At 71.6% G+C, this 57,671-nt stretch carries 46 protein-coding genes, 1 tRNA gene and 2 pseudogenes (2 of these 49 running past the window's edge); 30 read left to right on the top strand and 19 right to left on the bottom strand.

Annotated elements, in window-relative coordinates; genetic code table 11:
* Positions 1–164, top strand: the end of a protein-coding gene (locus DEJ31_RS03815; RefSeq protein WP_111121241.1) for an ABC transporter ATP-binding protein. It extends 2,083 nt beyond the left edge of the window; only the last 164 of its 2,247 coding nucleotides appear in the window; its start codon lies beyond the left edge, outside the window; it ends in the stop codon at positions 162–164.
* Positions 165–899: 735 nt separating this feature from the next.
* Here DEJ31_RS03815 and DEJ31_RS03810 read toward each other — a convergent pair.
* The 4 genes from DEJ31_RS03810 to DEJ31_RS03795 all read right to left on the bottom strand — a co-directional run bounded on the left by DEJ31_RS03810 (position 900) and on the right by DEJ31_RS03795 (position 4,966).
* Positions 900–1,487: a hypothetical protein gene (locus tag DEJ31_RS03810; protein ID WP_111044651.1), complete on the bottom strand. Its 588-nt coding sequence runs from the start codon at positions 1,485–1,487 to the stop codon at positions 900–902.
* Between the two features lie 83 nt (positions 1,488–1,570).
* A complete protein-coding gene (locus tag DEJ31_RS03805) occupies positions 1,571–2,158 on the bottom strand; it encodes a hypothetical protein (RefSeq protein WP_111044652.1) in 588 nt (195 codons plus the stop codon).
* Positions 2,159–2,244: 86 nt separating this feature from the next.
* The gene (locus tag DEJ31_RS03800) at positions 2,245–4,095 is read right to left on the bottom strand and encodes an alpha/beta hydrolase (RefSeq protein WP_181433448.1); all 1,851 of its coding nucleotides are present in this window, start codon (positions 4,093–4,095) and stop codon (positions 2,245–2,247) included.
* 121 nt (positions 4,096–4,216) lie between these two features.
* Positions 4,217–4,966 carry a CPBP family intramembrane glutamic endopeptidase gene (locus DEJ31_RS03795; RefSeq protein ID WP_111121238.1) on the bottom strand — a complete coding sequence of 250 codons (750 nt, stop codon included), beginning with the start codon at positions 4,964–4,966 and terminating at the stop codon, positions 4,217–4,219.
* A 193-nt stretch (positions 4,967–5,159) separates the two neighbouring features.
* On the opposite strand from DEJ31_RS03795, the gene typA reads away from it, so the two are divergent.
* The 7 genes from typA to DEJ31_RS03760 all read left to right on the top strand — a co-directional run bounded on the left by typA (position 5,160) and on the right by DEJ31_RS03760 (position 13,345).
* Positions 5,160–7,082 (top strand): translational GTPase TypA, encoded by a 1,923-nt coding sequence (gene typA, locus DEJ31_RS03790; RefSeq protein WP_110903279.1) that lies wholly within the window; start codon positions 5,160–5,162, stop codon positions 7,080–7,082.
* 93 nt (positions 7,083–7,175) lie between these two features.
* The gene (locus DEJ31_RS03785; protein WP_111121237.1) at positions 7,176–8,369 is read left to right on the top strand and encodes an amidohydrolase; all 1,194 of its coding nucleotides are present in this window, start codon (positions 7,176–7,178) and stop codon (positions 8,367–8,369) included.
* Positions 8,370–8,528: 159 nt separating this feature from the next.
* Complete coding sequence (locus tag DEJ31_RS03780) at positions 8,529–9,077, top strand: hypothetical protein (protein ID WP_111121236.1); 549 nt, start codon at positions 8,529–8,531, stop codon at positions 9,075–9,077.
* Between the two features lie 39 nt (positions 9,078–9,116).
* Complete coding sequence (locus tag DEJ31_RS03775; RefSeq protein WP_111121235.1) at positions 9,117–10,391, top strand: PIG-L family deacetylase; 1,275 nt, start codon at positions 9,117–9,119, stop codon at positions 10,389–10,391.
* Positions 10,392–10,430: 39 nt separating this feature from the next.
* Positions 10,431–10,745, top strand: a complete 315-nt coding sequence (gene fdxA / locus DEJ31_RS03770) for a ferredoxin (RefSeq protein ID WP_110903275.1) — start codon at positions 10,431–10,433, stop codon at positions 10,743–10,745.
* Between the two features lie 3 nt (positions 10,746–10,748).
* Positions 10,749–11,867 carry a succinyldiaminopimelate transaminase gene (dapC, locus tag DEJ31_RS03765; RefSeq protein WP_110903274.1) on the top strand — a complete coding sequence of 373 codons (1,119 nt, stop codon included), beginning with the start codon at positions 10,749–10,751 and terminating at the stop codon, positions 11,865–11,867.
* A 179-nt stretch (positions 11,868–12,046) separates the two neighbouring features.
* Positions 12,047–13,345, top strand: a complete 1,299-nt coding sequence (locus DEJ31_RS03760; RefSeq protein ID WP_110903273.1) for a citrate synthase — start codon at positions 12,047–12,049, stop codon at positions 13,343–13,345.
* 1,028 nt (positions 13,346–14,373) lie between these two features.
* On the opposite strand, the gene dapD is transcribed toward DEJ31_RS03760, so the two are convergent.
* On the bottom strand, positions 14,374–15,357 hold the full coding sequence (gene dapD, locus DEJ31_RS03755; protein ID WP_110903272.1) for a 2,3,4,5-tetrahydropyridine-2,6-dicarboxylate N-succinyltransferase: 984 nt from the start codon (positions 15,355–15,357) through the stop codon (positions 14,374–14,376).
* Between the two features lie 96 nt (positions 15,358–15,453).
* Here dapD and dapE point away from each other — a divergent pair, with 96 nt between their 5' ends.
* The 4 genes and pseudogenes from dapE to DEJ31_RS17700 form a co-directional block, all read left to right on the top strand.
* The gene (gene dapE / locus DEJ31_RS03750) at positions 15,454–16,536 is read left to right on the top strand and encodes a succinyl-diaminopimelate desuccinylase (RefSeq protein ID WP_110903271.1); all 1,083 of its coding nucleotides are present in this window, start codon (positions 15,454–15,456) and stop codon (positions 16,534–16,536) included.
* A complete protein-coding gene (locus DEJ31_RS03745) occupies positions 16,533–17,780 on the top strand; it encodes a mannosyltransferase family protein (protein ID WP_258366130.1) in 1,248 nt (415 codons plus the stop codon). The genes dapE and DEJ31_RS03745 overlap by 4 nt, the downstream gene beginning before the upstream one ends.
* Positions 17,781–17,886: 106 nt before the next feature.
* Positions 17,887–18,057, top strand: a complete 171-nt coding sequence (locus DEJ31_RS03740; protein ID WP_017887054.1) for a DUF3117 domain-containing protein — start codon at positions 17,887–17,889, stop codon at positions 18,055–18,057.
* Between the two features lie 225 nt (positions 18,058–18,282).
* A pseudogene (locus tag DEJ31_RS17700) lies at positions 18,283–18,510 on the top strand (AAA family ATPase); the annotation flags it as partial.
* 411 nt (positions 18,511–18,921) lie between these two features.
* On the opposite strand, the gene DEJ31_RS03730 reads toward DEJ31_RS17700, so the two are convergent.
* Positions 18,922–19,554, bottom strand: coding sequence for an O-methyltransferase (locus DEJ31_RS03730; protein WP_110903388.1), 633 nt, complete (start codon positions 19,552–19,554; stop codon positions 18,922–18,924).
* 63 nt (positions 19,555–19,617) lie between these two features.
* Between DEJ31_RS03730 and DEJ31_RS03725 the strand changes: the two genes are divergently transcribed.
* Complete coding sequence (locus DEJ31_RS03725) at positions 19,618–19,992, top strand: twin-arginine translocase TatA/TatE family subunit (RefSeq protein WP_110903269.1); 375 nt, start codon at positions 19,618–19,620, stop codon at positions 19,990–19,992.
* A 15-nt stretch (positions 19,993–20,007) separates the two neighbouring features.
* On the opposite strand, the gene DEJ31_RS03720 is transcribed toward DEJ31_RS03725, so the two are convergent.
* From DEJ31_RS03720 to DEJ31_RS03710, 3 genes are read right to left on the bottom strand one after another with little or no spacing between them, the layout of a single operon-like run.
* Complete coding sequence (locus tag DEJ31_RS03720; RefSeq protein WP_111044660.1) at positions 20,008–21,168, bottom strand: Mrp/NBP35 family ATP-binding protein; 1,161 nt, start codon at positions 21,166–21,168, stop codon at positions 20,008–20,010.
* Positions 21,161–21,709: a DUF1003 domain-containing protein gene (locus DEJ31_RS03715; protein WP_110903267.1), complete on the bottom strand. Its 549-nt coding sequence runs from the start codon at positions 21,707–21,709 to the stop codon at positions 21,161–21,163. Before DEJ31_RS03715 ends, DEJ31_RS03720 begins: the two co-directional genes overlap by 8 nt.
* Positions 21,710–21,755: 46 nt before the next feature.
* Positions 21,756–23,087: a magnesium transporter MgtE N-terminal domain-containing protein gene (locus DEJ31_RS03710; protein WP_110903266.1), complete on the bottom strand. Its 1,332-nt coding sequence runs from the start codon at positions 23,085–23,087 to the stop codon at positions 21,756–21,758.
* A 92-nt stretch (positions 23,088–23,179) separates the two neighbouring features.
* On the opposite strand from DEJ31_RS03710, the gene DEJ31_RS16820 reads away from it, so the two are divergent.
* Positions 23,180–24,325 (top strand): general stress protein, encoded by a 1,146-nt coding sequence (locus DEJ31_RS16820; protein WP_146236700.1) that lies wholly within the window; start codon positions 23,180–23,182, stop codon positions 24,323–24,325.
* Between the two features lie 162 nt (positions 24,326–24,487).
* On the opposite strand, the gene DEJ31_RS03700 is transcribed toward DEJ31_RS16820, so the two are convergent.
* Both DEJ31_RS03700 and DEJ31_RS03695 read right to left on the bottom strand, forming a co-directional pair.
* A complete protein-coding gene (locus tag DEJ31_RS03700) occupies positions 24,488–24,961 on the bottom strand; it encodes a GNAT family N-acetyltransferase (protein WP_220033207.1) in 474 nt (157 codons plus the stop codon).
* A gap of 10 nt (positions 24,962–24,971) precedes the next feature.
* On the bottom strand, positions 24,972–26,456 hold the full coding sequence (locus DEJ31_RS03695; RefSeq protein ID WP_111121366.1) for an aminopeptidase P family protein: 1,485 nt from the start codon (positions 26,454–26,456) through the stop codon (positions 24,972–24,974).
* A gap of 162 nt (positions 26,457–26,618) precedes the next feature.
* Between DEJ31_RS03695 and DEJ31_RS03690 the strand changes: the two genes are divergently transcribed.
* A complete protein-coding gene (locus tag DEJ31_RS03690) occupies positions 26,619–27,491 on the top strand; it encodes a PHP domain-containing protein (RefSeq protein WP_110903264.1) in 873 nt (290 codons plus the stop codon).
* Positions 27,492–27,702: 211 nt separating this feature from the next.
* On the opposite strand, the gene DEJ31_RS03685 is transcribed toward DEJ31_RS03690, so the two are convergent.
* The gene (locus tag DEJ31_RS03685; RefSeq protein ID WP_111121365.1) at positions 27,703–29,271 is read right to left on the bottom strand and encodes a DEAD/DEAH box helicase; all 1,569 of its coding nucleotides are present in this window, start codon (positions 29,269–29,271) and stop codon (positions 27,703–27,705) included.
* 84 nt (positions 29,272–29,355) lie between these two features.
* Here DEJ31_RS03685 and DEJ31_RS03680 point away from each other — a divergent pair, with 84 nt between their 5' ends.
* Entirely contained in the window at positions 29,356–30,069 is a 714-nt protein-coding gene (locus DEJ31_RS03680) for a ferritin-like domain-containing protein (protein WP_258366129.1), read from the top strand.
* Between the two features lie 105 nt (positions 30,070–30,174).
* Here DEJ31_RS03680 and DEJ31_RS03675 read toward each other — a convergent pair whose 3' ends face one another.
* Both DEJ31_RS03675 and DEJ31_RS03670 read right to left on the bottom strand, forming a co-directional pair.
* On the bottom strand, positions 30,175–30,471 hold the full coding sequence (locus DEJ31_RS03675; RefSeq protein WP_110903263.1) for a hypothetical protein: 297 nt from the start codon (positions 30,469–30,471) through the stop codon (positions 30,175–30,177).
* A 10-nt stretch (positions 30,472–30,481) separates the two neighbouring features.
* Positions 30,482–30,706 (bottom strand): DUF3107 domain-containing protein, encoded by a 225-nt coding sequence (locus tag DEJ31_RS03670; protein WP_110903262.1) that lies wholly within the window; start codon positions 30,704–30,706, stop codon positions 30,482–30,484.
* 141 nt (positions 30,707–30,847) lie between these two features.
* Between DEJ31_RS03670 and DEJ31_RS03665 the strand changes: the two genes are divergently transcribed.
* Both DEJ31_RS03665 and DEJ31_RS03660 read left to right on the top strand, forming a co-directional pair.
* Positions 30,848–34,015, top strand: a complete 3,168-nt coding sequence (locus DEJ31_RS03665) for a UrvD/REP family ATP-dependent DNA helicase (RefSeq protein WP_146236699.1) — start codon at positions 30,848–30,850, stop codon at positions 34,013–34,015.
* Entirely contained in the window at positions 34,012–37,347 is a 3,336-nt protein-coding gene (locus tag DEJ31_RS03660; RefSeq protein WP_111121234.1) for an ATP-dependent DNA helicase, read from the top strand. The genes DEJ31_RS03665 and DEJ31_RS03660 overlap by 4 nt, the downstream gene beginning before the upstream one ends.
* 51 nt (positions 37,348–37,398) lie before the next feature.
* On the opposite strand, the gene DEJ31_RS03655 is transcribed toward DEJ31_RS03660, so the two are convergent.
* Positions 37,399–38,397, bottom strand: a complete 999-nt coding sequence (locus DEJ31_RS03655) for a phosphotransferase (protein ID WP_110903384.1) — start codon at positions 38,395–38,397, stop codon at positions 37,399–37,401.
* A gap of 81 nt (positions 38,398–38,478) precedes the next feature.
* On the opposite strand from DEJ31_RS03655, the gene nudC reads away from it, so the two are divergent.
* Both nudC and DEJ31_RS03645 read left to right on the top strand, forming a co-directional pair.
* Complete coding sequence (gene nudC / locus DEJ31_RS03650; RefSeq protein WP_111121233.1) at positions 38,479–39,414, top strand: NAD(+) diphosphatase; 936 nt, start codon at positions 38,479–38,481, stop codon at positions 39,412–39,414.
* Positions 39,411–41,156: an ATP-dependent helicase gene (locus DEJ31_RS03645; protein ID WP_111044666.1), complete on the top strand. Its 1,746-nt coding sequence runs from the start codon at positions 39,411–39,413 to the stop codon at positions 41,154–41,156. The genes nudC and DEJ31_RS03645 overlap by 4 nt, the downstream gene beginning before the upstream one ends.
* Here the strand turns inward: DEJ31_RS03645 and DEJ31_RS17515 are convergent.
* Positions 41,107–41,595: pseudogene (locus tag DEJ31_RS17515) on the bottom strand (TOMM precursor leader peptide-binding protein); the annotation flags it as partial. The gene DEJ31_RS03645 and the pseudogene DEJ31_RS17515 overlap by 50 nt on opposite strands.
* A 426-nt stretch (positions 41,596–42,021) precedes the next feature.
* The gene (locus DEJ31_RS03635) at positions 42,022–43,446 is read right to left on the bottom strand and encodes a zinc-dependent metalloprotease (RefSeq protein ID WP_111121231.1); all 1,425 of its coding nucleotides are present in this window, start codon (positions 43,444–43,446) and stop codon (positions 42,022–42,024) included.
* Positions 43,447–43,549: 103 nt separating this feature from the next.
* Here DEJ31_RS03635 and DEJ31_RS03630 point away from each other — a divergent pair, with 103 nt between their 5' ends.
* From DEJ31_RS03630 to DEJ31_RS03620, 3 genes are all read left to right on the top strand, one after another.
* Complete coding sequence (locus DEJ31_RS03630) at positions 43,550–44,659, top strand: PDZ domain-containing protein (protein ID WP_258366128.1); 1,110 nt, start codon at positions 43,550–43,552, stop codon at positions 44,657–44,659.
* 163 nt (positions 44,660–44,822) lie between these two features.
* Entirely contained in the window at positions 44,823–47,879 is a 3,057-nt protein-coding gene (locus DEJ31_RS03625; protein ID WP_258366127.1) for a UPF0182 family protein, read from the top strand.
* A gap of 63 nt (positions 47,880–47,942) precedes the next feature.
* A tRNA-Met gene (locus DEJ31_RS03620) sits at positions 47,943–48,019 on the top strand.
* Between the two features lie 154 nt (positions 48,020–48,173).
* On the opposite strand, the gene DEJ31_RS03615 is transcribed toward DEJ31_RS03620, so the two are convergent.
* A complete protein-coding gene (locus tag DEJ31_RS03615; protein ID WP_111121229.1) occupies positions 48,174–49,115 on the bottom strand; it encodes an aldo/keto reductase in 942 nt (313 codons plus the stop codon).
* A gap of 99 nt (positions 49,116–49,214) precedes the next feature.
* Between DEJ31_RS03615 and DEJ31_RS03610 the strand changes: the two genes are divergently transcribed.
* Both DEJ31_RS03610 and DEJ31_RS03605 read left to right on the top strand, forming a co-directional pair.
* Entirely contained in the window at positions 49,215–49,811 is a 597-nt protein-coding gene (locus DEJ31_RS03610) for a TetR family transcriptional regulator (RefSeq protein WP_111121228.1), read from the top strand.
* Positions 49,812–49,902: 91 nt separating this feature from the next.
* On the top strand, positions 49,903–50,718 hold the full coding sequence (locus DEJ31_RS03605) for a carbon-nitrogen hydrolase family protein (protein WP_111121227.1): 816 nt from the start codon (positions 49,903–49,905) through the stop codon (positions 50,716–50,718).
* A 50-nt stretch (positions 50,719–50,768) separates the two neighbouring features.
* Here the strand turns inward: DEJ31_RS03605 and DEJ31_RS03600 are convergent, their stop codons facing one another.
* Entirely contained in the window at positions 50,769–51,971 is a 1,203-nt protein-coding gene (locus DEJ31_RS03600) for an aminotransferase class I/II-fold pyridoxal phosphate-dependent enzyme (RefSeq protein ID WP_111121226.1), read from the bottom strand.
* Between the two features lie 221 nt (positions 51,972–52,192).
* On the opposite strand from DEJ31_RS03600, the gene DEJ31_RS03595 reads away from it, so the two are divergent.
* The 5 genes from DEJ31_RS03595 to DEJ31_RS03575 all read left to right on the top strand — a co-directional run.
* A complete protein-coding gene (locus DEJ31_RS03595; RefSeq protein WP_111121225.1) occupies positions 52,193–54,106 on the top strand; it encodes a S1C family serine protease in 1,914 nt (637 codons plus the stop codon).
* Positions 54,107–54,337: 231 nt separating this feature from the next.
* Positions 54,338–55,381, top strand: a complete 1,044-nt coding sequence (locus DEJ31_RS03590; RefSeq protein WP_110903251.1) for a glycosyltransferase family 2 protein — start codon at positions 54,338–54,340, stop codon at positions 55,379–55,381.
* Positions 55,382–55,386: 5 nt separating this feature from the next.
* Positions 55,387–56,235 carry a CDP-alcohol phosphatidyltransferase family protein gene (locus DEJ31_RS03585; RefSeq protein ID WP_111121364.1) on the top strand — a complete coding sequence of 283 codons (849 nt, stop codon included), beginning with the start codon at positions 55,387–55,389 and terminating at the stop codon, positions 56,233–56,235.
* Positions 56,232–57,140 carry a glycosyltransferase family 2 protein gene (locus DEJ31_RS03580; RefSeq protein ID WP_258366126.1) on the top strand — a complete coding sequence of 303 codons (909 nt, stop codon included), beginning with the start codon at positions 56,232–56,234 and terminating at the stop codon, positions 57,138–57,140. Before DEJ31_RS03585 ends, DEJ31_RS03580 begins: the two co-directional genes overlap by 4 nt.
* An 87-nt stretch (positions 57,141–57,227) precedes the next feature.
* Positions 57,228–57,671 carry the start of a CDP-glycerol glycerophosphotransferase family protein gene (locus DEJ31_RS03575; RefSeq protein WP_111121224.1) on the top strand. It continues 789 nt past the right edge of the window, so only the first 444 of its 1,233 coding nucleotides appear in the window; the start codon lies at positions 57,228–57,230; its stop codon lies beyond the right edge, outside the window.

The following is a 57,671-nucleotide window of genomic DNA, read 5'->3' as shown; positions in this document are numbered from 1 at the left end:
GCTGCCGGTTCCGGTCACGCTGCCCGCTCTACGCGATCCTCCCGGAGGAGGAGCGCCGCCGTTGCGAGCAGGAGTCGCCCGAGAAGGCGCCCCGCCGCGGCGAGGACGTCGACCACCGCGCGGCGTGCCACTACCCGGAGAAGGTCCCGTCGATCGCGGCTTAGCCGTGGGATGACGGGAGGCGGTGCGCACGACGTGCGAACCGCCTCCCGTCCGTCTCGTGGTGCGGCTCAGATCTTCGGAGGGCTGATGACGGGGGAGTCCCACGTCGGCGGATCGGGGTACTCGCCGGGCCTCGAACTCCCGGGGGTGCAGTCCGGCGGCACGGCTCCCGACTGCTTCCGAGAGGGCATCGTCGTCGTTGGTCCAGAACAGGTGGCTGTAGACCGTCAGCGAGTAATGACCACTCCGTTGGACGAGGTACTCGACATGCCAGCCGTCGTTGGTGAAACCGTCGAGGTAGTAGGTAGGCCCGACCCGTTCGACGTGGGAGCTCCAGTCGTTCGCGGTGAAGTAGTCGAGCATCGGGTTGAGATCTGACTTGGCTCCCTCTGCGCCTTCGGGGTCGTACGAGCGACTCGAGGTCAGTGCGTAGGTGTTGTGCGTGTCCGCACCGGGCAACGGTGCCATGCCGTCGCCGCCGATCTGGGGGATGTCGTCTCCGCCGTTCCAGTGCCACTCGCCGCCGTGGACAGCGAGCTGCGCTCCCTCGAGCAATCGCTGCATGTGGTCGTAGCGGTCGCGGTACCGATCGAACTCCTCATGGAGTGTCATCGCGTGGACCTGTTCCTGGGTGAGTCCGGCGGCGTCCTTCGGCATTTCTGGCCCCCTCGCCGCGCAACCGGCCAACCCGAGCACGGTCAGAGCGACGGCTACGAGCCCCGATCGGTGGCGCATCGTCAGATCTCGGGCTGGTTGATGATGGGCGACTCCCATGATGGCGGGACGGGGTGTTCGCCCGGGACGGAGTCGTCCGGCCACTGCAGCGCAGACCTGCCGTACACAGCCGTCGACAGGTCGAGCGCGTCGTTGGTCCAGAACAGTTCGCTGTAGACGTCGAGGGAGTACCGCCCGTTGGTGCGGAGGCTGTAGTTGATCTGCCATCCGTCGCCTGTGTTGGCCCAGACTTCGTAGCTGTCGGAGATCGCGCGTTGGTCGATCGCCCACCCCTGGTGTTCGAAGTACTCGATCATGGGGTCGAGGTCGCGCTGCGCACCGGTGGCGCCAGGTGGCATCCAGATGCGGCCAGAAGTGAGGAAGTAGCTGTTCTTGGTGTCTGCTCCGGGCAGGGGAGCGACCCCGTCGCCTCCGATCCCAGGGATTCCGTCGCCGGCGACCCATTCCCATTCGCCATCGTGGACGGCGAGCTGCGCTCCCTCGAGCAGCCGTTGCATGTGTTCGTAGTGGTCGCGGTAGCGGTCGTACTCCTGGTGGAGTGTCAGCTCTCGGACCTGTTCCTGGGTGAGTCCGGCGGCGTCCTTCGGCATCTCTGTTCCGCCCGACGCGCAACCGCCCAGTAGCCCGAGAACGGTGGAGGCGATCACCCCGAGTCGAATCCGGTCTCGCATCGTCAGATCTTCGGAGGGCTGATGATCGGGGAGTCCCATGTCGGCGGATCGGGGTACTCGCCGGGTCTGGAGTAGGCGGGGTGACGTCCTCCGGCGCGGCCGCCCACAGCTTCGGACAGGGCGTCAGCGTCGTTCGTCCAGAACAGGTCGCTGTAGACCGTGAGCGAGTAATGACCGCTCTGTTGAACGAGGTACTCGATACGCCAGCCGTCATCGGTGAAGCCGTCGAGGTAGTAGGTACGACCGACCCGTTCGACGTGGAAGCTCCAACTGTTCGCGGTGAAGTAGTCGATCATGGGGTCGAGGTCAGACCTGGCCCCCTCGGCGCCTTCAGGGTCGTACGAGCGACTCGAGGTCAGGGCGTAGGTGTTGTGCGTGTCCGCGCCGGCCAGCGGGCGCGCCCCGTCGCCGCCGATCTGCGGGATGTCGTCCCCGCCGTTCCATCGCCACGCTCCCTCGTACAGCTGTCGCTGCGCATCGGCGAGCACCTCCTGCATCTTCCGGTACTGCTCGCGGTAGCGGTCGAACTCCTCACGCAAGGAGAGCGTGGCGACCTCCTGCTGCGTGCGTGCTCCTGCGTCTTCGTCCACGGTCCCCTCTCCGGACGTGCACCCGACAGTCAGCCCGACTGTCAGGAGGACGGCACCGATCGTGCCGACTGTCCTGGTCGACGTCTTCATTCCGGCCTCCCCGTTGCGATGATCTCGGCGATGTGCCGCTGTGATGTGGCTCCCGGTGACAGGTACCCCACGCCCCGCGGCGGGTACATGTCGTGACCAGTGACCGCGTTCGTTTCCGGCCCTGCCTCCGCCGAGAAGACGTGCACGCTGGGCAGTGCACGCGGGTCGGTCCGACCGATCCTCCCGAGGCGGGCCGTGTGGTCCTGCTCACCCTCCGTGGCGAAGACCTCGCCGACGTTGAGGTGCTCGGGCTTCGTGTCGTCGGTGAGCCCCACGGACCCGTACGTGACGACGGCATCGATCCGGTACCGCGTCTGCGCGGTCGCTTCGACAGCGACCGCAGACCCGTAGGAGTGTCCGAGCACCGTCAGACGGCGAGGGCCGTTGCCGTTCCGGCTGTCGCGGACACCATCGAGGAAGGACGTGAGCTCGGCCCCGCCCGCGACCGCACGCTGCTGGGAAGGCACCTCGATGGCCGCCGGTGCCCGGTAACCGAACCAGGAGACGAAGGCGAAGGTCGACGAGGGGGTGAGTCGCATCGCTCGGCGTACCACGCCGTTGGCGGCGCGGACCTTCTCATCCGCGCTGTCGAGCGTGGTCGTTGCGCCCGGTACGTTCACCGTGACGTTCGACGCCGTGTCGAGGTCCCCGAGTGACACCGCAGCGACGAGTGCCCCGTCCGACGCTCCGAACCCGACGAGTTGCGCCACGGCCGCGGACGGTGCGTCGAGTCCCTGCGCCAGTCGATCCGCCCGCCGTACCCCCTTCCACAACGCCGCCACCTGTCGACGGAACTCGTCCATCCCCACCGCCCCGTAGGCGTACGGCAGCCCGAGCATCCGGTACACCCGCTCCGGGTTCGCCAGCGCGGCGGTCAGGACCGCGCGCGAGGCGATGTCCCGCGCCGCAGCCGGGACACCGTCGAGGTTCGCGATCTGCAGCTTCGTCGCCAGGGGGAGCGCGCGGAGGTCGTGTTCCGACAGCCCGAGTCCCCGCCAGGCCGCTGCGACCTCGGCCGGCGTCGCCGACGGGTCCAGTGCTCGTCGGAGTGCCGCGGGCATGGTCGACGTGCCGGCGACGTCGAGGGTCCCGTTCGCCAGGGACACGCGACCACCCGCGGCGGCGAACGCGTCTGCGATGCGTGCCGCCCATGCTGCGTCCTCGGCGTTCTCGGCCAGGTAGTCCCCGAACCCGACGACCAGGGTGGCCTCGTCGACCGGGACCCAACTGCACCGACTGATGAAGCCCGCCCACGCGTTCCGGACCCGTGTCAGGTCCTGTTCGGTGGCCGCGTCCTGCACATGAGCCGAGTCGCTGAACTCGCGGATGCGCCGCGGGTCGGCACCGCTCCGGCCGCCCGTACCGCTCGGACCACCCGCGCCACTCCCGCCGCCGCTGCTCCGCGGCCGGGTCCGCGCACGGAACGACGCCGTCAGCGGTGTCGGACGGACCGGGGTGTCCGCCGGCTCCGGGTCCCAGAGACAGCTGGACCAGTCCAGTGTCGGCCGCAGCGGGGCTCCGACGGTGAGGAGGGCCCGGTCCCGTTCCCGTTCGCGCTCCTGCCACGCGGCACGAGCCTCCTGTCGCCGGCGCTCCTCGTCCGCCTGACGGTTGACGACGTGCAGCTGGACGGCGAGGTCCTCGAGCGCCCTCGTCAACCGGACCCGGTCCTCCGACTCGATCGTCCGGGCCGCCTCGAACAGGCGCGCGTATGCACCGTGGAAGTCGTGCAGTGCCGTCTCGGCGCTGGCACGCCGGCCGGCACCGCTCGCCCGGAGGCCCAGCGCCGCGTCCGTCAGGCAGGTGAGCAGCCGTGACGCGGCCACGTCGTCGAACTCGATCCCCATCGCTCCCCACATCGCTCGGTGCAATGTGTGGAACGTAGCATTTCAGGAGGTCAGCGCGACAAGCGAGCGCATTCCTGTGGAGAACAGTCCCGTCGAGGACGACCGAGGAAGCGACGTCGCGTCACGAGAAGAGCCCCGGGAAGGCCCGTGCGACGAACGGGTAGCCGACGAACACGGTGGCGTCGAGGAGCACGTGTGTGATCACGAGGGGGAGCAGCCGTCCCCACCGCGTGTAGATCCAGCCGAAGACGATGCCCATCACCGCGTTGCCGATGAACGCGCCGAAGCCCTGGTACAGGTGGTAGCTCCCGCGGAGGACCGCGGTGGACAGGATGACCTGCCACCGCCCCCACCCGAGATCGCCGAGGCGTGCGTACAGGTAGCCGATGACGATCACCTCTTCCTGCAGGCCTGATCGAACGGCCGACAGCAGGAGCACCGGGATCGTCCACCAGTACGACCCGAGGGCGGCCGGGTCGACGGCGACGGTGATCCCGAGGGCACGGCCCGTGAAGTACAGCGCGAGGCCCGGGACCCCGATGCAGAGTGCGATCAGGGCCGCACCGCCGAGGTCAGGGCGGACCCGGAAGCGGTCGATGCCGAGCCGACCGAGGTGCGGACGCGAGCTGCTCCACAGCAGCATGCAGACCAGTGCCACGGGCGCCAGGTCGACCGCGATCCCCAGGAGTTGGCGCGCGAGGTCCACGTACTGCACGGTCGTCGTCGAGGTGTTCAGTGCCGTCGACTGCTGCCCGAGCGGCGTCGTCTGGGACAGGTCGTCGATGATCTGCAGCACCGAGTAGAGCGCGCTGGAACCCAGTGAGAGCATGAGGACGACGGTGATCTCGGTCCACGTTCGCCGACGGCTCATACGCTGTACTCCCTCTGCTTGCCAACTACCGGTAGACTGGCGAGTCGGGCATGGTCCCGAAATCCGTCGGGCACCGTCCCGCACCCTCGGGCCGGTCCCGAATCCCTTCGGGACGAGCCTGAGAACCCTTCGGGACCGGCCCGAACCCCGGGCACTCGCCCGATCATCTTCCGAACACAAAAGGATGTCCTGTATGGCGCTCGCCACTCGGTCCGACCTGCGCAACGTCGCCATCGTGGCACACGTCGACCACGGCAAGACCACCCTCGTCGACGCGATGCTGACGCAGACCAACTCGTTCGACGCCCACTTCGAGGGCGAAGACCGCATGATGGACTCGAACGACCTCGAGCGCGAGAAGGGCATCACCATCCTCGCGAAGAACACCTCGGTGCTCTACAACGGGAAGCACGCAGAGGAGTTCAACCCCGGCGGCCGCATCACGATCAACGTGATCGACACCCCGGGCCACGCCGACTTCGGTGGTGAGGTCGAGCGCGGCCTCTCCATGGTCGACGGTGTCGTCCTGCTCGTCGACGCGTCCGAGGGCCCGCTGCCCCAGACGCGCTTCGTGCTCCGCAAGGCGCTCGCCGCCAAGCTCCCGGTGATCCTGCTCGTCAACAAGACGGACCGTCCGGACTCGCGCATCGACGAGGTCGTCTCGGAGAGCCAGGACCTGCTCCTCGGTCTCGCCTCCGACATGTCGGATGAGGTCGACGACCTCGACCTCGACGCGATCCTCGACGTGCCGGTGGTCTACGCCTCCGGCCGCAACGGTGCCGCGTCGCGCAACAAGCCCGAAGACGGCACGCTGCCCGACAACGACGACCTCGAGCCGCTCTTCGAAGCGATCCTCCAGCACGTCCCGGCCCCGACGTACGACGACGAGCACCCGCTGCAGGCGCACGTCACGAACCTCGACGCGTCGCCGTTCCTCGGTCGCCTCGCGCTCCTGCGCATCTTCCACGGCGAGATGAAGAAGGGCCAGACGGTCGCGTGGGTCAAGCACGACGGCACCGTCGTCAACGCCCGCATCACCGAGCTCCTCATCACCAAGGCGCTCAGCCGGTTCCCGGCCGAGTCCGCAGGCCCCGGTGACATCGTCGCCGTCGCCGGGTTCGACACGATCACCATCGGTGAGACCCTGTCCGACCCCGAGGACGTCCGTCCGCTGCCGACCATCACGGTCGACGCCCCGGCGATCTCGATGACGATCGGCACCAACACCTCGCCGCTCGTCGGCAAGGTCAGGGGCCACAAGCTCACGGCCCGCATGGTCAAGGAGCGCCTGGACCGCGAACTCGTCGGCAACGTCTCGCTCAAGGTCGTCGACATCGGCCGCCCGGACGCCTGGGAAGTCCAGGGCCGTGGTGAGCTCGCGCTCGCCATCCTGGTCGAGCAGATGCGTCGTGAGGGCTTCGAGCTCACCGTCGGCAAGCCGCAGGTCGTCACCAGGCGTGACGAGAACGGCAAGCTGCAGGAGCCGTACGAGCACATGACGATCGACACGCCGGAGGAGCACCTCGGCGCCATCACCCAGCTCATGGCAGCCCGCAAGGGACGCATGGAGAACATGGTGAACCACGGCACCGGCTGGATCCGCATGGAGTTCATCGTGCCGTCGCGTGGCCTCATCGGCTTCCGCACGTCCTTCCTCACGGAGACCCGCGGCACCGGCATCGCCAACGCGATCTTCCACGGCTACGACGAGTGGGCCGGCGCGATCCAGACCCGCATCAACGGCTCGATCGTCTCCGACCGCTCCGGTGTGGTCACCCCGTTCGCCATCACGAACCTCCAGGAACGGATGTCGTTCTTCGTCAACCCGACCGAAGAGGTCTACGAGGGCATGGTCATCGGTGAGAACTCGCGCGCCGACGACATGGACGTGAACATCACCAAGGAGAAGAAGCTCACCAACATGCGGTCGGCCAACGCCGACACCTTCGAGTCGATGACGCCGTCCCGGCAGCTGTCGCTCGAGGAATGCCTCGAGTTCGCCCGCGAGGACGAGTGCGTCGAGGTCACCCCGGACGCGGTCCGCATCCGCAAGGTCGAGCTGGACGCTTCGGCTCGCCAGCGGTCCTACGCGCGCCTCAAGCGCCAGGACGCGTAAGCAGAACCACCCGGGAGGCCCGTCCTCCCTCCCACGGCCCGGTCACCGCTCGCAGGTGGCCGGGCCGTCGGCGTCGGGAGATACGGTGGACCGGTGACTCTCGACCTGCTCTCGATCTACCAGGACCTGCACGCCCACCCGGAGCTCGGCTTCCAGGAGCACCGCACCGCGGGCGTCGTCGTCGACCGGCTGACCGAGATCGGCGGCATCACGGTCACCACGGGCGTCGGCGGGACGGGTGTGGTCGGGGTCCTCGAGAACGGTGACGGTCCGGTCGTCTGGCTCCGGGCCGACATGGACGGGTTGCCCGTGCAGGAGCGCACCGGTCTGCCCTACGCCAGCACCGACCGCGCGACGGACGAGGACGGCAACGAGGGGCCGACCATGCATGCCTGCGGTCACGACATCCACGTGACGTGGCTGCTCGGTGCACTCGAGCGTCTGGTCGGGACCACCGCGGACTGGAGCGGCACCGTCGTCGCGGTGTTCCAGCCGGCGGAAGAGGTCATCTCCGGTGCCCGCGCGATGATCGACGACGGCCTCGTGGAGCGCTTCCCGACGCCCGCCGTGGTCCTCGGGCAGCACTCGGCCCCGGCCCCGGTCGGCGTGGTCGCCGTGGGGTCCGGTGCCGTGATGGCGTCGAGCGACCGCTTCACCGTGACGTTCAATGGTCGTGGCGCCCACGGCTCCGCTCCACAGGCGTCTCTCGACCCGATCGTCACGGCGGCCTCGGCGGTGGTCCGGCTGCAGACGGTCGTCTCGCGCGAGGTCGGGCCGAGCGACGCCGGCGTCGTCACGGTGGGCTCCTTCCACGCCGGGACCCGACCGAACATCATCCCGGACACCGCGGTCATCGAGATCTCCACACGGGCGCGCAACGAGGAGACCCGGGCGCGGATCGTCGCCTCGATCGAGCGGATCGTCCGGGCCGAGAGCGATGCCGGGGGTCTGGCTGCCCCGACGATCGAGCGCGCACCGGGTGCCGACGTCCTGGTGAACGACGCCGAGCAGGCCGCGGTCGTCCTCGAGGCCGTGCGTGCCGTCGTGCCGCACGCGGTCGACGTGGAGTCCGGCCTGGCGATGGCGTCGGAGGACGTCGGACAGCTCGCCACCGCCGCCGGAGCACCGATCGTGTACTGGTTCACGGGCATCTCCGACCCGGAACTGTTCCGTCGCGGCGAGGACGTCCCGAGCAACCACTCGCCGTTCTACGCGCCGCAGGCCGACTCCGCGATCCCCGTCGGGGTCGACGCCCTCGTCGCCGCGGCCCGCGCGTCGCTCGGCTGACGAGCGCGCCTGTCCCGGTGCGCTCGTCCGGCGTGCTCGCCCGGCGTACGTGCCTGGCGCGCGTGCCTGGCGCGCGTGCCTGGCGCGCGTGCCCCCAGTGCGGGTGATCTCCCAGCCGATGCTCGACCAGTCCGGCATCGGGGCGGTTACGGTACCGGCATGCGTCACCCGATCCGCACCTCCCTCACCGCCGCCGTCGCTGCCGGCGTCGCCCTCGCCGGACTGAGCGGCTGCTCGGCCGAGAGCCTGACGCAGGCCACGGACCTCGGTTCCTCGATGGCGTCGAGCGTGTCCCGGACCGTGCACGGCATCGACGGTGCCGCGATCCAGCAGGGCATGGCGAAGGTCGCGGGCGGCATCGACGGCGCGCTCGACACCGCCCTCAAGGGCACGAGGGTGACGAGCGACGGCCAGGTGCCCGCGGGCTTCCCGTCCTCGGCCGTCCCGCTCGTCGACGGCACCGTGCTGGGCGGTGGCGCGGGACCCGCCGACTCCGGGTGGGTCGTGCAGGTCCGCGCGTCCTCGGTCGACGACTTCGCCCGGGCAGCGCAGCAGCTGGCGGACGCCGGCTTCACGAAGTCGGCCGAGCGGGCCGACTCCTCGAGTGCCTTCGGTCTGTTCCGGAGCGACGACCACCGCGTCGTCGTGACGTTCTCGACCGACAGCGGCGGCGGGGCCACCGCGACCTACATCGTCACACCCCGCTGACACCCGGCGGCCCGACGGCGTCCCGTACGCTTGCAGGCGATGTCCACGGTCACACGCCCTGAGCGCGTCCTCTTCGTCCACGCGCACCCCGACGACGAGACGCTCGCGTCCGGCGGCACCATCGCGACGCTGCTCGAACTCGGCGCCCACGTGACCGTCCTGACGGCGACCCGCGGGGAGCGCGGCGAGATGCTCACGAGCGAGCTCGCCCCGATGGCCGGCGACGGCCTCCGGGTCGCCGCGCACCGTGAGACCGAGATCGCCGCCGCGCTGGCAGCACTGGGCGGCCCCGCGCACCTCTGGCTCGGCGGTCCAGGAGCCCGGCCCACGGACCTCCCGGCACGGCGGTACACGGACTCGGGCATGCAGTGGGGTCCGGACGGCCGCGCCACCTCGGCCGGTGACGCTCCGGAGGACTCGCTGACCCGCGCGGACCTGGGCGAGGTCGTCGACGACGTCCGCGCCGCCATCCGCTCGACCGGCGCCGACGCGGTGGTCAGCTACGGCGACGACGGCGGCTACGGGCACCCGGACCACCTCCGCATCCACGCCGCCGCCCGCTACGCGGCGAGGGCCGAGGAGGTCCCGTTCTCGATGATCGTGGACGCCGACTCCGGGCTGGCGGACCTCACCGTCGACGTGCGCCCGGTGCGCGGCCGGGTCCGGGCAGCACTCGAGCAGTACCGCAGCCAGGTCGCGGTCGACCCCGCCGACCCGCAGGACCCCTCGTCGCTGTCGTACGTCATGCCGCACGGCGTCCGGCACCAGGTGCCGGCGCTCGAGGCCTTCCGCCACGACGCGCCCCCGGTCCCCGTCGCCCCGCAGACCTACGCCGAGATGTCCGGTCAGGGGAAGGCCACCGCGGTCGTCGTGGCCGCCGTGGTCGGCGTCCTCGTCGGTGCCCTCGGCACGATCACGCACCAGCAGACCGTCGAGATCGGCTCGTGGAGCACTGCGCCGATCGGCATGGTCCTGACCACCCTCATCGTGATCGGCATCGTCGTCGGCGTCCGCCTGCTGTACCGATCGCGACTGCTCGTCGCTGCGGCCGGCATCGGGATCATCCTGGCCACCCAGGTGCTCGTCGCCGTGGCCGGAGCGACCTCCCCGCTGGTCCTGGCGAACCCCGCGGGCTACTTCTGGACGTTCGGGCCGGCGGTCGTCGCCATGCTCGTGCTCGCCTGGCCCGACCTGACCGGGCTCCGTGCGCAGGGACCGACGGACGGGCAGCGGCCGACGGACGGGCAGCGACCGAAGGACGGGCAGCGACCGACGGACGGCGAGCGGTCCGTGGTCGCAGCCCCGCACGAGTAGGCTGGCAGTCGCTCAACCCCCGGAAGGGAGCACTCGCTCGTGACCTACGTGATCGCCCAGCCCTGTGTCGACGTCAAGGACCGCGCGTGCATCGACGAATGCCCCGTGGACTGCATCTACGAGGGCGACCGGTCGCTGTACATCCACCCGGACGAGTGCGTCGACTGCGGTGCCTGCGAGCCGGTCTGCCCGGTCGAGGCCATCTACTACGAGGACGACCTCCCCGAGCAGTGGGCCGACTACTACAAGGCCAACGTCGAGTTCTTCTCCGAGATCGGTTCGCCCGGCGGTGCGGCCAAGGTCGGCGTCATCCACGCTGACCACCCGGTCGTCATGGCGCAGCCGCGGGCCTGACCCGTGCCGCTCGACCTGCCCGACTTCCCCTGGGACCAGCTCGCGGTGTACAAGCAGCGTGCCACGGCGTACGACGGCGGGATCGTCGACCTCAGTGTCGGTTCGCCGGTCGACCCCACGCCTGACGTCGTCCGTCGCGCGCTGGCCGACGCCACCGATGCGCACGCCTACCCGCAAGTCGCCGGCACCCCGGCCCTCCGCGAGGCCATCGCCGCCTGGTACGGCCGGCGGCAGGGCGTCCAGCTGACCGCCGACCACGTCCTGCCGACCATCGGGTCGAAGGAGTTCATCGCGGGACTGGCGCTCTGGCTGGGCCTCGGCCCCGGTGACACGGTCGTGTTCCCGGAAGCGGCGTACCCGACCTACGAGCTCGGCGCAGCCCTCGTACGCGCCGACGCCCTGGCCGCCGACGATCCCGCCACCTGGCCGTCCAGCACGAAGCTCGTCTGGCTGAACTCCCCGGGCAACCCGGACGGGCGGGTGCTCTCGATCGAGCAGCTCCGCGCCGCCGTCGACCGGGCCCGCGAACTCGGTGCCGTCATCGTCGGTGACGAGTGCTACGCCGAACTCGGCTGGGACGCGCCGTACGACACCACGCCGACGCCGACGATCCTGGACCCGCGTGTGGTGGGGGACTCCTTCGACGGTGTCCTCAGCGTCTACTCGCTGTCGAAGCAGTCGAACCTCGCCGGCTACCGCGCAGCCTTCGTCGCCGGCGACCCGGTCCTGCTCGCGGACGTCCTGGCGATCCGCAAGCACACCGGCATGATGCCGCCGCTGCCGGTCCAGCAGGCGATGATCGTCGCGCTCGAGGACCAGACGCACGTCCAACAGCAGAAGACCCGGTACCGCAACCGGCGGAACGTGCTCCGGACGGCATTCGAACGTGCCGGCTTCCGCATCGACGCCAGCGGCGCCGGACTGTACCTCTGGGCGACCCGAGACGAGCCCGCGCTCGACACCGTCGCGTGGCTCGCCGAGCACGGCATCCTCGTCGCCCCGGGCACGTTCTACGGGGCGGCCGGCGCCCGACACGTGCGCGTCGCGCTGACCGCGACCGACGACCGGATCGCCGCCGCAGCCCAGCGTCTCGCCAGCGCGGGCCGGGTCGCGAACGGCTGACGGGCCTCCCGGACGAACACCCGCCCACCCGCGACGCGTCCGCGCAACAGTGGTTCCACACCAACTCCGGAGCCGCTGCATGTACCCGAGCGACAGTCGCCGCGATTAGGCTGTCCAGCGTGACTGACACTGCCAACGACGCTCAGAAGACGGCCACACCGCCCACGACGCCCGTCCCCGTGAGCCCCGGTGCCGAACAGGCGACCGAGACGGCCACGTTGACGTTCCCGGGGGGAACGGCGGAGTTCCCGATCCTGCAGAGCGTCGACGGCGCCTCCACGATCGACATCTCGTCGCTCAAGAAGCAGACCGGGCTGAACACGCTCGACTACGGCTTCGTGAACACCGGGGCCACCAAGAGCGCGATCACCTACATCGACGGCGACCAGGGGATCCTCCGCTACCGCGGCTACCCGATCGCCGAGGTCGCAGCGAACTGCACGTTCCTCGAGGTCGCCTGGCTCCTCATCTACGGCGAGCTGCCGACCCCGAGTGAGCTCGAGGCGTTCGACAGCCGGATCCGCCGCCACACCCTGTTGCACGAGGACCTCCGGCGCCTGTTCGACGCGCTGCCGCACTCGGCGCACCCGATGTCCGTGCTGTCCAGTGCGGTCAGCGCCCTGTCGACGTACTACGAGGACGACATGGACGTCGACGATCCCGAGAAGGTCGAACTGCAGACCGTCCGGCTCCTCGCCAAGCTCCCGGTCATCGCCGCGTACGCGCACAAGAAGGCGATCGGTCAGGCGTTCCTCTACCCGGACAACAGCCTGTCCTTCGTCGACAACTTCCTGCGGCTGAACTTCGGCACGATGGCCGAGCCGTACGAGCCGAACCCGGTGCTCTCGAAGGCCCTCGACCGACTGCTCATCCTGCACGAGGACCACGAGCAGAACGCCTCCACCTCGACCGTCCGGCTGGTCGGCTCGACCAAGGCGAACATGTTCGCGTCGATCTCGGCCGGCATCAACGCCCTCTACGGTCCGCTGCACGGCGGCGCGAACGAAGCCGTCCTCGAGATGCTCCAGCAGATCAAGGACTCCGGCGAGCCCGTGACGCGCTTCGTCGAGCGGGTGAAGAACAAGGAGCGCGGGGTGAAGCTCATGGGCTTCGGACACCGCGTCTACAAGAACTACGATCCCCGAGCGAAGCTCGTCAAGGAGTCCGCGGACGAGGTCCTCGAGGCACTCGGCGTGCAGGACGACCTGCTCGACATCGCGAAGGAACTCGAGCAGATCGCACTCGAGGACGAGTACTTCGTCAGCCGCAAGCTCTACCCGAACGTCGACTTCTACACCGGCATCATCTACAAGGCGATGGGCTTCCCGCCGCGGATGTTCACGGTGCTGTTCGCCATCGGTCGGCTGCCCGGCTGGATCGCGCAGTGGCGCGAACTGAACAACGACCCGCTGAACAAGATCGGGCGCCCGCAGCAGCTGTACGTGGGGTACCCGGAGCGGCACGTGCCGCAGCGCTGACGCGCCCGTCGGTCCGCTCGCCTCCGGAGGGGTGGGCGTGACCGCCTGGAGGCCCGGAGCCGGTCTCGTGGACCGGCGCCGGGCCTCCAAGCATGTCCGCACACGTCCGCACACGTCCGCGTTCGGGTCTTTCGGGTCCAGCGGGTCGGGCGGGTCGCTCGCGTCGTGCGGGTCCCGCGTGTCGCGGGCGACGCGCGTGTCCGCGCCGTGCCCGGGTGGATCGCGCCGTCCGTGTCCCGTCCTCCCGCCGCCGCCGCCGCCGAGCGGGCGGAACGGTGCGGTCACGCGGCGGCCCACCCTGGCCTTCCGCCCGTTCGCGCCCGAACAGAGCTCGGCCCGTCGAGCTCGGCCGCCCCGGAGTGCTCTTCGCCGCGCCCGAGCGGGCTCGACCGCTCGGGCGAGCGCGAGCGGGCGCAAACGCGCGGTTGTTCCGCGAGAGCACCTGGTCTTCCGCCCGCTCGTCGGACGTGCGGGTCCAGCGGGTGGGTCGGGCGACGGCGTGGAGGCCCGGTGCGGTGCTCGTGGACCGGCACCGGCCCCCGGTGCCCCGGTCGCGAGCGGGCGGAACTCCGCGGACGTCCGTCGCCGCAGCCTGGTGTTCCGCCCGCTCGTCGGACGTGCGGGTCCAGCAGGTGGGTGGTGCGACGGCCTGGAGGCCCGGTGCGGTGCTCGTGGACCGGCACCGGCCCCCGGCGCCTCGGTTGCGAGCGGGCGGATCTCCGTGGACGTCCGTCGCCGCAGCCTGGTGTTCCGCCCGCTCAGCCGTTCGTCGGGCTGATCGCGTGCGTGGCCGCCGGGGCGGCGGACCGGCGCGGACCGGACTGGGCGGCGGAGCCGACCGGACCGGACCCGACCGGACTGGGCGGCGGACCGGAGCCGAGGACCAGAGCGAGCGGAGCCCGAGCCCGGGCCCGGTCCCGGTCCCGTCTCCGCGGTGACCTGCAACTCCCTGCGACGCAGTGGAGGCCCGTCACCCGTCCGACGGACGGGTGACGGGCCTCCTGGCTGGTCGCGCCGGTACGCGCGTGTCAGGCGTGCAGCGCGGTGTTCAGCTGGATCCCCTCGCCCTTCCGCTGCAGCGCCTCGACCGCCCCGGTCAGGGAGTTGCGGCGGAACAGGACGTTCGGCGCGTCCGAGAGCTCGACGGCCTTCACGGTGCGGGGTGTGCCGTCCGGGTTCGGTGCGGCGCCGACCAGGACGACCTTCGTGCCGGCGGTGACGTAGAGTCCGGACTCGACCACGGAGTCGTCACCGAGCGAGATCCCGAGCCCGGCGTTCGCGCCGAGCAGGGCACGTGCTCCGAGCCGCACGCGGTGGGTGCCACCGCCGGAGAGCGTGCCCATGATCGACGCGCCGCCGCCGATGTCGGTGCCCTCGCCGACGACGACGCCCTGCGAGACACGTCCCTCGATCATCGCCTCGCCGAGGGTGCCGGCGTTGAAGTTGACGAAGCCCTCGTGCATGACGGTGGTGCCCGGTGCCAGGTGGGCGCCGAGTCGGACCCGGTTGGCGTCGCCGATGCGGACGCGGTCCGGCACGACGTAGTCGACCAGCCGCGGGAACTTGTCGATCGCGTGCACGGCGATCCCGGCGCGCTGCAGGGTCGGCCGCAGCCGGGCGAGCGTCTCGGGGAGCACCGGGCCGGCGTTCGTCCACGCGACGATCGGCAGGTGGCCGAAGACGCCGTCGAGGGAGATCTCGTTCGGCCGCACGTGCAGGTGGCTGAGCAGGTGCAGGCGGAGGTAGGCGTCCGGGGTGCTCGCGGGCGCGTCGTCGATGGCGATCTCGACGGTGACGGTCTCGATCCGGACGTCACGGCGCGGGTCGTCACCGGCGGCCGCGACGAGCTCGTCGGGGACGGTCGCGTCGGTGGGCACCCGGCCGAGGTGCGTCGTCGGGAACCAGGTGTCGAGCACGGTGCCGTCAGAGGCGATCGTCGCGAGGCCGTGGCCCCACGCGTGCGAGGCGCGGGAGTTGTCGGAGGTGTCGGGCTGCGGGGTCGTCTCGGTCACCCTCCGAGGGTAGCGAGCAGCCACCTCCGGAGACCGTCCACCCGGACTCCTGTGGAGAACTGCCGACCTGCGGGGAACGATCGGTAGGCTGCCCGCATGCCGCAGCCGCTCGACCTCTCCGCCTCGTCCATCGACATCACCCGCGCGATCTGCGACATCGAATCGGTGTCCGGCAACGAAGGTGCCCTCGCCGACGCGATCGAAGCCGCCCTGGCCCCGCTCGAGCACCTCGACGTGGTCCGCGACGGGGACGCCGTCGTCGCCCGCACGCAGCTCGGTCGCGCACGTCGCGTGGTGATCGCCGGGCACATCGACACCGTGCCGCTCAACGACAACCTGCCGACGGAGTTCCGCACCGCCGACGACGGCACCGAGATCCTCTGGGGGCGCGGGACGGTCGACATGAAGGCCGGCTGCGCGGTGCAGCTCAAGCTCGCGGTCGACCTCGTCGCGCCGAACGTCGACGTGACGTGGGTCTTCTACGACCACGAAGAGGTCAGCGACGCGCTGAACGGCCTCGGTCGTCTGGCCCGCACGCGGCCCGAACTGCTCGCCGGCGACTTCGCGATCCTGGGGGAGCCGTCGGGGGCGCAGATCGAGGGTGGCTGCAACGGCAACCTGCGCGCCGAGGTCCGCACGTCCGGCAAGCGCTCCCACAGTGCGCGCAGCTGGATCGGCGACAACGCGATCCACAAGACCGCCCCGATCCTGGCCACCCTCGCCGCGTACGAGCCCCGCACGGTGACGGTGGACGGGCTCGAGTACCGCGAGGGTCTGAACGCCGTGGGCATCTCGGGCGGCATCGCCGGCAACGTGATCCCCGACGAGGCGATGGTGCACGTGAACTACCGCTTCGCGCCGTCGCGCTCGGCGGAAGAGGCCGTCGCGCACATCCGTGAGCTCTTCGACGGCTACGACGTCACGATCGTGGACCTGGCAGCCGGCGCCCGCCCCGGCCTCGACGCCCCGCTGGCGCAGCAGTTCGTCGCGGCCGTCGGCGGTCCGGCGCCGCGGCCGAAGTACGGCTGGACCGACGTCGCCCGGTTCTCCGCGCTCGGCGTCCCGGCCGTGAACTACGGCCCCGGCGAGCCGGTCTTCGCGCACCACGACGACGAACAGGTCCCCGTCGCCCAGATCACGGCCGTCGAGGACGGGCTGCGGCGGTGGCTGACGGCGTGACCACCGCCTCGTCGGCCGTGCCCCGCGCACGGTCGCCGCGAGCGGGGCGGTCGTGGGTGGTCGTCCGGTGGCGGCTGCTGCCGTGGTGGCTGCGGATCACCGTCGTCTACACGCTCTCGCGCGTCCTGACGACGGCGCTGATGTCCGGCTTCGCGCGGATCCAGACCGCGAACTCGTTCACGGTGCAGCACCCGTCGTACCTGTCGTTCGCCTCGATCTGGGACGGCGCCTGGTACCGGGTGATCGCCGCGTCCGGCTACCCGTCGACGCTGCCGATCGACGCCGCCGGGCACGTGACCGAGAACGCGTGGGCGTTCATGCCCGCGTACCCGTTCACGGTCCGGGCACTCATGACGGTCACCGGCGCATCGTTCGAGTTCGTGGCCGTCGGAGTGTCGCTGCTCGCCGGCTGGGGCGCGGCCCTGGTCTTCCGGCGTCTGATGGGGCGCTTCCTCGACCCGGCCCGCGCGACCTTCGCCACGGTCCTGTTCTGCGTCGCTCCGGTCTCGGTGATGTTCCAGGTCGCCTACGCCGAGGCGATGGGCCTGCTGCTCCTGCTCGTCGCGTTGCTGCTCCTGGTGCAGCGGCGGTACTGGGCGATGCTGCCCGTGGTCCTGCTCCTCGGGATCACCCGTCCGACCGGTCTGGCGTTCGCCCTCCTGATGGGCCTGTTCGTGGTCGTCGGTGTGCTCCGTCCGGCCTGGCTCCGGATGCCCGAGCGGCTGACGGTGCGGACGGCCGTCGCCCCGGCGATCGTTGCCGTGGTGTCCGGACTGGTCGGTCTGGCTTGGCCCGCGATCGCCTGGGCCGCCACCGGTGTGCCCCGCGCGTACACCGACACCGAGCTCGCCTGGCGGTCGTCGTACATCGGCTGGGGGGAACTCGTGCCCTTCACCCCCTGGGTGCAGGGCTTCGGGTGGTGGTTCCACCAGCCGGCGGGCACGATCCTGCTGGTCGTGGTGCTGGCCGGCTTCGTCGCCGTGGTGTTCCAGCCAGCCGCTCGGCGCATCGGCCTGGAGCTCCGACTCTGGGGTGTCGCGTACCTGGTGTACCTGCTGGCGGTGTTCTTCCCGCAGTCCAGCACGTGGCGGATCCTGCTGCCGATCGCTCCGCTGCTCGGGGTCGTCGCGCTGCCCCGATCGCGGGTCTACCGGGTCGCGATGGTGGTCCTGGCGGTCGTCCTGCAGTGGACCTGGCTGTACTTCTGCTGGTGGGTGGACGGGTACGACTGGACGCCGCCGTGACGCTCAGGGTGCGCTCAGGGAGCACCCCCGACCTGGGCGGTTTCGCAGTCGTGCCTGTCTACGGGATAATGGCCCCTGTTCGTACTGCACGAAAGGGGACAATCTGATGGCAGCAATGAAGCCGAGGACCGGCGACGGGCCGATGGAGGCTGTCAAGGAGGGTCGACTCATCATCGTGCGGGTTCCGCTCGAGGGTGGAGGCCGCCTGGTGGTCTCGGTCAACGACGCCGAGGCCAAGGAACTCCACGACGCACTGGCAGAGGTCGTCTCGGCCTAGTTCGTCGACGCACCACCACGGAAGGTCCGGGACGCGTACGTCCCGGACCTTCCGTGCGTCCGGCATCGGCGGAGACCCGGTGGGGATGACTCGCCGGCCGAGACTCGATCGCGGAGACACGACCTGGAGGCTGTCGGTCCCGCCCGGCATGATGGTCACGTGCCCCGGGACCGCGTCCGCAACCTGCCGGTCCGCCGCATCGAGGAGTACCTCGACCCGGACCCGATGCCGCGCGACGACTGGCCGGCGACCCTGGCACCGGTCCGGCAGCTGCTCGACGAGGGGCTCGAACTCGGTCCCGTCACGGTGCTGGTCGGTGAGAACGGCGTCGGGAAGTCGACCCTGGTCGAGGCGATCGCACTGGCGTTCGGCATGGCGCCGGAGGGCGGATCGACCGGGTCCGGGCACTCGACACGACCGTCCGAGTCCGACCTGTGGGAACACATCCGCCTGGTTCGCGACTTCGGGGCAGCGCGCAGTGGGTTCTTCCTGCGTGCCGAGACCATGCACGGTTTCTTCACCTACCTGGAGCAGCACCCGAACCCGAGCCGCCCCGAGCCGCGGTTCCACGAGCGCAGCCACGGCGAGTCGTTCCTGGACTTCGTCATCGACCGGGCGCGGTGGCCCGGGCTGTGGCTGCTCGACGAACCGGAGTCGGCGCTGTCGTTCTCGGGCTGCCTGTCGCTGATCGCGCTCCTGCAGTCCATCGTCGAGGACGGTGTCGGTCAGGTGATCCTGTCGACGCACTCGCCGGTGCTCGCCGCGTTCCCGGACGCGACCGTCCTCGAGGTGGGGGAGTGGGGCATCCGGCAGCACGCCGTGCGACCTCGGCGAACCCGCGGGCGGCACGCCGTGCGGCCTCGGTCAGTCGGTGAGCTTCGTCATCTGCAGCAGCCCGTCGCCCGCGGGGGACAGGGCGCTGCGGACCGCACCGGAGGTGGACACCTCGGTCAGGAGCAGCCGGAAGTCGGTCGTCGCGCGGTCCCGCTTGACGGGGTCCGCGACCTTGCCGCGCCACAGGGCGTGCGGAACGAGCACGGTGCCACCGGTCTTCGCCAGCCGCAGGCCGTGCTCGACGTACTCGATGACGTGTTCCGGGTCGGCGTCGATGAGCACGACGTCGTACGAGGCGTCGTTCATCCGCGGCAGCACCTGCGCCGCGCGGCCCGGGATCAGTCGGACCCGTCCGGGCGCGGTGCCGGCGGCGATGAAGGCGTCCCGGGCGTCCTGCTGGTGGTCGATCTCGACGTCGATCGTCGTCAGGGTCGCATCGGGTGCACCCGCGAGCAGGTACAGCCCGGAGACGCCGAGCCCGGTGCCGATCTCGATGATGCTCGTCGCCCGCGAGGCGGCGGCGATCACGCTCATCTGCGCGCCGATGGCGGGTGAGACGGCTTCGACCCCGAGCTCGAGGGAGCGCTCACGGGCACGGGCGACACCGTCGGGTTCGGAGACGATGTCCTCCGCGAACTTCCAGTTCGAGTCTTTCTCTGACACGCACACTCCTCGTCGGTCAACTCTACGGGTGACTCGCCGACTCCACGCGTTAGGCTCGCTCCCGTGAACATCCAGCTCGACAAGATCCTGCTCATCGGGATCATCGCCGTGCTGTTGCTCGGGCCGCAGCGGTTGCCCGTGTACGCCCAGAAGCTCGCCGACTTCGTCAAGGCCGTCCGCCGGTTTGCGGACACCGCGAAGGACCGGATGCGCGAGGAGATGGGCCCCGACTTCGACGACGTGGACTGGCAGAAGCTGGACCCGCGTCAGTACGACCCGCGTCGGATCATCCGCGACGCCCTGCTCGACTCCCCGTCCGCCGGTGCCGAGGCGGCTGCGGCCGCGGCGACGGTGACTGCGTCGAAGGTCCGTGCGCCCGCGCCGATCGTGCCGCTGGCAGCCGGCGAGGCGGCACCGTACGACGCCGAATCGACCTGACGCAGCCCGGCCGCCTCACGACAGCGAGAGGCCGAGCCTCCGTCCGGCGAGGCCGCGCCCCATCGCGGTGAGCCGGTCGGCCACCGCGTCGAGCGCGACGGCTGCGGCGTCCGTCGGGTCACCCAGCACGACCGGGAGGCCCGCATCACCCCCGGCACGCAGCGGCACCGAGAGCGGCACCCGGCCGAGTACCGGCACGGGGGCGTCCTGCCCGCGGGAGAGCCGTCGGGCGGTCTCGTCGCCGCCGCCCTCGCCGAAGAGGTGCAGCACACTGCCGTCGGGTTGCACGAGTCCCGCCATGTTCTCGACGACGCCGATCACCCGCTGACCCGTCTGCCGGGCGACGATCCCGCTGCGCTCGGCGACGTCCGCCGCAGCAGCCTGTGGCGTGGTCACGACGAGGACCTCGGCGTGCGGCAGCAGCTGGCCGACGGAGATCGCCACGTCACCGGTGCCGGGCGGCATGTCGAGCAGGAGCACGTCGAGGTCGCCGAACCACACGTCGGACAGGAACTGGTTGACCGTCCGGTGCAGCATCGGCCCGCGCCAGGACACCGCGGTGGAGACGTCGTCGACGAACATGCCGATCGAGACGACCTTCACCTCGTGGGCGACCGGCGGCAGGATCATGCTGTCCACGCGGGTCGGGCGAGGCGCGACGCCGTGCTCGTCGGTGAGGCCCATCAGGCCCGGGATGCTGAAGCCGTGCACGTCGACGTCGACGATGCCGACCCGCTGCCCGCGACGAGCGAGGGCGACGGCCAGGTTCGCCGTCACCGTGGACTTGCCGACGCCGCCCTTGCCGCTCGTCACCGCGATCACCCTCGTCAGCGAGTCCGGCGTGAACTGGACGCCCTTCGGTCGGCCCGCCCGCAGCCGGTCGGTCAGGGCGGCCCGCTGCGCCGGCGACATCACGTCGACGTCGACCGCGACGCTCGTCACTCCAGGGACGGACGCCGCAGCGTCGTGCACGTCGCGTTCGATGGTGTCGGCAGCCGGACACCCCACGATCGTGAGTTGCAGGTCGACGCGCACCGAGCCTCCCGGCTGCACGTCGACCCCTCGGATCATGTCCAGCTCGGTCACGGGGCGGCGGATCTCGGGGTCGATGACGCGGCCGAGGGCAGCCAGGACCGCCGTGCCGAGCTGGTCCTCCGGCCGGGAGACGTCAGCCACGTGTCGCCGAACGGTCGTGGCCACGGTCGTGCCCCTGGCCCCGCGCGCGGTCCCGGTCTCGGTCGTCCAGGTCGTCGAGGTCCTCGTGCTCGCCGTCGCGGCGGTCGAGCTCCTCGAGCAGTGACCGCAGCTCGGCGCGGATGAAGTCCTTCGACGCCATGTCGCGCATCGCCAGGCGGAGTGCCACGACCTCGCGGGCGAGGTACTCGGTGTCTGCCAGGTTCCGCTCGGCCCGCTGCCGGTCCTGCTCGAACTGCACACGGTCTCGGTCGTCCTGGCGGTTCTGCGCGAGCAGGATCAGCGGCGCCGCGTACGAGGCCTGCAGTGAGAGCACGAGGGTGAGGGCGGTGAAGCCGATCGCCGCCGAGTCGAACTGCCACGACTTCGGCGACAGCGTGTTCCACCCCATCCAGAGCACGCAGAAGAGCGTCAGGCCGATGAGGAACCAGGGCGTGCCCATCGCACGGGCGATGCCCTCGGTGGCGCGACCGAACGCGTCCCCGCGCCCTCGGCGTCGGGTCGGCAGGACGCGGGTGCGCATGCCTTTCGGGGAGTCGAGACGTTCCTCGGGTCGTTCCCTGCGGTTCTCATCCGTGCGTGCCACGAGTCGTCCTCCTTCCCGAGGTCAGCGGTGCTCTGCGTGTCAGTGAGCGGGGGCGCGAGACCGCGCCCGGGTTGGCGTCGGCCTCGTCCTGACTCCGCCAGTCGTCCGGCAGGACGTGGTCGAGGACGTCGTCGATGGTCACCACCCCGACGAGTCGGTGGGCGTCGTCGACCACGGGGACGGACAGGAGGTTGTAGGTCGCCATCACGCGGGTCACCTCAGCGGCACTCGCGTCGACCTTGACCGGCTCGGTCTGCTGGTCGATCAGGGTGCCGAGGCGCTCGTTCGGCGGGTACCGGAGCATCCGCTGGAAGTGCACCAGGCCGAGGAAGCGGCCGGTCGGCGGCTCGTACGGCGGCAGCGTCACGCAGACCGCGGCCCCGAGCACCGGGGCCAGCTCGTGGCGCCGGATCAGGGCGAGGCCCTCGGCGACGGTCGAGTCGGCGGACAGGATCACCGGCTCGGTGGTCATCAGACCACCCGCGGTGTCCGGCTCGTACTCGAGCAGCATCCGGACGTCCTGCGCCTCTTCCGGCTCCATGAGCTCGAGGAGGGCTTCGCTGCGCTCCGCCGGCAGCTGCGCCAGCAGGTCGGCGGCGTCGTCGGGCTGCATCTGGTCGAGGACATCGGCGGCACGGGAGTCACGGAGCGCCGAGAGGATCTCGATCCGCTCCTGGTCCGGCATCTCCTCGAGGACGTCGGCCAGACGGTTGTCCGGCAGTTCCTCGGCGACCTCGAAGCGTCGCTCGGACGGCAGGTCGAGCAGGGTCGAGGCCAGGTCGGCGGGCACCAGGTCCGAGTAGGCGGCGATCACGTGTTCGGCCGACTGCGACTCACCCGGCAGCTCGTCCTCGGTGACCTCGTTCCAGGCGGCGAACGTCGTCGGGCCCTTGCCGAACGGCGACGGCGTGGTCTTCGGCTTGCGGAGGAAGAGCTGCGCGATCGACCAGTCGCCCTGCCCGTGGTCCTCGATCGCGACGTCCTCGATGGTCGCGCGGATCTGCTCCTTCTTGATGAGCACCTTGCGGCCGAGGATCTCCGCGATCACCCGGACCTCGCCACCGCGCTGCTCGAAGCGGCGCATGTTGACCAGGCCCGTCGTGATGACCTGCCCGGCGCCGATCGACGTGATCCGGCCGATGCTGACGAAGATCCGGCGCTTGCCGGGGACCTCGACGATCAACCCGACGACCTGCGGGGCGTCGACCCGGCGGTAGACGACCAGGACGTCCCGGACCCGACCCACCCGATCGCCCGCGGGGTCGAAGACGGAGCACCCGGCCAAGCGGGCGACGAAGACCTTCGAGGCGCTCACCCGTCCAGCGTAGTCGCTCGTCCCGGCGCGCTCGCCGCCCCTTCCCTGGTGGTTCTCGTGCGATCGCAAGGAGCCCGGTGGATGATGACTGTGTGAGCACTCAGAGCCCCTTCGGCGGCCGCACGGCACAGGCGTTCCCCACGCTGCCCCGCGGTGACGTCCTCGGCACCTACGACAGCTACCCGGAAGCACAGCGCGTGGTCGCGAAGCTCGCCGAAGCGGACTTCCCGGTCGCCAAGCTGGCCATCGTCGGGAACGACCTCAAGACCGTCGAGCGGGTCACCGGCAAGATGACCTACGGCCGCGCCGCCCTCGCGGGAGCGCTCTCCGGGCTCTGGCTCGGGTTCTTCTTCGGCATCGTCCTCACCCTCTTCTCACCGTCGGCCGGCGGGCTCTTCGCCGCCGCAGCGGTCATCGGTGCAGGCTTCGGCATGCTCTACGGCATCGTCTCCTTCGCCATCACGAAGCGACAGCGCGACTTCACGAGCGTCCACCAGGTCCTCGCCACGAACTACCAGATCGTCGTCGAGCCGGAGCTCTCCGGGCAGGCGCAGCGCATCCTCGGGCAGGCCGGCGCGATCCAGCACACGGCGTGGGACCAGCCGGGTGCTGGGAACCCGAAGCAAGGCGGACAGCCGGGGCAGTACGGGCAACAGGGCCAGCAGGGGCAGTACGGCCAGCAGGGTCAGGTCGGACAGCAGGGTCAGGTCGGCCAGCAGCCGTGGCGTCCCGGGGTCGGGCCGGGTGGTGCTCCGCAGGGCGGTCCCGGCCAGGGTGTGCCGACGCAGGGCCGTGCTCCGCAGTACGGCGAGTACGGCCAGCAGGGCCAGCAGGGGCAGCAGGGCTCGCCCTACGGCGGCCACGCCACGCCGCACCAGCAGCCGGGCACCGGCCAGCAGGCGGCACCGACGCCGGACGGCCGTCCCCGTTACGGCACCAACGACGGTCCCCGCTACGGGACGGACGACGACTCCGCTCGCCGGGCTCCCGCCGACGACGCTCGCCGCGACTCGACGGGAGGCCCGCGGTACGGCACCAACGACGGTGCCGCCCGCGACGCCTCCGGTGACCGCGGCGTGAACCCGCCACAGCGCCCCGAGGGTTCGGCGCAGCACGGCACGAACGACGGCCCCCGCTACGGCGAGCGGACCGCCGCTCCCGAGTCCGAGGAGCAGACGGGCGAGCGTGCGACGGTCGACACCGACCAGGCTCGTCGCGAGGACGAACGCGGTGACTGACCACCACCCGCGCTGACGAGGAGGGGCTCCCGGACCAGATGGTCCGGGAGCCCCTCCTCGTTGCCGGGCGAGCCGAGTGCAGGGCCCGCTGCCCGGCCCCTGCTGTTCGGTGCCTGCTGCTCGGCGCCCGCTGGTCGGCGCCCGCTGGTCGGCGCCCGCCGGTCAGAGGATCTTCGAGTAGCAGACCGAGCGGTCGGCGCCGACGTAGGGGCCGAAGGCTGCGATGCGGCTGAACCCCTCACGCTCGTAGAAGGCGATCGCCCGCTTCTGCTCGCTGCCGGTCTCGAGGACCAGCGCCGGCGACCCGAGGTCGAGCGCCGCCTCTTCCAGCCGACGCAGCATGGCGGCCGCGACACCGGATCCGCGGGACTCCGTCCGCACGTACATCCGCTTCACCTCGGCGATGCCGTCGTCGACGATCCGCAGGCCGCCGCAGCCCACCGGGGTGCCGTCACCGTCACGCGCCACGAAGAACACCGCGATCGAGTCCGCCGTCGGTTTCGGGCCGGGCTCGGTGTCCGCGCCGTACGTGCTGTCGATCTCGATGCGCTGGGCTGCACGCAACCGCTGTGCGTCGGGCGAGTCGAAGTGCTCGACGTCGATCAGGAAGGTGCTCGAGGGGGCTTCAGCGCTCACGAGCCCCAGGCTAGCGCGGAGTGCGGGCGATCCACCCCTCCACTTCCGAGGGGGTCCTGGGGATGTGCGCCGAGAGGTTCTCGGCCCCGTCCTCGGTCACCAGGACGTCGTCCTCGATGCGGACACCGATGCCGCGGAACTCCTCCGGCACGGTCAGGTCGTCCTGCTGGAAGTACAGCCCGGGCTCGATCGTGAACACCATGCCGGGCTGCACGATGCCGTCGAGGTACATCTCACGCCGGGCCTTGGCACAGTCGTGCACGTCGAGACCGAGGTGGTGGCTCGTGCCGTGCACCATGTAGCGGCGGTGGAACTGGTTCTCCGGCAGCAGCGACTCGTCGGCGGAGACCGGCAGGAAGCCCCACTCGGCCGTCTTCCGGGCGATGACCTGCATGGCGGTCGCGTGGACCTCCCGGAAGGTGATGCCGGGCTTGACGATCGCGAACGCCGCGTCGGCAGCCTCCAGGACGGCCTCGTAGACCATCCGCTGCACGGGGGAGAACGTGCCGCTGACCGGCAGCGTGCGGGTGATGTCTGCCGTGTAGAACGAGTCGACCTCGACCCCGGCGTCGATGAGGATGAGGTCCCCCGGCTGCACGGCACCGTCGTTCCGCGTCCAGTGCAGGATGCAGGCGTGGTGGCCGGCAGCCGCGATCGTGTCGTAACCGACCGTGTTGCCGTCGGCGCGGGCACGGCGGTTGAAGGTGCCCTCGACGATGCGCTCCCCGCGGGGGTGCGCCAGGACGGCGTCGAAGTCGGCGATGACGTCGTCGAAGCCGTGCTGCGTGGCGTCGACGGCCTTGCGCAGCTCGTTGACCTCGTACGCGTCCTTCACCAGGCGCAGCTCGGACAGGTCGCGGGAGAGCACGTCCGCCGTCGCCGGGGCGTCGTCCTGCTCCTCGGCGCCGCCGACCGTCGCACCCAGACGCTCGTCGAGCGCACGCGTGAAGTCGGTGTCTGCGTCGCGGACGACCAGCACCGAGGCGTCGAGCCCGTCGAGGACGCCGTCGAGCTCCCCGAGGTCGGCCGTCGCCAGTCCGAGGTCGGCGGCGACCTCGGGCAGGGAGGGGCGCGGGCCGACCCAGAACTCGCCGATCTCGGGGTTGGCGTAGAACTCCTCGGAGTCGCGGCCGGCGGTCGCACGGAAGTAGAGCGTGGCGTCGTGTCCGCTGCCGCTCGGCGTGAGGACCAGCACGGAACCGACGACGGTGTCCGTGCCCCATCCGGTCAGGTGCGCGAAGGCGGAGTGGGGGCGGAACGGGTAGTCGCAGTCGTTCGACCGGACCTTCGCCTGCCCGGCAGGGATGACGAGCGTCCGGCCGGTGTGCAGCTCGGAGAGCCGAGCACGACGCTCGGCAGCGAAGGCGGACTGTTCACGGGGCGCCGGGAGCGGACGCTCGCGCTCCGCCCAGTTCGACGCGATGTGGTCCTTGAAGACGGACGAGCCGGGAGTGGTGGAGCGGTTGCTCGTCGCGCGGGGAGTGGAGTCGGCCATGCGTCCCATCATCCCACCGCTCCACCGATCAGGCTCCGGCGCCGGCGTCCGCACGTGCTCCACGCCGGAGGTGACCGCGCTCATGTCGGGCGGACCCTCGTGGACGACCCGCTTCTGTGAACGGCGTCCGACCGGCTGGTGACCTGTGGATAGCATTGCGGCGTGCCTGATCCGTTCATCGACCTGCACGCTCACTCGAGCGTCTCCGACGGCACCGAGCGCCCGGCGGACCTCGTCCGGGCTGCGGCGGCCAGCGGCCTCGACGGCGTCGCCCTGACCGACCACGACACCACCGCGGGGTGGCACGAGGCGACCGAAGCGGTCCGGCAGCTCCCGATGACGCTGGTGCCAGGGCTCGAGCTCAGCACCCGGATCGGCTGGCGCAGCGTGCACGTCCTCGGCTACCTGGTCGACCCGCAGGACCCGGGCCTGGTCGCCGAGACCACCGCGATCCGCGACGGCCGCCTCACCCGCGCTCGCAGCATGGTCGACGCCATCGGCCGCGACCACCCGATCACCTGGGACGACGTCCTGGCCGAGTCGAGCGAGGGCGCGACGATCGGTCGCCCGCACATCGCCGACGCCCTGGTCCGACTCGGCCTCGAGACCGACCGGAGCGCGGCGTTCCGCGGCATCCTGCACCCGTCCTCCGGCTACTACGAGCCGCACGAGGCCCCGACCCCGCTGCGTGGCGTGGAGCTGATCCGTGCAGCGGGTGGTGTCCCCGTGATCGCACACCCGGCGGCGTCCTCGCGCGGGATCGTGATCGACGAGCCGATGCTCCGCGAGCTCGTCGACGCGGGTCTCGCAGGTCTCGAGGTCGACCACCGCGAGAACCAGGCGCACGGCAAGCGGACGCTCCTGGACTGGACCGCGCAGTTCGGGCTCTTCGTCACGGGGTCGAGCGACTACCACGGCGAGGGCAAACCCAACCGCCTCGGCGAGCACCGCACGGCACGTCGTTCGTTCGACGCGATCGTCGAGCAGGCGACCGGCAGCGCGCCCGTCGTCGGCCCGGGCTCGCGCCTGTTCTGACGCGCCCGCCTGACCCGGTCCTGCGGGACCGGCCGCGGGCCTCCCGTCCGGCGGCGCGGTGCGCGACGGAGACGCGAAAGCGACAGATCGCGCGAGGAATCCGGCGCAGATCTGTCGCTTTCGCGCACCACACCGCCGCCGAGCCGCCAGCGGGCCCGGGAACGACGACGGCCCCGTCACCGGGGTGACGGGGCCGATCGGTCTGGAGGCGCTACTCGCCGTCCGAGGAACCCTGCGGGATCGAGGCGGTCGCCTCGGACGAGCCGCTGCCGCCACGACGGCGGCGACGGCGGCGACGCTTCTGCGTGCCGTCGCCCGACTCGTCACCGGCGGGGGAGGACGGCGCACCGTCGGCCGGGGTGGTGGCGGCATGCGCCGTGGCAGCCTGGGCGGTGGCGTCCTCGGCGGGAGCAGTGCGCTCCGCCGCCGGACGGTCACCCGAGGTGCGACGTGAGCCGGACTGCTCGGAACCGGCGGACCGGCTGCGGTTGCGCGACCGGGACTCACCGGCGCTGCCGGAACGCGAGCCGGAGCCGGAGCCCGATCGCGAGCCGGCGGACGACTTCTCGGTGCCGGCGGTCGCCGCGTGCGACGTGGTGCCGGGCAGGCGGCCCTTGGTGCCGGCCGGGATGTCCAGGTCGGTGAACAGGTGCGGCGACGACGAGTAGGTCTCGACGGGCTCGGGGATGCCGAACTCGAGTGCCTTGTCGATCAGCGTCCACTTGTGCAAGTCGTCCCAGTCCACGAACGTGACCGCGATGCCGGTCTTGCCCGCACGACCGGTGCGGCCGGCGCGGTGCAGGTACGTGTCCGGGTCGTCCGGGATCGTGTGGTTGATGACGTGCGTGACGTCGTCCACGTCGATGCCGCGGGCGGCGACGTCAGTCGCGATGAGGACGTCGCGCTTGCCGGCCTTGAAGGCGGCCATCGCGCGCTCGCGCTGCTCCTGGTTGAGGTCACCGTGGACCGCGGCGGCGTTGAATCCGCGGTCCTTCAGCTCCTCGACGATGCGGGCTGCGGCGCGCTTGGTGCGGGTGAAGATGACGGTCTTGCCGCGACCCTCGGCCTGCAGGATGCGGGCGATGACCTCGTCCTTGTCCAGGGAGTGGGCGCGGTAGATGACGTGCTTGATGTTCGCCTGCATCAGACCCTCGTCGGGGTCCGTCGCGCGGATGTGCACCGGACGCGACATGAAGCGGCGGGCGAGCGCGACGATCGGTGCCGGCATCGTGGCCGAGAAGAGCATCGTGTGCCGGACCTCGGGGACCGCCTGGAAGATGCGCTCGATGTCGGACAGGAACCCGAGGTCGAGCATGCGGTCGGCCTCGTCGAGGACGATCTCCTGCACGTGCGAGAGGTCGAGCAGGCGCTGCCGCTGCAGGTCGATGAGACGCCCGGGCGTGCCGACGACGATCTGCGCGCCGGCCTTGAGCTGCTCGACCTGGCCCTCGTACGCCTTGCCGCCGTAGATGGAGACCAGCTTCGTCGGACGGTTGACCATCGCGGACTCGAGGTCCTCGCTCACCTGCACCGCGAGCTCACGGGTCGGGACGACGACGAGCGCCTTCACACCCGGTGCGGGGTCGGCGCCGATGCGCTGGATCAGCGGCAGGCCGAACCCGAAGGTCTTGCCGGTGCCGGTCTTGGCCTGACCGATGATGTCCTGGCCGGTCAGGGCGAGCGGGATCGTCTGCTGCTGGATCGGGAAGGGCTCGATGATGCCCTTGCTCGCGAGCGCATCGACGATGTCCTGCTCGATCTGGAGTTCTGAGAAAGTCAAGAAGTTCACCCTGTTCGTGGGGAGGAGTCCGGGCCAGTCTACCGACGTGCCGGAGGGGGATCACCCGACCCGTATGCTGGGCGGGTGGTGTCGTGGTGGAACCGGAAGCGTGCTGGGCAGCTCGCTGCAGCCTGGCTCGCGTCGCGGAACCCGCGCAGCGGGACCGTCGAGCGTCTGCAGCTGGACGACGTCAGCCCGGAGCTGGACGTCTACCTCGGCCAGGCCGCCTACCTGCAGCTGTCGCTGTACGAGACCATGGGCCGTGCCGGCGCCGGTGCGCCGACGCTCTCGGGCCGTCTGGTCACCGGGGTGCTCGCGACGACCGCTCTCGAGCGGCACCGTGCCATCGTGGCCGAGATCGAGCGTGGCGGCAAGGAGCCGGCCGATCTGATGGCCCCGCACCGGGACGCGATCGACCGCTTCCTCGAGCGCACGAGCGGTGCGGACTGGTACGAGTCGATGCTCACGGGGTACGTCACCGCCGGCATCCTCAACGACCTGTTCGCGAACCTGCTGCGCTCGCTGCCGATCGACGTCCGGCAGCGCCTGCGCACGGTGTTCGACACCCGGGAAGAGCCAGCCGTGGTCGAGGAACTCACGGCCCGGATCGACGAGGACCCCGTGGTGGCGTCCCGTCTGGCGATGTGGGGCCGGCGGCTCGTGGGAGACACGCTGCTGGTCGCCCGGTCGGCGCTGGCCTCCCATGCTCGGGAGGACCAGGAGCGGCTCGAGCCGGTCTGGACCGAACTCATCGCCGCGCACACGCGCCGGATGGACGCGCTCGGCCTGACGGCCTGAGCGGCGCGGTGGCAGCGGTCCGGCCCCACCACAGCGATCCGCCAGCGCCGCAACAGGTCGACACAGCGATCTGCCAGCGCCGCGACAGGTCGACGCAGGAGAGCCTCAGGCCCCCTGCTTGACCATCCGCTCGTAGTGCGCCTCGTCGGCTGCGCTGCGGCGACGGCCGAACACGACCTCGACGACGAGCGCGACGACGCCGGCACCCACCAGGGCGACGACCCAGATCCAGGTCCCGCCGTACGACCAACCGGCCCAGGTCAGGACCTCCCACAGGACGGCCGCGACGATGCCGCCGACCACGGGGCCGATCAGCACCCCACGGGTCGTGCGCCAGGGCACGACCACGTGGGCGACCGCCCCCAGGAGGATCCCGCCGAGGACGGCGAAGAGGAGCTCCATGCGGGGAGCGTCAGGCGAAGAAGCCGATGCGGCGGGACTCTTCCGAGCCCACCTCGACGTACGCGAGCGATGCGACCGGCACGATGAAACGGCGGCCCTTGTCGTCCTTGAGGGAGATGTGCGTCGCCTTGGCCGCGAGGGCGTCCGACACGGCGGTCTCGATCTCGTCGGCGGTCTGTGCCGTCTCGAAACCGATCTCGCGGGGGCTGTTGATGATGCCGATCTTGATGTCCACGACCTCACCCTAGTCGAGCGCCACCGGCCGGCCCCGAGCGTTCGCCGCGGGCGCACGAGGCGTTCGCCGCGGGCCCACGAGGGCATCCTCAGCCCGGCGCGGGCGGCCCGCGATGTCGGCCGCGGTGGGTACCGTACGACCGTGCCACCGACCACCCTGATGCCCGCGCCGGACCTCGGCTCGGTCGCTCGCGCACTGGTCGACGACCCGGCGCAGCAGGCCGTGCTGACCCTGCCCGACGGGGTGCACGCGGCGGTCATCGGCGCCCCGGGGACCGGCAAGACGAGCACGTTGACCCGACTGGTGGCCGATCGGTACACCCGCCCCGGTGCGGTCGACCCGGCAGGGCACGCGACCGTCCTCGCACTCACGTCGGCGCGCGTCGCCGCGACCGCGCTCCGCGACCGTCTGGCCGCCGCGGTGGACCGGGTCACGCCGGGCGCCCTGGCCCGCACGGTCAACTCCCTCGCCTTCCAGGTGGTCGCGCACGCGGCGGCCGCACAGGGGCAGGACGCACCGACCCTCCTGACCGGCGGCGAACAGGACCGGATCATCGCGGACCTCCTGGACGGCCACGAACTCGACGGCACGGGTCCGGACTGGCCGGCACCGATCACCGAGGTGGTCCGCGAGCGTGCGGGTTTCCGGACCGCGCTCCGCGACCTCATGATGCGCGCGGTCGCCGCCGGCATCGAACCCGACGACATGCGGGAGCTCGGCGACGACACCGGACACCCCGAGTGGCGCGCCGCTGGCGACTTCGTGGACGAGTACCGGGCGGCCGTCACGGCGTTCCGGTCGACGAGCCTCGACGCCGCCGAACTCGTCGCCTTCGCCACGGCAGCCGTGCTCCGCGGCGAACTGCCACCGGCCGTCGCCGCACTGCGCCTGGTGGTCGTCGACGACGTGCAGGAACTCGTCGAGGGCGAGATCGCGCTGCTCGGTGCCCTGGCCCGCTCCGGTGTGCAGGTGGTGGCGTTCGGTGACCCGGACATCGCCGCCTCCGCGTTCCGCGGCGGCGTGCCCGACGTGCTCGGTCGGCTCGGCCCGCGCCTCGGGGTCGCGCACGTGCAGGAGATCGTGCTCGGCACCGTGCACCGGCACGCCGCGCCGGTCCGCGCGCTGGTCACCGGCATCACCGGGCGCATCGGCACGGCCGCCGCCGGTCGCCAGCGTGCAGCCCTCGCCCGGGAGGCCCGTGGCCGCTTCGACGCGGTCCTGCACCTCGAAGCACCCAGCCGTTCCGCGATGGTGGCCGCGGTGGCGAGACGCCTCCGCGAACACCGGCTGCTCGACGGCGTCCCGTGGCACCGGATGGTCGTCGTCACCCGCAGCGGTGCGGCGATCCCCGAACTGGTCCGGGCGCTCTCGGTGGCGGAGGTCCCCGCCACGGCCGGCGCCGCGCCGACCCGTCCGCGTGACGACACGGCGTCCCGGACGCTGGTCGACGCCGCCGCCGTCGCGCTCGGGGTCGTGCCGCTCGACGCCGACCTGGCGACGTCCTTCGCGACCGGGCCGCTGGGAGGGCTCGACACCCTGGCGATCCGTCGGCTCCGCCTGGCGCTCCGCCGTGAGGAGCTTGCCGGTGGCGGGACCCGCACGGCCGACGAACTGCTCGTTGACGCGCTGGGCGCCCCGGAACGCCTGGCCACGATCGACGCCGCCTTCGCCCGACGTGCGATGCGGCTCGCGACGAGCTTCGTGACCGCACGGCAGGACGCCGAGTCGGGTGCGAGCATCGAGGAGATCCTCTGGGGCCTCTGGGAACGCAGCGGTCTGGCCGGCGTGTGGCGGTCGCAGTCCGTCGCCGGCGGGGTCGGCGCGGCCGAGGCGGACCGGCACCTCGACGCGGTCGTCGGGCTGTTCACCGCCGCCAAGCGCTTCGTCGAGCGGACGCCGGACGCCCCCGCCCGGGTGTTCGTCGACGACCTCCTCGGTGCGGACCTGCCGGAGGACTCCATCGGGCCGGACCGGACCGCCGGACGGGTCCGCGTGCTGACCCCCTCGGCCACCGTCGGACTGGAGTGCGACGTCGTGGTGGTGACGGGCCTCCAGGACGGCGTCTGGCCGAACACCCGCGTCCGCGGCAGCCTGCTCGACCCCGACGGGCTGGTGCGGGCGGCGGCGGGGATCCCGCACTCGCCGACGGACGACCGCGCCGCGGTGATCGGCGACGAACTCCGCCTGTTCGCGCGGGCGGTGTCCCGCGCGACGACGCAGGTCGTCATCGCCACGGTCGCGAACGACGACGAGTCACCCTCGCCCTTCGTGCGGCTGGTGCCGGTGCCGCCGGACCGGCAACCGTCGGCGCACCCGCTGTCGTTGCGCGGGCTCGCCGGGTCGCTGCGTCGCCGTGTCGTGGCGACCGGGGACCACGAGGCCGCTTCGGCGCTGGCCGGGTTGGCGGCCGAGGACGTTCCCGGCGCGGCCCCCGACGACTGGTACGGCATCGTCGAACCGTCCACGGACGCACCCCTGGTCGACCTGGAGGCCGAGCCGGTCGTGCCCGAGGACGTCGACGGGGACGCCGCTGAGCCGGTCCCGCCGACGGTGGCGGTGTCGCCCTCCCGGATCGGCACCTTCGAGGAGTGCCCGGTGCACTGGTTCGCGCAGACGTTCGGCGGCGGTGCGCCGAGCCCGGCGATGGGCATCGGCACGATCGTGCACGAGGCGATGGAGCACGCCACCGACGTGGACGTCGAGTCGCTGTGGCACCGGGTCGAGGAACGCTGGGACGAGCTGGTCTTCGAGTCGCCGTGGGTCGCGGACCGCGAGCGCGCCCGCACCCGACGGATGATCGAGGGCCTCAGCGACTACCTGCGCACCTTCGCCAGCGCGGGTCGACGGGTGCTCGGGGCCGAGGCCTCGTTCGCGCTCGTGACCGGGCCGGCCCGGGTCCGCGGGAGCATCGACCGCATCGAGGTCGACCCCGACGGCCGGATCAGCATCGTCGACCTGAAGACCGGACGGTCCATGCCGAGTGAGAAGAACGACATGCCCGGGCACCCGCAGCTCGCTGCCTACCAGCTCGCCGTCGCGGACGGGGCGGTCGAGGGGGTGCCGGAGGGTGCGGAGACCACGGACGCCCGGCTCGTCTTCGTGCAGAACCCGAAGGGCGTGCACGCGTACTCCGAGCGGACGCAGCGGGCCCTCGACCCGGAGTCACGCGAGGCCTACCGGGAACGCCTGCACACCGTGGCACGCGGCATGGCGGGACGGACGTTCCTGGCCAACGTCGACGACCACTGCGACCGGGCACGCACCGGCACCGAGTGCCGGATCCACGTGGTGGGGGAGGTCACCTGGTGAGCGACGAGACCACGGTGGACGAGACGGCTGCGTCCGTCGCAGCGTCCCCGGCTGCGGCCCCCGCGTCCGCACCGACCGGAGGCGCGGTACCGGATGCGCGCCCGGCCCGCCGCCGGTACGGGGCCGACGAGATCGCCGACGCCCTCGGCAAGCCCCGGCCGACCGAGCAGCAGCGCGCCGTGATCGAGTCGCCGCTCGCCCCGGCCCTCGTCGTCGCGGGTGCCGGCAGCGGGAAGACCGAGACGATGGCCTCCCGCGTCGTCTGGCTGCTCGCGAACGGGTTCGTGCAGCCTGACCAGGTGCTCGGGCTGACCTTCACCCGGAAGGCCGCCGGGGAGCTCGGCGTCCGCATCAACGACCGGATCGGTGCGCTCGAGGACGCCGGGCTCATCGAGGCCGGGGACGCCTTCCTCGCGCCGACCGTCTCCACCTACAACGCCTTCGCGAACGCCGTCTTCCGCGAGAACGCCCTGCTCGTCGGGCGGGACGGCGAGTCCCAGGTGCTCACCGAACCCTCCGCGTGGCAGCTCGCCCGACGGGTCGTCGTGGGCGCTCGGGACGACCGCCTCGCCGGCCTCGACCGGAACGTCGACACCATCACCGCCGCGGTCGTCGCGCTCGCCGGGGCCGCCTCCGAGCACCTCGTCGACCCGGCCGACCTCCGCCGCTTCTCGATCGACTTCGGGGGGCTGCTCGAACTGCCCGGGTCGAGTCGCGGCACGCCGTACAAGGCCGTCACCGACGCCGTCGCCGCGGTCGGGTCCCTCGAACCGCTCGCGGACCTGGTCGAGGAGTTCCGCCGACAGAAGGTCGACCGCGGCTTCGTCGAGTTCTCGGACCAGATCGCCCTGGCACTCGCGGCCGCCGACGCTGCCCCGCGGGTGGCAGACGACCTGCGCTCGCGGTTCGCCGTCGTGCTGCTCGACGAGTACCAGGACACCTCGGTCGTGCAGACGCGGTTCCTGGCCCGGCTGTTCCGCGACCACCCGGTGATGGCGGTCGGGGACCCGCACCAGTCCATCTACGGCTTCCGCGGGGCCAGTGCGGCGAACCTCGCGCGCTTCCCGGCCGACTTCGGGGACCCGGCGGGCGAACCGGTCGTCACCTACGCCCTGTCGACCAGCTGGCGGAACCCCGTCGACGTGCTCGCCGCCGCGAACGCCGTCGTCGAGCCGCTCTCGAGCGCGTCCGAGGTCCAGGTGGAACGCCTCGCACCGCGGCCCGGCGCCGATCGCGGCACGGTCAGCGCGGTGTTCCCGGAGACCCTGCCGGAGGAGGCCGACGCGGTGGCCGCCTGGTTCGCGGACCACCGGGCACGGAACCCCGGCGGGTCGATGGCGCTGCTGCTCCGTGCCCGGAAGGACCTGTCCGCCTTCACGGCGGCGCTCGGAGCCCGGGCCGTGCCGTACCACGTGCTCGGGACCGGCGGACTGCTGCAGCGACCGGAGATCGTCGACCTGGTGGCCTGCCTCCGCGTGCTGCACGACCCGGCCGCGGGCAACGACCTCATCCGGCTGCTCGCCGGTGCCCGGTGGCGGATCGGGGCAGCGGACATCGTCGCGTTGCACGGCTTGGCCCGCTGGCTGTTCGGGCGCGACCACACGCACCGACGACTCGACGACGAGGTCACGGCGGCGTTCCGGGCGTCGGTCGCGGCGGGGGAGCACGGGTCCGTCGTCGACGCCCTGGACTTCGTCACGACGGCACCCGACGACCACTCCGCGCTCGCCGACATCAGCCCGGCCGGACGGGAACGCATGCGGGCCCTCGGGGCGCAGCTGTCCTCGTTGCGAGCCCGTGCCGGCGGCGACCTGGTCGACTTCGTCACGCTCGTCGTGCAGGAGATGCGGCTCGACATCGAGGTCACCGCGCACGAGCAGGGCGGCTCGGCGTACCTCGACGCCTTCGTCGACGAGCTCAGCGGCTTCGTGCAGACCGACGACCGGGCTGACCTCGGGGCCTTCCTCGGCTGGATCGACGCGGCCGCCCGCCGCGACGACATGGGTCCGCGGTCCGAGGAACCCGAGGGCGGCACCGTCCAGATCCTCACCATCCACGGGTCGAAGGGGCTCGAGTGGGACGCGGTCGCCGTGCCCCGCATGGTCGAGGGCGGACTTCCGGCCCGGCCGCAGGAGGGCTCGACCGGCTGGCTCGGCTTCGGTCGGCTGCCGTACGAGTTCCGCGGCGACGCCGACGAACTGCCCCGCCTGCGCTGGCGGGGGCAGGAGACCCAGAAGGACGTGGTCGACGCGATCGACGCCTTCAAGGACGAGGTCAAGGCGCGCAACGAGGACGAGGAACGCCGGCTCACCTACGTCGCGCTGACCCGGGCCAAGCACGAGCTGCTCGTCAGCGGGTCGTCGTGGTCGACGGGCGTGAAGCCGACCGCGCCGAGCCGGTACCTGCACGACCTGGTCGATGCCGGCGTGCTCGACGCGGACCGGATCCCGGACGGCACCGCGCACGAGACGAACCCGCTCGGGGACCAGGGCGCGTCGCAGACGTGGCCGCACGTGCCCTTCGGCTCCCGCGGGCCCCGTGTGCTCGCCGCCGCCGACCGGGTCCGGAACGCGAACCCCGGTGCCGCCGGTCGCTACGCGGCGGACATCGAGCTGCTGCTGGCGGAACGCCGGGCCTCCCGGTCAGCCGCGCACCAGGTCGTCGTCCCGCACCGGGTGCCGGCGTCGGGCTTCAAGGACTACCTCGGGGAACCGGAGAAGGTGGCCGAGCGGCTGCGCCGACCGATGCCGGAGCAGCCGTACCGCGCGACGCGCCTCGGCACCCTGTTCCACCAGTGGGTCGAGCAGCGGGCCCGGGGCGAGGTTCCCGCGGCGCTCGGCGGATGGGACGGCGGGTTCGACGCGTGGGACGGCGAACTCGACGCCGATCCGGACGAGACGACCGCGGGCGGTCCGGCCTCCGCTGGCGACGTCGCGGTGAGCGACGACGACGCCCGACGGCTGGCCGACTTCCAGGACACCTTCGCCCGCTCACGGTGGGCGGGGCTGACCCCGGTCGAGGTCGAGCGCGAGATCCACATCCCGTTCCTCGGGCACAGCGTCGTCTGCAAGCTCGACGCCGTCTACGAGATCGACGGCCGCATCGAGGTCGTCGACTGGAAGACCGGCAAGGCCCCGAGCGGTGCCGACGACCTGGACCGCCGGCAGTTGCAGCTCGCGCTGTACCGCGTCGCGTACGCCGAGTTCACCGGTCGGCCGATCGAGGACGTCGACGCGGTGTTCTACTTCGTCGCCGACGACCTCGAGGTCCGACCGTCGTCGCTGCTCGACCGTGCCGGACTGGAGCGCGCCTGGCGCGAGGCGATCGGCTGACGCTGGTCGGGCCTCCCGGCCGTCCCACGGGCCGGACCTGCGCCCGCCGCGTCAGCTGTGGCGGCGCTCGGTGGACGAGAGCAGCTGCTCGACCTCGCCGATCTCCATCGTCTCCGGCGACACCGCCTGCAGCGGCGCGGCGGACGGGGCGTGCACGGCCTCGGCGAGGCGGTGCATCATCGCGACGGCGTCGTCGACGACCTCGGTGCTCTTGACCTGCACACCGTGCAGCAGCCACTGCGCCGTCTCGAGTTCGTGGTGCACGCGAGCACGCTGCCCGAGCTGCCGGTCACGGCCGCCGCCACCGGCGGTGTAGGCGCTGAGGACGGTGTCGAACGCCTCACGGCGTCCGGCGAGCACCCACGCCAGGTCCTTCGCCGGGTCGCCGAGACGCAGCTCGCCCCAGCCGAGGACCCCGGTGACGTCGTCGCCGCGGACCAGGATCGAGTCGAGGCCGAGCGACCCGTGCACGACCGTGGGCGTGAACTGCCACAGCTGCTGGTCACGGGCGGCGCCCTCCCAGCGTTCCCGGAGCGCGTCCGGCACCAGCTTCGTCGCGACGGCGCGGTCCATCACGGACACCGCGGACCGCAGCACCTCGAAGGGGGTGAGGGACGGTAGGCCGGCGTCGGTGACGAAGCTCGTCGGCAGGACGTGCAGTGCGGCGATCGCCCGGCCGACGCTGGTGGCGAGCTCGGGCCGGTCGGTCAGGTCACGGAGCGCGGGGTGCTCGCCCTCGACGTAGGAGGTCAGGATGGCTCGGGTCGACCCGATGGGTGCCTGGCCGCGGTACTCCGGGACGGCGAACGGGAGGCGCGTGCGGATCCCGGCGCTCAGGGCGCGGATCGCGACGAGGTCGGCGGACTGACGCGCTTCAGCCCGCTGGTTCCGGGGCCGGCGGATCGCCGAGGACCGTCCGTCGACGTCACGGACGACGGCCGACTCGTAGTCGCCACCGGCCACCGAGCCGAGCGTGCGTGTGCCGGTCAGGACCAGTCCGGGCACGGCCGTGGTCGCCAACGCGGCTAGAGTGAACTGCGATCCCGCCATGCCCAACAGGGTAGGTCCGCGGCGCATCCGATCGGTGCGCGCCACGCTGACCCGGGACGTGTCGACCACCAGGAGATCCGTGTGACCGTGGAGTTCGCCGCCCGGCTGCCGCTCGCCCGCAACGAGCTCGACCGCGACGCAGAGCACCGTTCCACGCCCGACCTCGAGCGGGTGCTGCGCGCCGACCCGACCACGCGCTTCCTGCCCGTCCACGGCGGCGCGATGCTGCGGAACGCCGACGGCACGCTGCGGTTCGTCGACGCCGACCAGGTGCCGGACGACGCCACCCTGCTGTACCTCGGTCGTGCGGTCAGCGATGCCCCGGACGCCCCGGCGGGCACCCGCTTCGTCGCGGCGCTCGTCGACGACGCGGTGGCCGCCCGGATCGAACCGGACACCGACGTGTGGGAGAACCTCCGCATGTTCGGCACCGAACTCTCCGCCCGCGACCAGGGTCTGGCGGTCGAGGCCGTCGCGATGGCGAACTGGCACGCCGTGCACGGGTTCTCGCCGCGCACCGGTTCGCCGACCGAGTCCACCGTGGGCGGCTGGGTCCGCCGTGACCCCGAGGGCCACCAGCACTTCCCCCGCACCGATGCCGCGATCATCGTCGGGATCACCGACGGGCAGGACCGGATCCTGCTCGGCTCGAACGCCGCCTGGGACGCGAACCGGTACTCGTTGCTCGCCGGGTTCGTCGAGCCGGGGGAGTCCCTCGAGGACGCCGTCCGCCGCGAGGTCTTCGAAGAGGCCGGCGTCAGCATCGAGGAGCCCGAGTACCTCGGCTCGCAGCCGTGGCCGTTCCCCGCGTCGCTCATGGTCGGGTTCCGTGCCCGGGCGGTCGACGGCGACCCGTCCACCGCCCGCCCCGACGGGGTGGAGATCATCGACGTCCGCTGGTTCTCGCGGGACGAGATCCGCGACCAGGCCGGGAAGACCGTCCTGCTGCCCGGCCGGACCTCCATCGCCCGCGTGATCATCGAGGAGTGGTACGGCGGGCCGCTCGACCTGCCGTGACCCTCGCAGCCGGTCCCGCCGACCCGACGACCCCGTCGCCGGACGCCCTGCTCGCCGCGCTCGACGCGGATCAGCGCACCGTCGCCCGGACGCTCCTCGGGCCGGTCGCGGTCCTGGCCGGCGCCGGCACGGGCAAGACCCGAGCGATCACCCACCGGATCGCGTACGGCGTCGCGACCGGCACCTACTCGCCGAACCACGTCCTGGCCCTGACCTTCACCACCCGCGCGGCCGGTGAACTGCGCTCCCGGCTGCGTGCCCTGGGCGCCGGAGCCGTGCAGGCCCGGACGTTCCACGCGGCGGCGATGTCGCAGCTCGGGTACTTTTGGCCGGACACCGTCGGCGGCCACGCCCCCGGACTCGTGGAGTCGAAGGGCCGGGTGATCGCGCACGCGGCCGACACCATCGGCCTACGGGTCGACACCCCGACGCTGCGGGACCTGGCCGGCGAGGTCGAGTGGCGGAAGGTGCAGCGGCTCACCTACGACGAGTACGAAGCGGCCGCGCCCGAGCGCACCATGCCACGGGACACCTCGCCGTCGCGGGTCGTCGACCTGATGCGCGCCTACGAGCGGCTCAAGGACGACCGCCGACAGATGGACTTCGAGGACGTGCTCCTGCTGACCCTCGGCATGGTGGAGTCCGAGCCCCGGGTGGCGTCCTACGTCCGGCAGCAGTACCGGTTCTTCGTGGTGGACGAGTACCAGGACGTCTCGCCCGTGCAGCACGACCTGCTCCGGGCCTGGCTCGGCGGTCGGGACGACCTGTGCGTCGTCGGGGACGCCAGCCAGACGATCTACTCGTTCACGGGAGCGTCGAGCCGCTACCTGCTCGGTTTCGGGTCGGAGTTCCCACGCGCGTCCGTCCTCCGGCTCGAGCGGAACTACCGGTCCACTCGGGAGGTCGTGCACGCCGCGAACGCCCTGATGCGCGGGCAGCCGGGAGCGCTGGACCTCGTCGCGCAGGAGACCACGCCCGGACCCGACCCGGTCGTGCTGCCCTGCGTGCACGACGGTGACGAGGCCGCGACCATCGCCCGCCGGATCGCCGAACTGGTGACCGGCGGTGCCGCGTACGGCGACTGTGCGGTGCTGTTCCGCGTCGGCGCACAGTCCGCCGCGATCGAGTCGGCGCTCGCCCGCAACGGGATCCCGTACCGGGTGCAGGGCGGCAAACGCTTCTTCGACCGGCCGGAGGTCAAGCTCGCGGTGCACCACATGCGCGGCGAGGCGGTCCGGCAGACCGACGACGAGCTGCTGCGACGTGTGGAGCTCGTCCTGCAGATCAGCGGCTGGACCCGCACCGCGCCCGAGGGCACCGGAGCGGTTCGTGAGCAGTGGGAGGCCCTGCAGGCGATCATGCAGCTCGCCGAGGCAGCGCCCGCCGGCACGACCATGCAGCAGTTCACCGCCGACCTGGTCGACCGCGCGGCAACCCACCACGAGCCGGAGCTCGACGCCGTCACGCTCGCGACGCTGCACTCGTCGAAGGGCCTGGAGTGGCCGCACGTGGTGCTCGCCGGCGTCGCCGAGGGGTTGCTGCCCATCTCCTACGCCACCACCGACGACGGCATCGACGAAGAGCGTCGTCTGTTCTACGTCGGCATCACCCGTGCTCGTCGTTCCCTGACCATGACGTGGTCGGCGCAGGGCTCGTCACGGGGCGGACCCCGGGTGGCGAGTCGGTTCCTGGCAACGATCGGCACGCACACCGCGGATGCGGAGCGACCCACCGGCGCGTGACCGACAGGTCGGCCCGGTCGAACACCAGCTGCTCGGCGTCCGGCCGCTGCACCACCAGGGGGAGTCGGTCGAGGACCGAACGGGTCACCGTCGCCGCGACGGTCGCCGCGCGCCACGGTGACAGCGCCGCCGCCGGCCGCCCCCACACCTGCGCCGCGATCGCCGGCCACGCGGGGTCCGCATCGGTGCGCTCGAGCTCCACGCACTGGAGGCACGGGCCGGCTCCCGGCACCAGGAACGGCCCGACGCGCACCCGACCGTCCCCGACCACGACCGGCAGGTGCGGCACCGAGCGCCGGGTCCAGGCTGCACGGACCGTCGGATCGGTGACGTGGTCGGCGACGAGGACCGCCAGCGCCGGAGGCGGGTCCGGCTCGGGCACCGGCCCGCCCCGCGGTGTGAGGGTCCGGACGACGGTCACACCGTCCCCGGTGAGCATCCGGTCGAGTTCGTCCGCGAGGGACCCGGCCCCGGCGACCTCGACCCGGGCGAGGGGTTCCGGCAGCATGTCGACGACCGCGGCGGCAGCGTCACCCAGGACGCGTGCGGCGGCGGCCGGTGCGCACCCGACGCTCCGAGCGAGCCCGGCCATCACGTCACGGGCGGTCTCGCGTCGCAGCGCGCAGAGGAACCGTTCCTCGGCCGTGGTCGGGACCGGCACCACGGCGCGGGGCGGGTCGACCCCGAGCTGCACGGTGCACGGGTCGCGCCACACGAACTCGAGCGACGGATCGATGCGGATGCCCATGTCGTCAACGCTGGCGCACCACGGACTCCGGCGGCGGCGGGCAGCGCGATCTGTGGAGAACCCCGGCGTACCGGCGGGTGTGGACGGGAGGCGGGATGCGCCTCCCGTCCGGGACGACTACTGCTGCTGCGGGCCGCCGACCGGGCCGTCAGCCGGGCCACCGGCGCTGCCGTCCTCGCCGGTCTCGTCGATCCCGCCCGCCTCGTCCTCGTGTGGACGGTCGTCGGTCGCGTCGTTGAGCAGGTCCTCGAGCGCACGGTCGAACGCGTCGTCCTCGGCGGACTGCGACGGATCCCGCAGCCGGGCGACGAGCGACTCCGGCGCGTCGATGTCGTCCGAGCCGGGCACCAGGTCGAACGCGGCCCAGAGCGCGTCGCGCTGGTCGGCGCCGAGCTCGTCGGTCACGCGCTGCCACATCGCGGCGGCCTCGCGCAGTCGGCGGGGGCGGAGCTCCAGGCCGACCAGCGTGGCGAACGCCGACTCTGCGGGACCACCCGCGGCACGGCGGCGCCGGACCATCTCGGCGATCGCGCCGGCGCGGGGGAGACGCGCGGTGGCGGCAGCGGTGACGGTGTCGACCCAGCCCTCGACCAGGGCGAGCATCGTCTCGAGCCGGGCGAGTGCGGCGTCCTGCTCGGGCGTCCGCGGCGGGATGAGCGCTCCGGAGGCCAGCGCGTCACGCAGCTGCTCCTGGTCGGTCGGGTCGATGCCGGAGAGCGATTCCTCGACCCGGTCGAACGGGATGTGGACGCCCTTCGCGTACTCCGTGATCGACGAGATGATGTGCAGGCGGAGCCAGCGGGCCGAGCGGAACAGCCGGGCGTGTGCGAGCTCGCGCACCGCCAGGTAGATGCGGACCTCGTCGACCGGGACGTCGAGCCCGTCGGCGAACTCGGCGACGTTCTGCGGCACCAGGGCGGCGACCTGTTCGTCGAGCAGCGGCACGCCGACGTCCCCACCGGACACGACCTCTTTCGCGAGCTGTCCGACCACCTGGCCGAGCTGGATCGCGAAGAGCGCTCCACCGACGCCGCGCATCGCCTTCGAGACGTCGCCGAGCATCGCCTTGAGCTCCTCCGGCGCGCGCTGGTCGATGGCCTCGGTGAGGGCGGTCGCGATGCTCGATGCGACGGGTTCGGCGATCTGCGACCACACCGGGGCCGTCGCCTTCGCCCACTGCTCGCGGGTGTAGACGCTCGGCGTGGCGGTCAGCTCCGCCACCGTGGTGACCTCGTCGAGCCAGAGGGCGGCGACCTGGAACGCCTGAGCCGACGCCTGGGCGGTCGCGGGGTCGAGCGGCTCGGCGCCCTCCCGTGCGATGGCGGCGGCGCGGTCGGCCGTCACCGTGAAGTCGATGCCGTCCGACCCGGTCTGCGCGGCACGCTGGAGTTGGCTCATCAGTTCGGCGACGGCGGCGGGGTCGTTCGGCAGGCCGGCGGCACCGGCGAGCTGCGACGGGTCGATCTGCCCCTCGCCGGACAGGAGCTTGCGGAGCATCTCCTGGAAGTCGTCGTCCGGCCCCGGCTGCGGTTCATCAGGCATGCCGACTACGCTAACCGCTGCCCGCGGGCCCGGACCTGGGACCGGCCCGGGCATCCGCCCGGACGGCTGCGCCGTGGGCGAACAGCCTCCGGAAGGACCCTGCGTGACCCTCTTCGCCCCCGCTCCCCGTCGTCGTTCGCGATCGCGGACGGTCGGGTGGGTCTTCGTCGCCGGAGCCGTCGTACTGGGTCTGGTCGCGAGCGTGCTGCCGAGCCCGTACGTCATCGAGATGCCCGGGCCGGTGTTCAACACGATCGGCACCCAGCGGCAGGGGACCGGCAAGGACGCGAAGGACGTCGAACTCATCCAGGTCGACGGACACCGCACGTACCCGACCTCCGGCGCGCTCGACATGCTCACGGTGAGCGTGCAGGGCACCGCGACCGAGCGGCCCTCGTGGACCAGCGTCGTCCGCGCACTGTTCACGAAGTCGCAGGCGGTCGTGCCGGCCAGCGCCATCTACCCGCCCGGCATCTCGACCGACCAGGTGAACAAGCAGGACGCCGCCGACATGACGAACTCCCAGCAGTCCGCCGTCGCCGCCGCGCTCATCCACCAGGGGTACCGGATCCCGACCGAGCTCGAGGTCGGCAGCATCCAGGACGGCTCCGCTGCCGAGGGTGTGGTCCGGACCGGGGACGTCGTCACCGCCTTCGACGGGAAGTCCCTCCGCACCAACGCCGACGCGACGACGCTGCGCGAGCTCGTCGCGGAGCACGGCACCTCGTCGCCTGCGACGGTCACGGTCGAGCGTGACGGCGCGACCCGCGAGCTCTCGCTGACGCCCCGCTCCGAGCAGGGCACGGCGCTCATCGGCGTCGGGGTCGTCGAGCACTACGACTTCCCCTTCGACGTCGACATCAGGCTCCAGGACGTCGGCGGCCCCTCAGCCGGCATGATGTTCGCGCTCGGGATCATCGACGAGATCACGCCGGGCAAGCTCAACGGCGGCCGACACGTTGCGGGCACCGGCACGATCACGGCCGACGGCGAGGTCGGGCCCATCGGCGGGATCCGCCAGAAGCTCTACGGTGCCGAAGCGGCCGGCGCCACCGTGTTCCTCGCGCCGAAGACGAACTGCGACGAGGTCGTCGGACACGTGCCGACTGGCCTCGACGTCTACGCCGTCTCCACCCTCGACCAGGCGGTCACCGACCTGCAGACGATCGCCGCCGGCCGCAGCACCGCCGGTCTGGAGCGCTGCACGACCTGAGCGCCCGGTCGGACGGGGGACGGGCCTCCCGGCCGGACGGGAGGAACGTGGCGACTTCCTGAGACGCGGCACAGGTTCACTGTCGGCCGGGGCGAATAGGATCGTCAGCACTGACGGCTCGGCCTGCCGGCGCCGCCGGTCCGACACGTCTGGAGCACAACAAGTGACGAACCCCTCGACCACCGCGGGACGGCGCTCGCCGCGAGTCCCGATCGTGGTCACGATCATCGTGCTGGCCGCACTGGTGATCGGCTTCTTCATCTTCGCCAGCCTCTACACCGACTACGCGTGGTTCACGCAGCTCGGGTTCGAGCGGGTCCTGACCACCAGGTGGCTCGCCGGGACGGCGATGTTCGTCGCCGGGTTCCTGGGCATGGCGGTCCCGGTGTGGCTGAGCATCACGCTCGCCTTCCGGTTCCGTCCGGTCTACGCGAAGCTCAACTCGCAGCTCGACCGCTACCAGCAGGTCATCGAACCGCTGCGCCGCGTCGTCATGCTCGGCATCCCCGCGGTGCTCGGCGTCTTCGCCGGTCTCGCGACGGCCCCGCGCTGGAGCATGGTGCTGGAGTACTTCAACCGCACGCCCTTCGGCAAGACGGACCCGCAGTTCGGTCTCGACATCGGCTTCTACGTCTTCGAGCTGCCGTTCTGGCGTGCCGTCGTGGCGTACTCGTCCGCGGTCGTCCTGATCGCCGGGCTCGCCGCCCTGGCCGCCACGTACCTGTACGGGGCGCTCCGCTTCGGTGGCCGCGAGGTCCGGATCTCGCGTGCCGCCCGTGTCCAGCTCGCTGTCACGGCAGGCGTCTACATCGCCCTGCAGGCAGCCAGCCTGTGGCTCGACCAGTACGCCGCGTTGACCAAGGACAACTCGCTGATCACCGGTGCGCAGTACACCGAGGTGAACGCGACCATCCCGGGTCGCGAGATCATGGCCGGCATCGCCGCGATCGTGGCGATCCTGTTCATCGTGACGGCGGTCATCGGCCGCTGGCGCATCTCGATCGTCGGCACGGGCCTGCTCCTGGTCGCGGCGATCGTCATCGGCGGCATCTACCCGTGGATCGTCCAGCGCCTCCAGGTCGCACCGAGTGAGCGGTCGTTCGAGTCGGCGTTCATCCAACGGAACATCGACGCCACCAGGGACGCCTACGACGTCGCGGGTGTCAAGGAACGCGACTACGACGCGACCACCACGGCGACGTCGGGTGCGCTCTCGGAGGACGCCCAGACCACCGCGAACATCCGCATCATCGACCCGAAGATCGTCGCGGACACGTACAGCCAGCTGCAGCAGTACCGGCAGTACTACCAGTTCCCGGACCAGCTGGACGTCGACCGCTACCAGGTCGACGGGAAGACCGAGGACACCGTCCTGGCCGTCCGCGACATCGACCTCGACGGGCTCGGCTCGTCGGCGACGCAGTACAACCGCACGTTCGTCTACACCCACGGCTACGGCGTCGTCGCGGCGTACGGCAACCAGCGTGCCAGCGACGGCAAGCCGGTCTTCATCGAGTCGGGCATCCCCGCCGGCGGCGACCTCGGCAAGTACCAGCCGCGCGTGTACTTCGGTGAGAACTCGCCCGCGTACTCGATCGTCGGGGCGCCGAAGGGCACCAAGGACGTCGAGCTGGACTACCCGTCCGGATCGGACGACAACGACGGCAACGCCACCACGACCTACGCGGCCGACGGTGGTCCGACGATCGGCAACTTCTTCAACCGTCTGGTCTACGCAGCCAAGTTCCAGTCCGAGCAGATCCTGCTCTCGAACGCCGTGAACGCGGACTCGCAGATCCTCTACGACCGTGACCCGGTGCAGCGCGTCGGCAAGGTCGCGCCCTACCTGAAGCTCGACAAGGACGCCTATCCGGCGATCGTCGACAACCGCATCCAGTGGGTCGTCGACGGGTACACCACGAGCAACGCGTACCCGTACTCGCAGAGCCAGAGCATGACGGACAGCATCAACGGCACCGACACCGGCAGCTTCCGCACCGACCAGGTGAACTACATCCGGAACTCGGTCAAGGCCACGGTCGACGCGTACACGGGCAAGGTCACGCTCTACGCCTGGGACACCACCGATCCGGTGCTGAAGACCTGGCAGAAGATCTTCCCGACGTCGCTGCAGCCGGTCTCCTCGATGAGCGCCGACCTGCTGTCGCACGTCCGCTACCCGACGGACCTCTTCAAGGTCCAGCGCAGCATCCTCGGCACCTACCACGTCACCAACGCCAACTCGTTCTACTCGGGCGACGACGCGTGGACGACCCCGGTCGACCCGACCTCGACGTCGACGAGCGCGGGTGACTCCGACTCGGCCGGCTCCGGCTCGGGGACGAACACGACCACGACGAACGCGCTCGGGACGCAGACCACCGCGACGAACCCGGATCAGCAGGACCCGTACTACCTGACGATGAAGGTCCCCGGCTCCGGCACGGCGTACTCGCTCTACAGCACGTACATCCCGAAGCAGAACTCGTCGTCGAACGCCCGGAACGTCCTGACCGGCTACCTGGCCGTCGGGTCGGACGCCAGTGGGGCGGGCAAGGGCAAGAAGGGCAAGGGCTACGGCAAGCTGACGCTGCTGACGATCCCGAAGACCGACAGCATCCCCGGACCGTCCCAGGTGCAGAACCTGTTCAACTCGGACCCGACCGTGTCGCAGGAGCTCAACATCCTGAAGCGCGGGAACAGCACGGTGAAGCAGGGCAACCTGCTGACCCTGCCGGTGGGCGGCGGCTTCCTGTACGTCCAGCCGGTGTACGTGCAGTCCACCTCGAGTGGTTCGTACCCGCTGCTGCAGAAGGTCCTGGTGGCCTTCGGCGACAAGATCGCGTTCGAGGACACCCTCGACCAGGCACTCGACGAGCTCTTCGGCGGCAACTCCGGGGCGGCCGCGGGTGACTCCGGTGCCGCATCCGGTTCCGGTTCGGACTCGGCGGACACCGGGTCGGGCACGTCGACCGGTGGCAGCTCGACCGGTGGCAGCTCCACCGGCGGTGCGACGGGTGGCGCCACGGGCGGTTCGTCCGCGGGCAGCACGGACCCCGACGTGCAGCAGGCGCTCTCCGACGCCGACAAGGCACTCCGGGCTCGCGAGCAGGCGTACGCCGACAACGACCTGGTCGCGGCGGCCGAGGCCGACAAGCAGCTGCAGGAGGCCATCGAGGCCGCCATCGCCGCGGAGGGCAGCAGCGCCCCGCAGGGCTGAACACGCCGAGCGGGGTGCTCGATTTGGCACCCCGCTCGGGTCCGTGTAGTGTTTTCCATGTGCCGCGGGGTGGAGCAGTTCGGTAGCTCGCTGGGCTCATAACCCAGAGGTCGTAGGTTCAAATCCTGCCCCCGCAACCAACGCGACACAAGAAGCCCCGGTCCTCACGGACCGGGGCTTCTTCGCGTTCACCGCAGACTTGGCTGGCCGTGTTCGCTGTCCGGGAGGCCCGGTGCCAGCTGGCACCGGGCCTCCTGTCCGTCACCGGGCCGAGTCGTGGCCTCGCGCTGTTCCTCAGCTCGTCGCGCGTGCGCCACGGACGCCGCGTCCGAGGACGTCGATGCGCGCGAGCTCGTCCGCGGACAGGGCCACCCCGGCGGCGGTGACGTTCTCCGCGACGCGCCGCGGGTTGCGCGACCCCGGGATCGGCACGATGTCGTCGCGCTGCGCGAGGATCCACGCGAGCGCGAGCTGGGAGAGCGAGATGCCCTTCTCGTCGGCGAGCTCCGTCAGGCCGTCGACGACCGCGGTGTTGGCGTCCCAGTGCTCGGGTGCCCACCACTCCAGCCACTGTCGGATGTCGTCCGCCGCGTACGCGCTCCGCGGCTGCACGGCTCCGCTGAGGAAGCCGCGCGCCAGGGGTGAGTACGCGACGAGGCCGATGCCGAGCTCGTCGACGACGGGGAACAGCTCCTCGGACTCGCGGGCGAAGACCGAGTACTCCGTCTGCAGCACGGAGATCGGATGCACCGAGTGTGCGCGGCGGATGTTCTCCGCGTCCGTGTTCGACAGCCCGAGGTAGCGGACCTTGCCGGCCTGCACGAACTCCTGCATGACGCCGACGACGTCCTCGACCGGTACCCGGGGGTCGTGCACGTGCTGGTAGAGCACGTCGATCGAGTCGGTACCGAGGTTGCGCAGGCTCGCGTCGACGACCTGCCGGATGTGGTCGAGCTGCGAGTTCGGGGCGAAGGTGTCGGGCGTGAAGCCGAACTTCGTCGCGATGGTGACCTCGTCGCGGATCGGTGCGAGGGCGGCGCCGAGCAGGCGTTCGCCCGTTCCCCACCCGTAGAGCTCCGCGGTGTCGAAGTGGGTCACACCGAGTTCGTGGGCGTGCCGGATCGCGGTGATCGACTCGGTGTCGTCGCCGGGCCCGTACGCGAAGGTCGTCCCCATCGCGCCGTAGCCGATCGCGCTGACGACGAGGCCCTGTCGTCCGAGTGTGCGTTGGTGCATGTCGTTCTCCTCTCGAGTGGATGTCTGTTGGCAGACTACGCCGATCCTGGCAGAGACTGTCAAGTGCGGCTCATCCTGTCATCGCGGTAGACTCGCACCATGAGCGAGACGACGACGCCGACGCGGAACGTGCTGCGCGACATCACGCGCGACGCCGTCCGGGCGCGCATCGCCGCGGTGGCCATCGCCCGCTTCGACGCGGACGGCTTCGACCGGGTCACCGTCGAGCAGGTGGCGGCCGAGGCAGGGATCTCGGCTCGGAGCTTCCACCGGTACTTCCCGGCCAAGGAGGACGCGGTCATCGGCGATCCGGCACGGCACCGAGACGCCCTCGCCGCGGCGTTCCGGGACCAGCCGGACGAGGAGCCCGTCTGGACGGCCCTGGGCGAGTCCTTCGCGACGATGCTCGTGCACGGCGGCGACGACCCGGAGACCGGACGTCGTTCCGTCCGGGTGATGACGAGCACACCGTCGCTCCGTGCGCGGAACCTGGAGAAGCACCAGGCGTGGGCCGAGGCGCTCACACCACTGGTCGCCGATCGTCTCCGCGGGACGGACACCGACCTGCGTGCGCGGACGATCGTGCAGGCGGCGCTCGCGTGCTTCGACGTGTCGATCACGACCTGGGCAACGGGCGACGACGACGTGGTCGCGATCCTGCGGCGTTCGTTCGACGTCCTCGACGTCCGGTGCTGACGGGCCGACGCCCAGCGCCGACGGGCCGACGCTCAGCACTGACGGGCCGACGTCCGGGGCTGTCGGGCGGACGTGCGGTTACCCTGACACCGTGACGACCCTGACGATCGCGGCAGCCCAGTTCGCCCCCGTGGACGACCCCGCGGCGAACCTCGAGACCGTGCGGGCGGCCGCGATCGACGCGGTGGACCGGGGCGCGCGGCTCCTGGTCACCCCCGAGTACACGTCGTACTTCACCCCGGAGATCGACGACCGGTTCGTCGCGGCAGCCCAACCACTCGACGGTCCGTTCGTGACGGGACTCCGCCGGATCGCGCGCAGCACCGGGATCGCGCTCGTGGTCGGCGTCGCCGAGGCGGGGGAGACCGCGGACCGCTTCCGCAACACCCTCGTGGCGATCGCTCCGGACGGTTCGCTCGTCAGCACGTACCGGAAGGTGCACCTCTACGACGCCTTCGGCTCCCGCGAGTCCGACCACATCGAGCCCGGCGACCCGGAGCAGCTGCCGGTGTTCACGTTCGACGGCGTCCGGGTCGGGCTGGAGACCTGCTACGACCTGCGCTTCCCCGAGGTCACGCGCCGCCTGGCGACGCCAGAGCACGGTGCTGCCGACGTGGTGGTCGTCCCGGCGGAGTGGGTGCGCGGGCCGGGCAAGGAGCACCACTGGCGGACGCTGCTCACGGCGCGGGCGATCGAGAACACGGTGTGGGTGCTCGGCGTCGGGCAGGCGCCGCCCGTCGGCGTCGGGGGATCGGTCGCACTCGACCCCACCGGCACCGCCGTCGCCGCGCTCGGGGCCGAGCCCGGGCTGCTGGTCACGACCGTCGACACCGCGGTCACCGAGCGCGTGCGGACCGTCAACCCGTCCCTGTCACTCCGCCGCTACGACGTGCGCGCGCGGGGCTGAGGGCGACAGCGCAGCCGGGCGACAGACCCCGGCGGGTCGCCGGGAGGCGCTCAGACAGCCGCCGGGAGCCCCGCCAGCCGGGCCACGGCCTCCTCGAGCACCGACCGCCGCTTGCAGAAGGCGAACCGGATGAGGGACCGGTACCCGTCGACGTGGTCGGGCCGGACGAACGCGGACACGGGCACACCGACGACGCCGGCGATCCCCGGGAGCTCCAGGCAGAGCGCCCGGGCGTCGTCGTACCCGAGGGGTGCCGCGTCCGCGATGACGAAGTAGCCGGCGTCCGGCCGGAGGACGTCGAAGCCGGCGGCGGCGAGGCCGTCGGCCAGGATCTCCTGCTTCGCCCCGAGATCGGCCGCGATGCCGGCGAACACCGCGTCGGGCAGTCGCAGCCCGGTGGCGATCGCCGGTTGGAACGGCGCCCCGTTGACGAACGTCAGGTACTGCTTGACGGTCGTGATGGCCTGGACCAGCGCCGGGGGAGCGGTGAGCCAGCCGATCTTCCACCCCGTCGTGTTGAAGGTCTTGCCGGCGCTGGAGATCGACACGGTCCGTTCGCGTGCCCCGGGGAGTGTGACCGGCGGGACGTGCGTGCCGGCGAACGTCAGGTGCTCGTAGACCTCGTCGGTGACGATGACCGCGTCGGACCGCTCGGCGAGCTCGACCACGGTGCAGAGGACCTCGACCGGCAGTACCCGACCGGTGGGGTTGTGCGGGGTGTTCACGAGGACGACGCGGGTACGGTCGGAGAACGCGGCACGCAGGTCCGCCTCGTCCGGCAGGAAGTCCGGGGCCCGGAGCGGGACGGTGACGTGCGTCGCACCGGCCAGGCGGATGAGGGCACCGTAGGCGTCGTAGAACGGCTCGAAGGTGATGACCTCGTCGCCGGGCTCGACCAGGGCGAGCAGGGTGGCGGCGAGGGCCTCGGTCGCGCCAGCGGTGACCAGGACCTCCCGGTCGGGATCGACGTCCAGGCCGTACCACCGTGCCTGGTGTTCCGCGACGGCAGCGCGCAGGTCCGGCGTGCCACGGCCCGGTGGGTACTGGTTCGTACCGGTGCGGATCGCGCGAACCGCGGCCTCCAGCACCTCGACCGGACCGTCCTCGTCGGGGAAGCCCTGCCCCAGGTTGATCGCCCCGGTCGCCGCCGCCAGGGCGCTCATCTCGGCGAAGACGGTCGGTGCCGGCACCCCGTCGGCTCCCAGGAGCATGGCGCCCTCGGCGGCTCGCAGCCACGGACCGGTCTGCCGCATGAGCGACCCCTCTCGACGTCGGGGCACCGGCCGGGAGGCGCGGCGCACGCTGGCCACCAACCTAGCGTCCGCCCCGTACCGGCCCGGGAGCCGCGGGCCTCCTGCGCGGACCGCGCACACAGCGGACGCATACGATCGGCTTGGCCACCTCGCAGGTGCGCCATCATGACCGCCCAGGTCGGTGGTGGAGACTGCAGGGGCTTGAAAGGAGCACGTCCAGCATGAGCGACACCACGCCCAACGGGCACGGCGACGACGACCGTCGCGACGAGACCACCGGTCCGGACGAGGCGAACGGCAGCCAGCACGGGCACCGCGACGCCGACGACACGGACGTGGTGGGGACGACTCCCGGAGCGGAGGGCGAGCACACGGTCGCCTCCGACCACCCGACCGAGCAGTACACGACCCCGTACCCGACCTTCGGCGGCGGGTCGTCCTCGGACGCCGACGCCACGGCGACCGCCGAGTACGGCCGGGCCGGGCACGACGCCCAGAACGGCTACGACGCTCAGGACGCGACGTACGGGCAGTACGGCCAGTACTCGCAGCAGGGTCAGTACGGGCAGCAGGGTCAGTACGGCCAGGACGCGCAGTACGGCCAGGACGCGCAGTACGGCCAGGGCCAGTACGGCCAGGGCCAGTACGGCGACGCGTCGCAGTACGGCCAGCAGGGTCAGTACGGCCAGACGTCGCAGTACGGCCAGTACGGCCAGCAGGGCCAGTACGGACAGCAGAGCCAGTACGGCCAGGACCGCCCACGCTACGGCGAGTACTCCGGCGCCGCGGCCCCGACCCCGTCGTCCGACCAGGCGCCCTCCTCCGCGACGAGCTCGTTCGGTGACGCCGCGGACCAGCAGCGTGCGAACGGCCACTACTTCTCCGGCGCTCCGGCGTCGACCGGCACCACCACCCGCGAGCGTCCCGGCCGCAACAGGCTCCTCCTGCCTGCCGTGGCGATCGCTCTGGTCGGCGGGCTCGTCGGCGGCGGCATCGTCTGGGCCGCCGACTCGGCCACCGACGGCAACGCCACCTCGAGTGGCTCCGGCACCTCGCAGAGCGGCGGGAACCTGACCGTCAACGACTACGACTCGGCCACCGTCGTGACCGCGGTCGCCGCGAAGGCCACTCCCTCCGTCGTCACGATCAACGTCTCGGCGAGCAGCGAAGCTGGCACCGGTTCCGGCGTCATCCTGAACAAGGACGGCTACATCGTCACGAACACCCACGTGGTGACGCTCGACGGCGACAGCTCGAGCGGCACCATCTCGGTGACGACCTCGAACGGCCGCGTCTACAAGGGCAAGCTCGTCGGCACCGATCCGACGGTGGACCTCGCGGTCATCAAGATCGACGCGCCGGACCTCACCCCGATGGACTTCGCCGACTCGTCGAAGCTCAACGTCGGTGACACCGCCGTTGCGATCGGTGCTCCGCTGGGGCTGTCGAACACCGTCACGGACGGCATCGTCTCGACCTTGAACCGCAGCATCCAGGTGACGTCGAGCGACCCGAACGCGGGCGGCGACTCGAACGAGGGCCAGGGCAACAACGGCAACGGCCCGTTCGACTTCTGGGGCAACGGCGACAACGGCAGCAGTTCCTCGGCGAGCACCACGGTGTCCCTGCCGGTGATCCAGACCGACGCGTCGATCAACCCCGGCAACTCGGGCGGTGCGCTGCTCGACGACAAGGGCCGGCTGATCGGCATCAACGTCGCCATCGCCAGCGCCGGCAGCTCGAGCTCGTCGAGCGCCCAGTCGGGCAGCATCGGCGTCGGGTTCTCGATCCCGTCGAACCTGGTGAAGCGCGTCGCGTCCGAGATCGTCGACAACGGCAAGGCCACGCACGGCCTGCTCGGTGCATCGGTCGGTGACGCGACGGAGGACGCCAACGCCTCGCAGGTCGGCGCCCTCATCAAGTCGGTCGTCTCCGGTGGTGCGGCCGCCGACGCCGGGCTGCAGAAGGGCGACGTCGTCACGAAGCTCGGCGACGCCACGATCGCCGACGCGACGGACCTCACGGCCCAGGTCCGCTTCTTCGCCGGTGGTGCCACGACGAAGGTCACCTACGTCCGCAACGGGGAGACCCGGACCGCCGACGTCCAGCTGGGGACCTACGACAGCTCGAAGTGACCCGGCCGATCCCATGACGGGAGGCCCGCCACCAGTCCGGTGGCGGGCCTCCCGTCCGTCCGGGGCACGGACGGGACCGGGCAGCACCGCCGGACCGGCTCGACGGGACCGGCTCCGCGGCCTCGGTCCAGGGGGCGGCCAGGTGCCCGCCGCGGGTGCTTGATAGGCTCGGTCCGCTCTGCGGGGCGGCCCCACCGGGTCGTGTCGCGCCCGCCGGACCCCGAGGATCACATGCAGCACGACGGACAGGCCCTGCCGGGTGTCTCCTACGTCATGCCCGTCCTCAACGAGGTGACCGAGGTCCGCGCCGCGGTGGGCAGCCTGCTCGACCAGGACTACACCGGGCCGTTCGAGGTCATCCTTGCCCTGGGTCCGTCGATCGACGGCACGAACGAACTCGTCGCCGAGATGAGCGCCGCCGACCCGCGGATCCGGGCGGTCGACAACCCCGTCGGGTCGACGCCCGCCGGTCTCAACGTCGCGATCCGTGCCTCCGAGCACCCGATCGTGGTGCGGGTCGACGCGCACAGTGTCCTTCCTCCCGACTACACGCGCATCGCCGTCCGGACCCTGCAGGAGTCCGGAGCCGACAACGTCGGCGGCATCATGCGAGCCGAGGGGCGGACGCCGTTCGAGCAGGCCGTGGCCCTCGCCTACGGCAGCCGCGTCGGCCTCGGTGGGACCCCGCACCACGTCGGTGGACAGGCGGGCCCCGCTGAGACGGCGTACCTCGGGGTGTTCCGACGTGAGCGCCTGTTCGCGGTCGGTCTCTTCGACGAGGGCATCAAGCGCGGGCAGGACTGGGAGCTCAACCGGCGCCTCCGGACCACGGGCGGCACGGTCTGGTTCACGCCGGAGCTCGTCGTCACCTACCGGCCGCGGCCGAGCCTGAAGCGTCTGGTGCGTCAGTTCGTGGCCACCGGTCTCTGGCGCGGCGAACTGGCACGACGGTTCCCGGCCGGCAACGGGCTGCGCTACTTCGTCCCGCCGCTGATGGTCGTGGCCGTCGCCCTCGGGCTGGTCGCCGGACTCGTCGGTGTCGTCGGGGCGGTCCTGGGCTCGCCGCTGGCGTGGGCGATGACCGGGTTCGCGATCCCGGCGGTCTACCTGCTCTTCGTCGTCGTCGGTGCCCTCGCGGTGTCGCGGCGATCGGTGCCGGCGACGCGGGCGTGGCTGCTCGTCGTGCTGCCGTGCATCCACGTCGGCTGGGGTGTCGGCTTCATCATCGGGTTCCTGACGCGGACCTCCGATCTGACCACGCACACGGGACGGTGACCGACATGGCCGACGACGACCTCGGGAACGGCGGCGAGCCGGACCCCCGCGACGCCCGCGGGTTCACCCGCCCGACCTCGATCGCCGAACTGCGGGCGGTCGCCCAGCCGGACGAGGTCCGTGCGCGTGCCAACGCCGAGCACTGGACGGCCTCGCTCTACCTGCGGGACGTCTCGCCGTACCTGACGTCGGTGCTGCTGCACACCCGGGTCAGCGCGAACCAGGTCACCGGCCTGATGATCCTGGTCGGGTGGTCCACCGCGGCCGCGCTGCTCATCCCGGGCATCTGGGGTGCGCTGCTCGCGCTCGTGCTCGGGCAGCTGCAGATGCTCGTCGACTGCTCCGACGGCGAGGTCGCCCGATGGCGCGGGACCCGTTCCCCGGCCGGCATCTTCCTCGACAAGGTCGGGCACTACACGACCGAGGGGCTCATCCCGATCGCACTCGGCGTCCGGGCGGCGACGTGGCCGATCCACGGCGCCGACTGGATGTGGACGACGATCGGCTGCGCCCTCGGCCTGGTCATCGTCCTCAACAAGGCCCTCAACGACATGGTGCACGTGGCGCGTGCGCACGGCGGCATGGAGAAGCTCGCCGACCGGCGCGACGGGGTCACCGCGCCGTCGGGCGCCCGGCTCGCGACGCTCCGCCGCGTCGCCCGCTTCCTGCCGTTCCACCGGCTGTACCACTCGGTCGAACTGACGATCATCACGTTCGTCGTCGCCCTGCTGGCGCTCGTCATCGGACACCCGCTGGCCGACCGGATCCTGGTCGGGGCGCTCCTGCCGCTCGCCGTCCTCGCGACCGCCGGGCACTTCCTGGCGATCATGTCGTCGAAGCGGGTCCGCGCGTGAGGCCCGGCACGCTCCGTCGGGGCGCGGTGCCGCACCGCGACCGACCGCGCGTCGCCGTGGTGAGCCTGTCACAGGGCAACCGACCCGAGGACCTGCGCCGGGGCCTCGAGAGCGTGCTCGCGCAGCAGGGCGTCGAGCTCGACGTGGTCTGCGTCGGCAACGGGTGGCAGCCGGTCGGACTTCCCGAGGGCGTCCGGGCGCTCGCCCTGCCGGAGAACCTCGGCATCCCCGCTGGCCGGAACGCCGGTGCCGCCGAGGTCGACGGTGACTACGTGTTCTTCCTCGACGACGACGCCTCGGTCCCGTCACCGACGTTCCTCCGCGACGCCATCGCGCTGTTCGAGCACGACCCGTCGCTCGGGCTGGTGCAGCCACGGGTGGTCGACCCGACCGGGTCGGCGAACCCCCGACGCTGGGTGCCCCGGATCCGGAAGGGCGACCCGGAGCAGAGCTCACCGGTGTTCTCCGTCTGGGAGGGCGCCGTCGTCCTGCCGATGGACGTCTGGCGGGCGGTCGGCGGTTGGGGAGCCGAGTACTTCTACGCGCACGAGGGCATCGAACTCGCGTGGCGGGTCTGGGACGCCGGACGACGCACCTGGTACGCGGGTGAGCTCGTCGCGAACCACCCGGCGATCGACCCGGCGCGTCACCGCGAGTACGTCCGCCTCAACGCCCGGAACCGGGTGTGGCTGGCGCGGCGCAACCTGCCCGCCGCGCTCCGGCCCCTGTACGTCGGCAGCTGGGCCGCGATCCAGGTGCTGCGCTGGTGGCGGTCGCCGCGGCGGCTCGCGACCTGGTTCGGTGGCGTCGCCGAGGGGTGGCGCACCGACTGCGGGCCGGTCCACGTGATGGGCTGGCTGACGATCGGCCGGATGACGCTGGCCGGCCGCCCACCCGTCGTCTGACAGGGTCGGGACGGACGGGAGGCGCGCCTCCCGTCCGTCCCGGACCGCACCGAACGACCTGTCCGACCCACCGCCCAGGAGCACAGCATGGCCATCGTCAAGGACGCCCGTACCGCGATCCGGCTCGCGCAACGGCTGTGGCGGTCGCGGCGGACGCGGTCGCAGCTGGCCGGTCGGTTGCCCTCGATGCCGATGCCGGCACCGGGGACCGTCGAGATCGCGGTCTACTTCGCCGACGGCCCGGTGAACATGTACCAGATCCGCCAGTGGTACGGCCCGCTCGCCGAACTGGCCCGGCACCGTGGGGTGGCGATCCTGTCCCGCAGCCCCGGAGCGATGCTGGTGTTGGCGGACGAGTCACCCGTCCCCGTCGTCTACGCCCGGCAGGTGGTCGACCTCGAGCGCTTCGTCGCCGAGCAGGCGCCGAAGGTGGTGCTCTACGTCAACCAGAACGCCCGCAACTTCCAGATGATGCGGTACGGGCGGATGTGGCACGTCTTCGTCAACCACGGCGAGAGCGACAAGATGTAC

Source organism: Curtobacterium sp. MCPF17_031 (genome assembly GCF_003234035.1).
Lineage (GTDB): Bacteria > Actinomycetota > Actinomycetes > Actinomycetales > Microbacteriaceae > Curtobacterium.
The sequence above is the reverse complement of the archived record's forward strand: the minus strand, read 5'-3'. Positions and strand labels throughout refer to the sequence as shown.

What these genes read in the sequence shown, in the direction of transcription:
- DEJ31_RS03810 (WP_111044651.1), bottom strand. Translation starts at nt 1,487, where the DNA reads ATGCCGAAGGACGCCGCCGGACTCACCCAGGAACAGGTCCGAGAGCTG.
- DEJ31_RS03800 (WP_181433448.1), bottom strand. Translation starts at nt 4,095, where the DNA reads ATGGGGATCGAGTTCGACGACGTGGCCGCGTCACGGCTGCTCACCTGC.
- DEJ31_RS03795 (WP_111121238.1), bottom strand. Translation starts at nt 4,966, where the DNA reads ATGAGCCGTCGGCGAACGTGGACCGAGATCACCGTCGTCCTCATGCTC.
- typA (WP_110903279.1), top strand. Translation starts at nt 5,160, where the DNA reads ATGGCGCTCGCCACTCGGTCCGACCTGCGCAACGTCGCCATCGTGGCA.
- DEJ31_RS03780 (WP_111121236.1), top strand. Translation starts at nt 8,529, where the DNA reads ATGCGTCACCCGATCCGCACCTCCCTCACCGCCGCCGTCGCTGCCGGC.
- DEJ31_RS03775 (WP_111121235.1), top strand. Translation starts at nt 9,117, where the DNA reads ATGTCCACGGTCACACGCCCTGAGCGCGTCCTCTTCGTCCACGCGCAC.
- dapE (WP_110903271.1), top strand. Translation starts at nt 15,454, where the DNA reads ATGCCGCAGCCGCTCGACCTCTCCGCCTCGTCCATCGACATCACCCGC.
- DEJ31_RS03740 (WP_017887054.1), top strand. Translation starts at nt 17,887, where the DNA reads ATGGCAGCAATGAAGCCGAGGACCGGCGACGGGCCGATGGAGGCTGTC.
- DEJ31_RS03715 (WP_110903267.1), bottom strand. Translation starts at nt 21,709, where the DNA reads ATGCGCACCCGCGTCCTGCCGACCCGACGCCGAGGGCGCGGGGACGCG.
- DEJ31_RS03695 (WP_111121366.1), bottom strand. Translation starts at nt 26,456, where the DNA reads ATGGCCGACTCCACTCCCCGCGCGACGAGCAACCGCTCCACCACTCCC.
- DEJ31_RS03675 (WP_110903263.1), bottom strand. Translation starts at nt 30,471, where the DNA reads ATGGAGCTCCTCTTCGCCGTCCTCGGCGGGATCCTCCTGGGGGCGGTC.
- DEJ31_RS03655 (WP_110903384.1), bottom strand. Translation starts at nt 38,397, where the DNA reads ATGGCGGGATCGCAGTTCACTCTAGCCGCGTTGGCGACCACGGCCGTG.
- DEJ31_RS03635 (WP_111121231.1), bottom strand. Translation starts at nt 43,446, where the DNA reads ATGCCTGATGAACCGCAGCCGGGGCCGGACGACGACTTCCAGGAGATG.
- DEJ31_RS03615 (WP_111121229.1), bottom strand. Translation starts at nt 49,115, where the DNA reads ATGCACCAACGCACACTCGGACGACAGGGCCTCGTCGTCAGCGCGATC.
- DEJ31_RS03610 (WP_111121228.1), top strand. Translation starts at nt 49,215, where the DNA reads ATGAGCGAGACGACGACGCCGACGCGGAACGTGCTGCGCGACATCACG.
- DEJ31_RS03600 (WP_111121226.1), bottom strand. Translation starts at nt 51,971, where the DNA reads ATGCGGCAGACCGGTCCGTGGCTGCGAGCCGCCGAGGGCGCCATGCTC.
- DEJ31_RS03595 (WP_111121225.1), top strand. Translation starts at nt 52,193, where the DNA reads ATGAGCGACACCACGCCCAACGGGCACGGCGACGACGACCGTCGCGAC.
- DEJ31_RS03590 (WP_110903251.1), top strand. Translation starts at nt 54,338, where the DNA reads ATGCAGCACGACGGACAGGCCCTGCCGGGTGTCTCCTACGTCATGCCC.
- DEJ31_RS03585 (WP_111121364.1), top strand. Translation starts at nt 55,387, where the DNA reads ATGGCCGACGACGACCTCGGGAACGGCGGCGAGCCGGACCCCCGCGAC.